The sequence below is a fragment of the Rhodoferax fermentans genome, assembly GCF_002017865.1.
GTDB classification, from domain to species: Bacteria; Pseudomonadota; Gammaproteobacteria; order Burkholderiales; family Burkholderiaceae_C; genus Rhodoferax; species Rhodoferax fermentans.
In genome coordinates, this window is sequence record NZ_MTJN01000002.1 from 2,222,214 (window position 1) to 2,279,087 (window position 56,874).

The 56,874-nt window shown below is 60.5% G+C and carries 53 protein-coding genes, 1 pseudogene and 1 riboswitch (2 of these 55 running past the window's edge); of the genes and pseudogenes, 26 read left to right on the forward strand and 28 right to left on the reverse strand.

From position 1 onward, the window contains the following. The 6 genes from RF819_RS10500 to RF819_RS10525 form a co-directional block, all read left to right on the forward strand. Positions 1-558, forward strand: partial view of a recombination-associated protein RdgC gene (locus RF819_RS10500; protein ID WP_078364939.1) — the 3' portion only. The gene continues 345 nt to the left of window position 1, outside the view; 558 of the gene's 903 nt are visible here — the last part of the coding sequence; the start codon falls outside the window, past its left edge; the stop codon is at positions 556-558. 87 nt (positions 559-645) lie between these two features. Next, positions 646-845: riboswitch (cobalamin riboswitch) on the forward strand. A 146-nt stretch (positions 846-991) separates the two neighbouring features. Continuing rightward, the gene (locus RF819_RS10505) at positions 992-3,790 is read left to right on the forward strand and encodes a ribonucleoside-diphosphate reductase subunit alpha (RefSeq protein ID WP_078364940.1); all 2,799 of its coding nucleotides are present in this window, start codon (positions 992-994) and stop codon (positions 3,788-3,790) included. Then, positions 3,787-5,838: a ribonucleoside triphosphate reductase gene (locus tag RF819_RS10510; RefSeq protein ID WP_078364941.1), complete on the forward strand. Its 2,052-nt coding sequence runs from the start codon at positions 3,787-3,789 to the stop codon at positions 5,836-5,838. Before RF819_RS10505 ends, RF819_RS10510 begins: the two co-directional genes overlap by 4 nt. A gap of 31 nt (positions 5,839-5,869) precedes the next feature. Then, positions 5,870-6,049 carry an anaerobic ribonucleoside-triphosphate reductase gene (gene nrdD / locus RF819_RS21905; RefSeq protein WP_078366892.1) on the forward strand — a complete coding sequence of 60 codons (180 nt, stop codon included), beginning with the start codon at positions 5,870-5,872 and terminating at the stop codon, positions 6,047-6,049. Beyond that, the gene (locus tag RF819_RS10520) at positions 6,042-6,716 is read left to right on the forward strand and encodes an anaerobic ribonucleoside-triphosphate reductase activating protein (RefSeq protein ID WP_078364942.1); all 675 of its coding nucleotides are present in this window, start codon (positions 6,042-6,044) and stop codon (positions 6,714-6,716) included. Before nrdD ends, RF819_RS10520 begins: the two co-directional genes overlap by 8 nt. A gap of 39 nt (positions 6,717-6,755) precedes the next feature. Continuing rightward, entirely contained in the window at positions 6,756-7,859 is a 1,104-nt protein-coding gene (locus RF819_RS10525) for a ribonucleotide-diphosphate reductase subunit beta (RefSeq protein ID WP_078364943.1), read from the forward strand. Positions 7,860-8,034: 175 nt separating this feature from the next. On the opposite strand, the gene RF819_RS10530 is transcribed toward RF819_RS10525, so the two are convergent. Continuing rightward, positions 8,035-8,223 carry a YgaP family membrane protein gene (locus RF819_RS10530; RefSeq protein ID WP_078364944.1) on the reverse strand — a complete coding sequence of 63 codons (189 nt, stop codon included), beginning with the start codon at positions 8,221-8,223 and terminating at the stop codon, positions 8,035-8,037. Between the two features lie 371 nt (positions 8,224-8,594). Between RF819_RS10530 and RF819_RS10535 the strand changes: the two genes are divergently transcribed. Continuing rightward, positions 8,595-10,799, forward strand: coding sequence for an OsmC domain/YcaO domain-containing protein (locus RF819_RS10535; RefSeq protein ID WP_078364945.1), 2,205 nt, complete (start codon positions 8,595-8,597; stop codon positions 10,797-10,799). Between the two features lie 44 nt (positions 10,800-10,843). Here RF819_RS10535 and RF819_RS10540 read toward each other — a convergent pair whose 3' ends face one another. After that, complete coding sequence (locus RF819_RS10540; RefSeq protein ID WP_078364946.1) at positions 10,844-11,506, reverse strand: Crp/Fnr family transcriptional regulator; 663 nt, start codon at positions 11,504-11,506, stop codon at positions 10,844-10,846. A gap of 3 nt (positions 11,507-11,509) precedes the next feature. Next, on the reverse strand, positions 11,510-11,707 hold the full coding sequence (locus tag RF819_RS10545) for a heavy-metal-associated domain-containing protein (protein WP_078364947.1): 198 nt from the start codon (positions 11,705-11,707) through the stop codon (positions 11,510-11,512). Positions 11,708-11,785: 78 nt separating this feature from the next. Between RF819_RS10545 and RF819_RS10550 the strand changes: the two genes are divergently transcribed. The 3 genes from RF819_RS10550 (at position 11,786) to RF819_RS10560 (ending at position 14,931) form a co-directional block, all read left to right on the forward strand. Continuing rightward, entirely contained in the window at positions 11,786-14,005 is a 2,220-nt protein-coding gene (locus tag RF819_RS10550; protein WP_078364948.1) for a heavy metal translocating P-type ATPase, read from the forward strand. Between the two features lie 272 nt (positions 14,006-14,277). Then, positions 14,278-14,478 carry a hypothetical protein gene (locus RF819_RS10555; RefSeq protein ID WP_078364949.1) on the forward strand — a complete coding sequence of 67 codons (201 nt, stop codon included), beginning with the start codon at positions 14,278-14,280 and terminating at the stop codon, positions 14,476-14,478. Between the two features lie 153 nt (positions 14,479-14,631). Beyond that, on the forward strand, positions 14,632-14,931 hold the full coding sequence (locus RF819_RS10560; protein WP_158081259.1) for a flagellar protein FlaG: 300 nt from the start codon (positions 14,632-14,634) through the stop codon (positions 14,929-14,931). A gap of 45 nt (positions 14,932-14,976) precedes the next feature. On the opposite strand, the gene minE is transcribed toward RF819_RS10560, so the two are convergent. The 16 genes from minE to RF819_RS10635 form a co-directional block, all read right to left on the reverse strand. Beyond that, positions 14,977-15,237 carry a cell division topological specificity factor MinE gene (minE, locus tag RF819_RS10565; protein WP_078364951.1) on the reverse strand — a complete coding sequence of 87 codons (261 nt, stop codon included), beginning with the start codon at positions 15,235-15,237 and terminating at the stop codon, positions 14,977-14,979. A gap of 3 nt (positions 15,238-15,240) precedes the next feature. After that, a complete protein-coding gene (minD, locus tag RF819_RS10570; protein ID WP_078364952.1) occupies positions 15,241-16,056 on the reverse strand; it encodes a septum site-determining protein MinD in 816 nt (271 codons plus the stop codon). A gap of 52 nt (positions 16,057-16,108) precedes the next feature. Further along, positions 16,109-16,864 carry a septum site-determining protein MinC gene (minC, locus tag RF819_RS10575; RefSeq protein ID WP_280522497.1) on the reverse strand — a complete coding sequence of 252 codons (756 nt, stop codon included), beginning with the start codon at positions 16,862-16,864 and terminating at the stop codon, positions 16,109-16,111. A 596-nt stretch (positions 16,865-17,460) separates the two neighbouring features. After that, entirely contained in the window at positions 17,461-17,613 is a 153-nt protein-coding gene (locus RF819_RS21305) for a hypothetical protein (protein WP_158081260.1), read from the reverse strand. 412 nt (positions 17,614-18,025) lie between these two features. Next, positions 18,026-19,363 (reverse strand): c-type cytochrome biogenesis protein CcmI, encoded by a 1,338-nt coding sequence (ccmI, locus tag RF819_RS10580; RefSeq protein WP_158081261.1) that lies wholly within the window; start codon positions 19,361-19,363, stop codon positions 18,026-18,028. Positions 19,364-19,371: 8 nt separating this feature from the next. Next, positions 19,372-19,839 carry a cytochrome c-type biogenesis protein gene (locus RF819_RS10585; protein WP_078364955.1) on the reverse strand — a complete coding sequence of 156 codons (468 nt, stop codon included), beginning with the start codon at positions 19,837-19,839 and terminating at the stop codon, positions 19,372-19,374. Then, positions 19,836-20,360 (reverse strand): DsbE family thiol:disulfide interchange protein, encoded by a 525-nt coding sequence (locus tag RF819_RS10590; protein WP_078364956.1) that lies wholly within the window; start codon positions 20,358-20,360, stop codon positions 19,836-19,838. The genes RF819_RS10585 and RF819_RS10590 overlap by 4 nt, the downstream gene beginning before the upstream one ends. Then, a complete protein-coding gene (locus RF819_RS10595) occupies positions 20,357-22,324 on the reverse strand; it encodes a heme lyase CcmF/NrfE family subunit (RefSeq protein ID WP_078364957.1) in 1,968 nt (655 codons plus the stop codon). The genes RF819_RS10590 and RF819_RS10595 overlap by 4 nt, the downstream gene beginning before the upstream one ends. Before the next feature lie 34 nt (positions 22,325-22,358). Further along, the gene (gene ccmE / locus RF819_RS10600; protein ID WP_078364958.1) at positions 22,359-22,802 is read right to left on the reverse strand and encodes a cytochrome c maturation protein CcmE; all 444 of its coding nucleotides are present in this window, start codon (positions 22,800-22,802) and stop codon (positions 22,359-22,361) included. Beyond that, positions 22,799-22,993 carry a heme exporter protein CcmD gene (ccmD, locus tag RF819_RS10605; protein ID WP_078364959.1) on the reverse strand — a complete coding sequence of 65 codons (195 nt, stop codon included), beginning with the start codon at positions 22,991-22,993 and terminating at the stop codon, positions 22,799-22,801. The genes ccmE and ccmD overlap by 4 nt, the downstream gene beginning before the upstream one ends. Then, positions 22,980-23,717 carry a heme ABC transporter permease CcmC gene (gene ccmC, locus RF819_RS10610; protein ID WP_078364960.1) on the reverse strand — a complete coding sequence of 246 codons (738 nt, stop codon included), beginning with the start codon at positions 23,715-23,717 and terminating at the stop codon, positions 22,980-22,982. Before ccmC ends, ccmD begins: the two co-directional genes overlap by 14 nt. Beyond that, entirely contained in the window at positions 23,714-24,409 is a 696-nt protein-coding gene (ccmB, locus tag RF819_RS10615; RefSeq protein ID WP_078364961.1) for a heme exporter protein CcmB, read from the reverse strand. The genes ccmC and ccmB overlap by 4 nt, the downstream gene beginning before the upstream one ends. Next, complete coding sequence (ccmA, locus tag RF819_RS10620; RefSeq protein ID WP_078364962.1) at positions 24,406-25,041, reverse strand: cytochrome c biogenesis heme-transporting ATPase CcmA; 636 nt, start codon at positions 25,039-25,041, stop codon at positions 24,406-24,408. Before ccmA ends, ccmB begins: the two co-directional genes overlap by 4 nt. 68 nt (positions 25,042-25,109) lie before the next feature. Then, positions 25,110-25,853, reverse strand: a complete 744-nt coding sequence (gene rquA / locus RF819_RS10625; protein ID WP_078364963.1) for a rhodoquinone biosynthesis methyltransferase RquA — start codon at positions 25,851-25,853, stop codon at positions 25,110-25,112. A 41-nt stretch (positions 25,854-25,894) separates the two neighbouring features. Then, positions 25,895-26,503 carry a glutathione transferase GstA gene (gstA, locus tag RF819_RS10630; protein WP_078366893.1) on the reverse strand — a complete coding sequence of 203 codons (609 nt, stop codon included), beginning with the start codon at positions 26,501-26,503 and terminating at the stop codon, positions 25,895-25,897. 248 nt (positions 26,504-26,751) lie between these two features. Next, the gene (locus tag RF819_RS10635) at positions 26,752-27,966 is read right to left on the reverse strand and encodes a 6-phosphofructokinase (protein ID WP_078364964.1); all 1,215 of its coding nucleotides are present in this window, start codon (positions 27,964-27,966) and stop codon (positions 26,752-26,754) included. Between the two features lie 186 nt (positions 27,967-28,152). Between RF819_RS10635 and mnmG the strand changes: the two genes are divergently transcribed. The 7 genes from mnmG (at position 28,153) to RF819_RS10670 (ending at position 35,067) form a co-directional block, all read left to right on the forward strand. Then, the gene (gene mnmG, locus RF819_RS10640) at positions 28,153-30,237 is read left to right on the forward strand and encodes a tRNA uridine-5-carboxymethylaminomethyl(34) synthesis enzyme MnmG (RefSeq protein WP_078364965.1); all 2,085 of its coding nucleotides are present in this window, start codon (positions 28,153-28,155) and stop codon (positions 30,235-30,237) included. Beyond that, positions 30,234-30,887, forward strand: a complete 654-nt coding sequence (gene rsmG / locus RF819_RS10645; RefSeq protein WP_078364966.1) for a 16S rRNA (guanine(527)-N(7))-methyltransferase RsmG — start codon at positions 30,234-30,236, stop codon at positions 30,885-30,887. The genes mnmG and rsmG overlap by 4 nt, the downstream gene beginning before the upstream one ends. 326 nt (positions 30,888-31,213) lie before the next feature. Next, positions 31,214-31,828, forward strand: coding sequence for a LysE family transporter (locus RF819_RS10650; RefSeq protein ID WP_078364967.1), 615 nt, complete (start codon positions 31,214-31,216; stop codon positions 31,826-31,828). 69 nt (positions 31,829-31,897) lie between these two features. Beyond that, positions 31,898-32,683, forward strand: coding sequence for a ParA family protein (locus RF819_RS10655; protein WP_078364968.1), 786 nt, complete (start codon positions 31,898-31,900; stop codon positions 32,681-32,683). A gap of 57 nt (positions 32,684-32,740) precedes the next feature. Next, positions 32,741-33,280, forward strand: a complete 540-nt coding sequence (locus RF819_RS10660; RefSeq protein WP_078366894.1) for an RBBP9/YdeN family alpha/beta hydrolase — start codon at positions 32,741-32,743, stop codon at positions 33,278-33,280. Between the two features lie 13 nt (positions 33,281-33,293). Then, positions 33,294-34,274 (forward strand): ParB/RepB/Spo0J family partition protein, encoded by a 981-nt coding sequence (locus RF819_RS10665; protein WP_078364969.1) that lies wholly within the window; start codon positions 33,294-33,296, stop codon positions 34,272-34,274. 58 nt (positions 34,275-34,332) lie between these two features. Further along, entirely contained in the window at positions 34,333-35,067 is a 735-nt protein-coding gene (locus RF819_RS10670) for a class I SAM-dependent methyltransferase (RefSeq protein WP_078364970.1), read from the forward strand. Here RF819_RS10670 and RF819_RS10675 read toward each other — a convergent pair. From RF819_RS10675 to RF819_RS21415, 4 genes and pseudogenes are all read right to left on the reverse strand, one after another. Next, a complete protein-coding gene (locus RF819_RS10675) occupies positions 35,060-35,488 on the reverse strand; it encodes a universal stress protein (RefSeq protein ID WP_078364971.1) in 429 nt (142 codons plus the stop codon). The two genes, RF819_RS10670 and RF819_RS10675, sit on opposite strands and share 8 nt — an antisense overlap. Positions 35,489-35,548: 60 nt before the next feature. Next, positions 35,549-36,241 carry a YjbE family putative metal transport protein gene (locus RF819_RS10680; protein ID WP_078364972.1) on the reverse strand — a complete coding sequence of 231 codons (693 nt, stop codon included), beginning with the start codon at positions 36,239-36,241 and terminating at the stop codon, positions 35,549-35,551. Between the two features lie 223 nt (positions 36,242-36,464). Beyond that, positions 36,465-36,974: a universal stress protein gene (locus RF819_RS21410; RefSeq protein WP_169906476.1), complete on the reverse strand. Its 510-nt coding sequence runs from the start codon at positions 36,972-36,974 to the stop codon at positions 36,465-36,467. A 93-nt stretch (positions 36,975-37,067) separates the two neighbouring features. Continuing rightward, positions 37,068-37,736: pseudogene (locus tag RF819_RS21415) on the reverse strand (TerC family protein); the annotation flags it as partial. A 177-nt stretch (positions 37,737-37,913) separates the two neighbouring features. Here RF819_RS21415 and nhaR point away from each other — a divergent pair. Then, positions 37,914-38,816, forward strand: a complete 903-nt coding sequence (nhaR, locus tag RF819_RS10690) for a transcriptional activator NhaR (protein ID WP_078364974.1) — start codon at positions 37,914-37,916, stop codon at positions 38,814-38,816. 124 nt (positions 38,817-38,940) lie between these two features. On the opposite strand, the gene RF819_RS10695 is transcribed toward nhaR, so the two are convergent. Further along, entirely contained in the window at positions 38,941-39,933 is a 993-nt protein-coding gene (locus tag RF819_RS10695) for a sugar-binding transcriptional regulator (protein ID WP_078364975.1), read from the reverse strand. A 148-nt stretch (positions 39,934-40,081) separates the two neighbouring features. On the opposite strand from RF819_RS10695, the gene RF819_RS10700 reads away from it, so the two are divergent. From RF819_RS10700 to mtnA, 3 genes are read left to right on the forward strand one after another with little or no spacing between them, the layout of a single operon-like run. Further along, positions 40,082-42,151 (forward strand): bifunctional aldolase/short-chain dehydrogenase, encoded by a 2,070-nt coding sequence (locus RF819_RS10700; protein WP_078364976.1) that lies wholly within the window; start codon positions 40,082-40,084, stop codon positions 42,149-42,151. Between the two features lie 21 nt (positions 42,152-42,172). Next, the gene (mtnK, locus tag RF819_RS10705) at positions 42,173-43,411 is read left to right on the forward strand and encodes an S-methyl-5-thioribose kinase (RefSeq protein WP_078364977.1); all 1,239 of its coding nucleotides are present in this window, start codon (positions 42,173-42,175) and stop codon (positions 43,409-43,411) included. A gap of 17 nt (positions 43,412-43,428) precedes the next feature. Next, complete coding sequence (mtnA, locus tag RF819_RS10710) at positions 43,429-44,520, forward strand: S-methyl-5-thioribose-1-phosphate isomerase (RefSeq protein ID WP_078364978.1); 1,092 nt, start codon at positions 43,429-43,431, stop codon at positions 44,518-44,520. A 134-nt stretch (positions 44,521-44,654) separates the two neighbouring features. Here the strand turns inward: mtnA and RF819_RS10715 are convergent, their stop codons facing one another. From RF819_RS10715 to RF819_RS10725, 3 genes are all read right to left on the reverse strand, one after another. Next, positions 44,655-48,176, reverse strand: coding sequence for a bacteriohemerythrin (locus tag RF819_RS10715; protein ID WP_078364979.1), 3,522 nt, complete (start codon positions 48,174-48,176; stop codon positions 44,655-44,657). Next, a complete protein-coding gene (locus tag RF819_RS10720; protein WP_078364980.1) occupies positions 48,176-48,937 on the reverse strand; it encodes a sulfite exporter TauE/SafE family protein in 762 nt (253 codons plus the stop codon). The genes RF819_RS10715 and RF819_RS10720 overlap by 1 nt, the downstream gene beginning before the upstream one ends. A 69-nt stretch (positions 48,938-49,006) precedes the next feature. After that, on the reverse strand, positions 49,007-49,402 hold the full coding sequence (locus RF819_RS10725; protein ID WP_078364981.1) for a glutaredoxin family protein: 396 nt from the start codon (positions 49,400-49,402) through the stop codon (positions 49,007-49,009). A 133-nt stretch (positions 49,403-49,535) separates the two neighbouring features. Between RF819_RS10725 and RF819_RS10730 the strand changes: the two genes are divergently transcribed. Then, the gene (locus tag RF819_RS10730; protein ID WP_078364982.1) at positions 49,536-50,012 is read left to right on the forward strand and encodes a hypothetical protein; all 477 of its coding nucleotides are present in this window, start codon (positions 49,536-49,538) and stop codon (positions 50,010-50,012) included. 58 nt (positions 50,013-50,070) lie between these two features. On the opposite strand, the gene RF819_RS10735 is transcribed toward RF819_RS10730, so the two are convergent. After that, on the reverse strand, positions 50,071-51,495 hold the full coding sequence (locus RF819_RS10735; RefSeq protein ID WP_078364983.1) for an FAD-binding oxidoreductase: 1,425 nt from the start codon (positions 51,493-51,495) through the stop codon (positions 50,071-50,073). 116 nt (positions 51,496-51,611) lie between these two features. On the opposite strand from RF819_RS10735, the gene RF819_RS10740 reads away from it, so the two are divergent. The 4 genes from RF819_RS10740 to RF819_RS10755 all read left to right on the forward strand — a co-directional run. Further along, positions 51,612-52,019, forward strand: a complete 408-nt coding sequence (locus RF819_RS10740) for a hypothetical protein (RefSeq protein ID WP_078364984.1) — start codon at positions 51,612-51,614, stop codon at positions 52,017-52,019. 104 nt (positions 52,020-52,123) lie between these two features. Beyond that, positions 52,124-52,702, forward strand: coding sequence for a cob(I)yrinic acid a,c-diamide adenosyltransferase (locus tag RF819_RS10745; protein ID WP_078364985.1), 579 nt, complete (start codon positions 52,124-52,126; stop codon positions 52,700-52,702). A gap of 82 nt (positions 52,703-52,784) precedes the next feature. Further along, a complete protein-coding gene (locus RF819_RS10750) occupies positions 52,785-54,029 on the forward strand; it encodes an efflux RND transporter periplasmic adaptor subunit (protein ID WP_078364986.1) in 1,245 nt (414 codons plus the stop codon). Then, positions 54,026-56,874 carry the 5' portion of an efflux RND transporter permease subunit gene (locus RF819_RS10755; protein ID WP_078364987.1) on the forward strand. It continues 262 nt past the right edge of the window, so only the first 2,849 of its 3,111 coding nucleotides appear in the window; it begins with the start codon at positions 54,026-54,028; its stop codon lies off the right edge, out of view. Before RF819_RS10750 ends, RF819_RS10755 begins: the two co-directional genes overlap by 4 nt.

Sequence of the window (56,874 nt, forward strand, 5' to 3'; positions counted from 1 at the left end):
ATGGCGTTCACCAAGCAGTCCAGTGTGCTGGTGTGGATCGACCGCGACAACCACCTGCTGGTGATCGACGCTGCCAGCCAGGCCCGTGCCGACGAGGTGGTGACCCTGCTGGTGCAGGCACTGCCCGGTTTTGCGGTGACGATGATCACCACCCAGGTCTCGCCCGTGGCGGCGATGTCCGAGTGGCTGCTGAGCCTGGACGCCCCGGCAGGTTTCAGCGTCGACCGCGAATGTGAGCTCAAGGCCGCCGACGAGTCCAAAGCAGTGGTGCGTTACGCCCGCCACCGGCTCGATACCGAAGAGGTTCAACAACACATCCGCGAAGGCAAAATGCCCACGCGCCTGGCCATGACCTGGAACGAACGTGTCTCCTTCATGCTGACCGAAGGTTTGCAACTGAAGAAGATCGCGTTCCTGGACGGTGTGTTTGAGTCGAGCAGCGCCAACCACAAAAAAGACGATGACTTTGACGGCGACGTTGCCATCTCGACCGGTGAGCTGCAAAAAATGCTGCCCAATGTGCTGGAGGCACTGGGTGGCGAAATGCCGGTGGCCTGAGACTTGGTGATGCCGACAGAGCGCCTGTTGGCGTTTCCAATCACTACATTTAGCGTTTCTTGATCAGTTTGGTGACATTTATACGCTAGACTCCACGCTATTGAAGGTTCCCCGAGAGGGGATCAAAAGGGAATCCGGTGCCAGGTTGTTGACCTGAATGCCGGAGCTGCCCCCGCAACTGTGATCGGCGAGCGTTTCGCCACACCATGCCACTGGATGCGTCCGGGAAGGCGGGTGAAACGCGATGAACCGAGAGCCAGGAGACCTGCCTCAATATGTCCTTTTTGATGTTTCTGGGGCGGGGTGTCCCTGACGAGAGGTTGTTGCGTGTTTGTTCACCGTTGCAGCATGTTGTCCAGCTGTTGTTGGCTGGCTTTCCTGCGCGGCGGATGCGGCCCGCTCAAACGCTACCTTCTTGACTCTCCGCCCCCCAATGTGGAGAGTTGCCGTGTTATCCCCTGCCCCATCCAATCCTCACACCGTCTCGGCGGCCACGCATTTCGCTGCATCCGCGTCCTTTCAGGTCATCCGGCGCAACGGCACCGTGGTCGCTTTTGATGCCGACAAAATCGCCCTGGCACTGACCAAGGCTTTTCTCGCCGTTGAAGGCAGCCACAGCGCGGTGTCCTCGCGGGTGCGCGAAGTGGTGGCCCGCCTGACCCAGACCGTGGTCCAGGCCCTGACCCGGCGCTCGCCCGATGGCGGCACCTTGCACATCGAAGACATCCAGGACCAGGTCGAACTGGCGCTGATGCGTTCAGGTGAACATGACGTGGCGCGGGCCTATGTGTTGTACCGCGAACGCCGCACCGCCGAACGGGCGGCCAGCCGAACCCAGACCAGTCAACAGGTGGCATTGCACGTGCTGGACGGTGGGGTGCGCAAGCCGCTGGACCAGACGCTGCTGCTGAGAAACTGCGAAGCCGCCTGCGCCGGATTGGGTGAACTGGTGTCGGCTCAAGCCATCTACGAACACGCTCTGAAGAACCTCTACGACGGTGTGCCCTTGGCCGACGTCTACCAGGCGCTGATCCTGGCCGCGCGGATGCTGATCGAACGCGAACCCGCCTACAACCAGGTCACCGCCCGGCTGCTGCTGGCCAGCCTGGGCCGCGAGGTGCTGGGCCGCCCGGTGACACTCGATGAACTGGCCAGTGTGCAGGCTGACTATCTCCGTGACTTCATCCAGCAAGGCATCGCTGCCGACTTGCTTGACCCGCGCCTGGCCACCTTTGACCTGCCACGCCTGGCAGCAGCCTTGAAACCCGAGCGCGACCTGTTGTTTGGCTACCTTGGCCTGCAGACCTTGTACGACCGTTATTTCCTGCACATCGAGGGGCGGCGCATCGAGTTGCCGCAGATCTTCTTCATGCGGGTGGCGATGGGCCTGGCCTTGAACGAGATCGACCGCGAAGCGCGCGCCATCGCGTTCTACGACCTGATCTCCAGCTTCGACTTCATGTGTTCCACACCGACCCTGTTCAACAGCGGCACATTGCATTCACAACTGTCCTCGTGTTACCTGACCACGGTGGCAGACGATCTCGAAGGCATCTACCAGAGCATCAAGGAAAACGCCCTGCTGCAGAAATACGCAGGCGGCCTGGGCAACGACTGGACCCCGGTGCGTTCGCTGGGCAGCCGCATCAAGGGCACCAACGGCCAGAGCCAGGGCGTCATTCCTTTCCTCAAGGTGGTCAACGACACGGCAGTGGCGGTGAACCAGGGTGGCAAACGCAAGGGCGCGGTGTGCGCCTATCTGGAGACCTGGCATCTGGACATCGAGGAGTTCCTGGACCTGCGCAAGAACACCGGTGACGAACGCCGCCGCACGCACGACATGAACACCGCCAACTGGATTCCCGACCTGTTCATGAAACGCGTCATTGACAACCGCGAATGGACACTGTTCTCACCAGTCGACGTGCCCGATTTGCATGAGAAGTTTGGTACCGCTTTCGAGACCGCGTATCTGGCCTACGAAGCGCAGGCCGCCGCCGGGCAGATCAAGCTGCACAAACAAGTCCCCGCAGTGCAGCTGTGGCGCAAGATGTTGACGATGTTGTTCGAAACAGGCCACCCCTGGATCACCTTCAAGGACGCCTGCAACCTACGCTCACCACAACAACATGTGGGTGTGGTGCATTCAAGCAACCTGTGCACCGAAATCACACTGAACACCTCGGACTCGGAAACTGCGGTGTGCAACCTCGGTTCGGTCAATCTGCTGGCGCACTTGAAAGACGGCCAGCTGGACCAGGACAAGCTGGCCCGCACCGTGAACACTGCCTTGCGCATGCTCGACAACGTGGTGGACATCAACTTCTACGCCACACCCAAAGCACGCAACGCCAACCTGCGGCACCGCCCGGTGGGCCTGGGCATCATGGGTTTTGCCGATTGCCTGTATGCGCTGGGCCTGCCCTATGCCTCAGCCGAAGCGGTCGAGTTTGCCGACCGGACCATGGAAGCCGTCTGTTACCAAGCCTATTGGGCGTCGAGTGAGTTGGCGCGTGAGCGGGGCCGGTATTCGAGCTTCACCGGCAGCTTGTGGGACCAGGGCATCCTGCCGCTGGACTCGATCCGTTTGCTGGAGGAAGGTCGGGGCGGGCATCTGGAGGTGGACCGCAGCGCCCGCCTGGACTGGGCCGCACTCAGGGATCAGATTGCCCGCCACGGCATGCGCAACTCCAACTGCGTGGCCATTGCACCGACGGCCACCATCTCCAACATCGTGGGTGTCTCGGCCAGCATCGAGCCAACCTATCAGAACCTGTACGTCAAGTCCAACCTGTCGGGTGAGTTCACCGTGGTCAACGAGGCGCTGGTGCGCGACCTCAAAGATATCGGCCTGTGGGACGAGGTGATGGTGGCTGACCTCAAGTACTTTGATGGTTCACTCGGGCCGATTGAGCGTGTGCCGGACGAACTCAAGGCACGTTATGCCACCGCCTTCGAAATCGACCCGGTATGGCTGATCGAGGCCGCTGCCCGGCGCCAGAAGTGGATCGACCAGGCCCAGTCACTCAACCTCTACCTGGCCACACCCTCGGGCAAAAAACTCGACGACATCTACAAGCTGGCCTGGAAGCGTGGCCTCAAGACCACGTATTACCTGCGCACCCTGGGCGCCAGCCAGGCCGAGAAGGCCAGTGGCCGCGACGAGGCTGCGCCCGAAAGCGAAGCCAAGTTCTGCAGCATCGACAACCCCGACTGTGAGGCCTGCCAATGAGTACCCCTGACCTGTTGACACCTGAACGCACCTTCCAGACCACCAGCTTGCCCACATTGCCGCACCGCATTCTTCGCCGCGATGGTGTGGATGTGCCCTTCGAGAGTGAACGCATCGCCTCGGCCTTGGCACGTGCGGGTGCCGCCAGTGGCGAATACGATGCAGCGCAGGCCTTGCTGCTGACCGATAGGGTGCTCAAGGTGATCCGCCATCGTTATGCCAGCTCGGTCCCCAGCGTCGAGCAGGTGCAAGACATGGTGGAACACATGCTGGTGGACGCCAATCATCTGCAGACCTTCCGAGCCTACGTGGCCTACCGCGACCAGCACCGCCGCCTGCGGGAAGACAAGCGCACCCTGGTGGATGTGGCGGCTAGCATCGATGAGTATGTGGACCGGGCCGATTGGCGGGTGCGTGCCAATGCCAATCAAGGTTATTCCCTGGGCGGGTTGATCCTCAACGTCTCCGGCAAAGTGGTGGCCAATTACTGGCTGTCGCACGTCTATCCTCCAGAGATTGGTCAGGCGCATCGCGACGCCGACATCCATATCCATGACTTGGACATGCTAAGTGGCTACTGCGCTGGCTGGTCGCTGCGCCAGGTGCTGTTCGAGGGCTTCAACGGGGTGGCGGGCAAGCCTGAGGCTGATCCGCCGCGCCATTTCTCAAGTGCCTTGGGGCAGATGGTGAACTTCCTCGGCACCCTGCAAAACGAATGGGCCGGTGCGCAGGCCTTCAGTTCCTTTGACACCTACCTGGCACCTTATGTGCGCCGCGATGGGCTGGACTATGACGCGGTGCGCCAGGGCCTGCAGGAGTTCATTTACAACCTCAACGTACCCTCGCGCTGGGGCACACAGACACCGTTCACCAACCTGACTTTTGACTGGGTTTGCCCCGAGGACCTGCGCGCCCAGGTGCCGGTGATTGGCGGTCTGGAAATGCCCTTCACTTACGGTGAGCTGCAGGCCGAGATGGACCTGATCAACCGCGCCTACATCGAAGTCATGAGTGCGGGCGACCGCCGTGGCCGGGCCTTCACCTTCCCGATTCCGACCTACAACATCACCGAAGACTTCCCCTGGGAATCAGAGAACGCCGACCACCTGTTTGCGATGACAGCCAAATACGGCTTGCCTTATTTCCAGAACTTCCTCAACTCGGACATGCAACCCAACCATGTCCGATCCATGTGCTGCCGACTGCAACTCGATTTGCGTGAGTTGCTCAAACGGGGCAACGGCTTGTTTGGTTCGGCCGAACAAACCGGCTCCATCGGTGTGGTGACGATCAACTGCGCGCGCTTGGGGTATCTGCATGCAGGTGACGAGACTGCGCTGATGGCACGTCTTGACCGCCTGGCCGACATGGCACGCGACAGCCTGGAAATCAAGCGCAAAGTGGTGCAGAGGCTGATGGATGGAGGCCTCTTTCCTTACACCAAGCGATACCTGGGCACCTTGCGCAATCACTTTTCGACCCTGGGCGTCAATGGCATCAACGAGATGGTGCGCAACTTCACCGACGGTGCAGCCGACATCACCCACCCGGAGGGCCACGCCCTGGCACTGCGCCTGCTGGACCACCTGCGCGAGCGCATGCGCCAGTACCAGGAAGAAACCGGCAACCTCTATAACCTGGAGGCCACGCCGGCCGAAGGCACCACCTACCGCTTCGCGCGGGTTGATCAAAAACGCTGGCCCAAAATTGTGCAGGCGGGCACACCAGAAGCACCGTACTACACCAACTCCTCACAATTGCCGGTGGGTTTCACCGACGATCCGTTTGAGGCACTGAGTCGGCAAGATGCGTTGCAGACACGGTATACCGGCGGCACGGTATTGCATCTCTACATGCGTGAGCGCATCTCATCCCCGGCTGCCTGCAGGCAACTGGTGCGCACGGCGCTGTCACGGTTTCGACTGCCCTACATCACGATCACACCCACTTTCTCGATCTGTCCCAAACATGGGTACCTGGACGGTGAACACGCTTTTTGCCCCAAGTGTGACGAAGAGATCCTGGCCCAGCGTGGTGTGGCCCATTGAGCTGTTTCCAACCAATATGAAAGACAAGCACATGAATACCCATCCCCAACAACAGCCGCTCCAGGACCACGAACGCCAGCGTTGCGAGGTGTGGACCCGCGTCATGGGTTACCACCGCCCGGTGTCCGAGTTCAACCAGGGCAAACAGGCTGAACACCAAGAACGCGTGCACTTTGTGGAGGCACCCATGGCCTGCGAGCCCCGTGCTTGATGACAGCCGACTGGTGGTGGCTGGGCTGACCCCTTTCACCACCATCGATTTCCCGGGCCGACTCGCTGCCGTGGTGTTCTGCCAGGGCTGCCCCTGGCGCTGCACGTATTGCCACAACGCCCACCTGCAGCCAGCTCGGACCCACGCGCCGCGCCGCTGGTCCGAGCTTTGCAACTGGCTCTCCAGCCGACGCGGCCTGCTCGATGGTGTGGTGTTCAGCGGCGGAGAGCCTTTGCTGCAGCGCGGCCTGGCACGGGCGCTGACAGATGTCCGTCAGCTCGGGTTTGCCGTTGGCCTGCATACGGCAGGCATCTACCCAGAACGCCTGGCTGCCGTATTGCCCCGGCTGGATTGGGTTGGCCTGGACATCAAAGGACCGTTTGAGGACTACCACCAGATCACCCGCGCTGGCGGTGCAGACGCTGCACGGGCTTCACTGTCCCTGGTGCTCAAGTCCGGCATTGACCACGAGCTGCGTTGCACCGTCGATACCGATCTGCTGGATGCAGATGCGCTGTCACGCCTGGCACGCAAGTTGGCTGAGCTCGGTGCCACCCGGCTGGTGCTGCAGGCCTGCCGCCGCGAAGGCCAGGCGGCGTCTGTGCCCACAGCCCTGGTCAACGCAGCAGCACAACATTTACCTCAGGTCGAACGACGTCCGGCCTGAGCCATTGACCCATTTCAGATACAGAAAGACAACCGCCCTATGAGCGCACCACAACACGAGACCTTGTTCAACGACTGGGAGCAGCCCGCACCACAGGTGGCCAACCCAGCACCCGGCACAGCTCCGGCTCGCCCCGCCCTGGCCCCGATCAACGCCGCCGACAAACGCGTGGTCAACGGCAAGGCCGACATCAACCAGCTGGCGCCCTTCAAATACAACTGGGCTTGGGAGTATTTCCTCAAGGCCAACCGCAACCACTGGACCCCGCTGGAGATCAGCATGTCGCAGGACGTGCACGACTACCACCACAAACTCAGCCAGCCCGAGCGCCATGTGTTCGAGAACGTGCTGGCTTATCTGACCACCTCGGACATCCTGGCCATGCGCAACATCGGCCTGGCGGTGATGGAGAAGATGAGCGCGCCCGAATTACAGATCTACCAGGCGCGCCAGGTGTATGAGGAGGCCCTGCATACCTGGACCTACCAGCATTGCATCGAGAGCATCGGCCTGGACCAGCAGGAGATCTACAACCGCTACCGCGTGGTGCCCGAGATCCACGGCAAGATCGCGCTGGCCAACCGGCGGCTCGAGCGGGTGATGCGTTCGGACTTTGACCTGAGCGACCGCGCCAACCTGCACGAGTTTGCGCTGTCCTACTTCTTCTTTGCGGTGATTTTTGAGGGCTGCTGGTTCTACAACGGCTTCAGCCCGATCTTTGCGCTGCAACGGCGTGGCCTGATGAAGGGCACGGCCGAGCAGCTGCAGTACATCATGCGTGACGAGGTGATGCACTGCGCCTTTGGCATCCGCGTGATCCGCGAGCTGCTCAAGGAGGAAGAGCTCACGCTCGACCCGGCCGCGCTACGCGAGCTGTGGGACGAGGCCGAGGCCACCGAGCAGGCCTACGCCAGCTACATCCTGCGTGACCCGATCCTGGGCTACAACGCCGAACTGCATGTGCAGCAGTTCCGCTTCATCGCCAACCGACGCGCACGCCAGCTCGGTGTGGCGGAACCTTTCCCCGGCGCCGCCAATGTGTTGCCCTGGCTCGACGAGCAGGCCAACCTGCGCAAGGAGAAAAACTTCTTCGAGACCCGGGTCACCGAGTACCAGACCGGGGGTGCACTGGCCTGGGAATGAGCCTTGTGCTGGCAGAAGCGTTGATGTGTTCCTGAAATATGTAACAAATGAGCTCTAGCCCTTATTCAATAAGGGAAGATAGCTATTAAAAATATACAAACAAGCCTGCCGCGTGGTGAGCCCGGCAGGCTTGCTTTTTCTTGAGAGGGAGCCCGCTGCGGACGGGCTCAGCCACTCACTTCTTCGGGCAGGTGTTGATGCCCAGCAACGGGTACAGCGGGCAAAAACTCATGAAGCCGGTGGCCAGCGGCACCACACCAATCCAGCCCCAGACACCAATGGTGCCGGTCAGCGTCAGGCCAATCAGCACCAGACCCAGAACAATACGCAAAATGCGGTCGATACCGCCAACATTGGATTTCATGACAACTCCTTGGTAAAAAAACACAGCCCAGGGGAGGGACGATGTGTTGATTACACGCGTGCACCCTGCCTAAGGTCTGTGACTCAGGTCACCCAAAGGTATCCAGCTGCAGTGGCCAATTCACGTGGAAACATATCGCCAACGATGCGAAAATTGTCACGCGAGACAATATCGCACTTTGCTGCATTGGCTGCAACGCAAGCAAGGGCGCAAAAACCTTGGAACAGTGGTTGGCGTCGCGTTATTGCAGAGACCGGCAGATTTCCGCGCAGTCCGTTTCGCCCGTGGTCCGAGCGGCCCTCGCCATGAGGGTTTCACCCTTCACAGGGCCGGCACCATCATCATCCTGAGCACTATTTTGGAACTCCTCCATGGAAATTAAGGTCAACTTTCTCGACAAACTTCGTCTTGAGGCCAAGTTCGATGACTTCACGGTCATCGCCGATCAGCCGATTCGTTACAAGGGCGATGGCTCGGCGCCGGGCCCGTTCGATTATTTTCTGGCGTCATCGGCCTTGTGTGCGGCTTACTTCGTGAAGTTGTACTGCGACACGCGCAACATCCCCACCGAGAACATCCGCCTGTCGCAAAACAACATCGTGGATCCGGAAAACCGCTACCAGCAGACGTTCAAGATCCAGGTTGAGTTGCCAGCGGATATTTCCGACAAAGACCGGCTGGGCATTTTGCGTTCCATTGAGCGTTGCACGGTCAAAAAAGTGGTGCAAACCGGGCCCGAATTTGTGATCGAAGAGGTCGAGAACCTGGACGCCGACGCGCAGTCCTTGCTGACCTTGAAACCGACTTCTGAGACCCAAACCTATATTGCGGGCAAGGACCTGCCTTTGGAACAAACCATCGCCAACATGTCGGGCGTTTTGGCCAACCTGGGCATCAAGATTGAAATCGCTTCGTGGCGCAACCTGGTTCCCAATGTGTGGTCGCTGCACATTCGCGATGCACACTCGCCGATGTGTTTCACCAATGGCAAGGGTGCCACCAAGGAAAGTGCGCTGGCGTCAGCCTTGGGCGAATACATCGAGCGCCTGAACAACAACCACTTCTACGCCGGGTCGTTCTGGGGCGAAGACATCGCCAACGCGGCGTTTGTGCACTACCCGAACGAGCGCTGGTTCAAGCCTGGCCGCAAAGATGCGTTGCCGGCCGGCATTCTGGACGACCACTGCCTGCAGATTTACAACCCCGATGGTGAATTGCGTGGCTCACACCTGATCGACACCAACTCCGGCCATGTCAAGCGCGGCATTTGTTCGCTGCCCTTTGTGCGCCAGTCCGACGGCGCGGTGGTGTATTTCCCGTCCAACCTGATCGAAAACCTGTTCGTCAGCAACGGCATGAGTGCTGGCAACACGCTGGCCGAGGCGCAGGTGCAATGCCTGTCCGAGATTTTTGAGCGGGCGGTCAAACGCGAAATTCTGGAGGGTGAAATCACCTTGCCGGATGTGCCGCCCGAGGTGCTGGCCAAATACCCCGGCATTCAAGCTGGCATCCAAGCCTTGGAAGAGCAAGGCTTTCCGGTGCTGGTCAAAGACGCGTCGCTGGGTGGGGTGTACCCGGTGATGTGCGTCACCTTGATGAACCCGCGCACCGGCGGTGTGTTTGCCTCGTTTGGCGCGCACCCGAGTCTGGAGGTGGCGCTGGAACGCAGCCTGACCGAATTGCTGCAGGGCCGCAGTTTTGAAGGCCTGAACGATTTGCCCCAGCCCACCTTCACCAGCAACGCAGTGACCGAACCCAACAACTTTGTGGAGCACTTCATCGACTCCAGCGGTGTGGTGTCGTGGCGCTTTTTCAGCGCCAAACCGGACTTCGATTTTGTCGAATGGGATTTTTCCGGCCAGGGCGAGAACGCCAATGCCGAGGAAGCCGCAGCCTTGCTCGGCATTCTGGAAGCCATGGGCAAAGAGGTCTACACCGCGGTGTATGACCAGCTGGGCGCCATTGCCTGCCGGATTCTGGTGCCCGGTTATTCGGAGGTGTACCCGGTCGAAGATCTGATCTGGGACAACACCAACAAGGCACTCTTGTTCCGCGAAGACATCCTGAACCTGCACCAGCTGGACGACGCGAGCCTGCAAGCGCTGCTGGAGCGGCTGGACAACAGCGAGCTGGATGAATACTCTGACGTCGCCACACTGATCGGCATCGAGTTTGACGAAAACACGACCTGGGGCCAGCTGACCGTTCTGGAGCTCAAGCTGCTGATTCATCTCGCCTTGCAGCAGCTGGAAGAAGCGCACGAGTTGGTGGGCGCCTTCCTGCAGTACAACGACAACTCGCGCGAGCGAGGTCTGTTTTACCAAGCCTTGAAGGTGGTGCTGGAAGTGCAACTTGACGACGACCTGGAACTGGACGATTACATCGTCAATTTCCGCCGAATGTTTGGCAACCAGCGGATGGACGCGGTGTTGGGGTCCGTAGACGGCAGCGTGCGTTTCTTCGGCCTGACCCCAACCAGCCTCAAGCTAGAGGGGCTTGAGCGGCACCACCGCTTGATCGACAGCTACAAAAAACTGCATACGGCGCGGGCCAAAGCGGCAGCTGTGGCCAGCTAAAGCCTTGCGTCATTGAGCACTGCGGCTGAATCGGCCCATCCTATTTAACTGGCCAACGCCCGCAAAGCCGCGCTGTTGAGGATACTGATCTGCTCACGCCCCAGCGCCACCCAACCGTCGCGCTCAAAACGGCGCAGCAGGCGGGTCACCATCTCGCGCACCGTGCCCAACTCGTCGGCCAGGGCCTGGTGCGTCAGGTTGAGGTGTTGGCCGCGCCCGAGCAGGGCTGCCGCCAGGCGCCGGTCCAGCCGGTGAAAAGCAACGGCGTCCACCAGCGCGGTCAGGTCGGCCATGCGTTCGGCAAACAGGCCCAGCACATCGTTGCGAAAAGCCGGAGTCTCGATCCAGCGTTTGAACAGCTCCGGGCGAATCAGTAAAAACGTACTGGGCCGGGTGGTGATGCCACAGGCGGCCAGCGGTTGGCTGCGAAACAGGCTTGCGCTGGACACCAGGCACAACTCGCCCGGCACCACCCGGTATAACTCCAGCGAGCGGCCATCGTCCGAATGGCGTGAGACCTTGATCTCGCCTTCCAGCACCAGTGGGAAACCCTGGCAGGCGGCGTTTTCGCTGAATAACTCGGTGTGGGCGGGCACCACCATCGGTGGCAGGCTGCTTTGCAGTTCGGCCAGACCGGGCTGGACGTCCTTGAGTGAGGGATACAGGCTGGTGACTTCAGCCATCGGCCAGTCACACAAAGCGTCCATGGCTTATGCCACCACTTGGTAACCTTCTTCCACAATGGCCTGGGTGATGTCCTGCGCACTGGCCGTGGACTCAACCTCCACCTTGTTCTGCAAGCGGTCAGCCACCACCTGGGCGTTGTTATCCAGTTGGCGCACCGCACGTACCACGGCCTTTTCGCAGTGTTCGCAGGTCATTCCTTCGACGTGAAAGCTGTACTTCATTTGAAACCTCTGAAAATAGGGTGATCACAAAAGACTTATTGTGAACCCTGTTCCTTCTGTTTCGAGCCTCGTACCCCCATGACCACCCCGACTTCTGGCAATCCCCCCCTGCGTATTGACCTGGGCATCCACGGCATGACCTGCGCCTCGTGTGTGGCCCGGGCCGAACGTGCCCTGAAAAAAGTGCCCGGGGTGGCCGAGGTCGCGGTGAACCTGGCCACCGAGTCGGCGCGGGTGCTGGTGGCGCCGTCCGAGCAGATCGAGGCGCGGCTCAAACGCGCGATCCGGGACGCGGGTTACGAGCCGGTGGCGGCCAATGCTGCGGTCGATGCGCCGTCTGACTCGGCTTGGGCCGGTTTTGGCCCGGTGGCGCTGGGCCTGGTTTTGTCGGTGCCGCTGATGTTGCCCATGCTCGGTGACCTGCTGGGCCAGCACTGGATGCTGCCCGCCTGGCTGCAGTTTGCACTGGCCACACCGGTGCAGTTTGTGCTGGGTGCGCGTTTTTACAAAGCGGGTTGGCATGCGCTGCTGGCACGCAGCGGCAACATGGATTTGCTGGTGTCACTGGGCACCACGGCGGGCTGGGCGCTGTCGGTATGGTTGTGGCTGCAGTCGCCTGCGGATGAGATGCCGCACCTGTATTTCGAAGCGTCGGCGGTGGTGATCACGCTGGTGCTGCTCGGCAAATGGCTGGAGGCACGCGCCAAGCGGCAAACCACCTCGGCCATCCGCGCCTTGCACGCCTTGCGCCCCGATGTGGCCCATCTGCTGGGGCTGGACGGTGAGATGGATGTGCCGGTGGACGAGCTGCTGGCCGGTGACCGGCTGGTGGTGCGCCCCGGTGAACGGTTTGCGGTGGATGGCCTGGTGTTGGAAGGGCAGAGCCAGGTCGACGAGTCGATGCTCACCGGCGAACCCTTGCCGGTGGCCAAGAAAGAAGGTGACCCGATCACCGGTGGCACGCTCAATGGCGATGGGCGGCTGGTGATCACCGTCAAGGCGGTGGGGGTGGATACGGTGCTGGCCCACATCATCACGCTGGTAGAAGACGCCCAAGCCGGCAAGGCGCCGATCCAGCGGCTGGTCGACCAGGTCAGTGCGGTGTTTGTACCGGTGGTGCTGGTGTTGGCGTTGGCCACGCTGCTGGGCTGGTGGTTCACCGGCCATGCGTTTGATGTGGCGCTGATCAACGCGGTGACGGTGCTGGTGATTGCCTGCCCCTGCGCGCTGGGCCTGGCCACACCGGTGGCGATCATGGCGGGCACCGGCGTAGCGGCGCAGCATGGCATTTTGATCAAGGACGCCCAGGCGCTGGAGTTGGCCCACAAAGCCCAGGTGGTGGTGTTTGACAAAACCGGCACGCTGACCGTGGGCCAGGCGCGTTTGACCGACTTTGTGGTGCTGCCGGGGCAGGATGAAGCCCGCTGGCTGGCCGTGGCCGCTGCGATTCAGAGCGGCAGCAGCCACCCGCTGGCGCGTGCGGTGGTGGCCGCAGCGGCTGAGCGACACATCAGCTTGCCCGAGGTCAGCCAGGTGCTCTCCACCCCCGGCAAAGGTTTACAAGGCACGGTGGACAACCAGGACTATGTCATTGGCAACCTGGCTTGGATCGGTTCCTTGGGTGGTCAACTGGCCGCACTGGACGATGCCGTGGCGCGCCTGCAAACGGCGGGTGCCACGCTGGCGGCGCTGGCCCATCGCGGCTCAGAAGGTGTGCAAGTGTTGGCCTTGATGGCATTTGGCGACGAGCCCAAAGAGAGTGCTGCCCCAGCGATCGCCAGCCTGCGTGCACGTGGAATCCGGGTGATGATGCTCTCGGGTGACCAGCAAGTTGCAGCGCAGGCCATGGCACGGCGTGTGGGGCTAACGCCCGATGAGGTGATCAGCGACGTGTTGCCGGGTGACAAGGCTGCCCACGTCAGCGCATTAAAACAAGGCGGGCAGACGGTGGTGATGGTCGGCGACGGCATCAACGACGCCCCGGCGCTGGCCGCTGCCGATGTTGGCATGGCCATGGCCAATGCGGGTGGTGGCACCGATGTGGCGATGCACGCCGCCGGTATCACCCTGATGCGTGGTGACCTGGCACTGGTGGCAAGCGCGCTGGACATTTCACGGCGCACCGTGGCCAAGATCCGGCAGAACCTGTTCTGGGCCTTTGTGTATAACGTGGTGGGCATTCCGCTGGCGGCATTCGGTGTGTTGAACCCGGTGATGGCCGGTGCCGCCATGGCGCTGAGCTCGGTGAGTGTCATGGCCAACGCCTTGTTGCTCAAGCGCTGGCGCCCGGGCTTATAAGGAAAAATGGCCTCCAGCCCTGATTGATAAAGGGCTGGTAGCTCTTTTTTTTGTAACATTCAAGAACCTGGGGCGGCCATGTGCTTGAGGACTGGTCTTGGCGGCTGGCGGCCAACATCAAAAATCTTGAAAAAAAGTGGACTTTGACATTTAAGTTCTCAAAAACCACGCCGATAAGGTGATCAGGTAGAACTCTTTTTACAGAGTTACCTGGTTTTTTGTGTCGCAGGTATGAGTCACTTAACCGTCTCTTTGTAGAAAGGCCACTGTCCATGTCTATCTCTATCTCCTCAAGTACTCCGGTACAAGCTCCGCAAAAAACCAACCCGCTGGAGGCGACAGACGCCAAACGGGGTGATAAGCCGACACCCCCACCGGCTGAGGACAGCACGTCCAAACCGGCCAGCACAGCACAGGCATTCACCAATGCCCTGGGGCAACTCACAGGCACCAACCTGAGTGTGAAGGCCTGATAGGGCAACCACACTCCAGAGCGACTGACAAGGATTTCAGCCATGGGTACTTTCGCCGTGACAGGAACTGCAGCGGGCCTGACGCCCTCAGGTCCAAGCCCAACGGCGATCAAAACGCCAGTGAACAACACAGTTGTACCTGCTGCAGGCACTGTGAACACCTTGGCACCAGCCAAGCAGCCAATCAAAAACAACCAGAACAGTGGAGCCAGCAACACCACGCCCAGCCCGGCTGAGTTGAATCAATTGGTGAGTGACATGCAAAGCAAGGTGCCGGTGGCAGCCAAAGAACTGCAGTTTTCTGTGGACCAGGAGAGTGGCAAACAGCTGCTGACGCTGACGGATAACGTCACCAAAGAGGTACTGTGGCAAGTGCCCTCAGAGGTGGCCCTGCGTATTTCAAAAGAGATGGACCGGTTTCAAAAAGGCTCACTGCTCAACCAGCAGGCTTGAGCAGCAAACAGGCTGTCATCCAGGCGGATGAGCAGCTCGGGGCTGTCAGCGTTTGTCTGGCAGCTCGATCTTGACCTCAAGCACTTCCAGATTGTCCTGGCGCTCCAGGTTGACCTTGATGTCGTCCTGATTGATCCTGACGTATTTGCTGATCACCGCAATCAGTTCACGCTGCAGATCGGGTAGATAGTCGGGCGTGGCCGGGCTGCGGCCGCTGCGCTCGTGGGCCAGGATGATCTGCAGGCGCTCCTTGGCCACACTGGCTGTCTTTGTTTTTTCACCGAGAAAAAATGAGAAAAAAGACATGCTTTATTTGCTCCCGAACAGGCGTTGCAACAGGCCTTGCTTGGGTGCGTCGGTGAAACGCATGGGTTTGTCTTCACCCAGGAAACGCGACACCACGTCCTTGTAGGCTTCTGAGACATCGCTGCCGTTCAGGTGCACCGCTGGCACACCTTGATTGGATGCCTGCAACACACTTTCACTCTCGGGAATCACCCCAATGAGTTTGATACGCAAAATGTCTTGAATGTCCTGCAAAGACAACATCTGGCCCTGGTTGACCCGTGCCGGGTTGTAACGGGTGATAAGCAGGTGTTCCTTGATGGGTTCTTCACCCGCCATGCCACGTTTGGTTTTACTGGACAACATGCCCAGGATGCGGTCTGAGTCGCGCACCGAAGACACTTCTGGGTTGGTCACCACCAGCGCTTCGTCGGCGAAATGCATGGCCATCAACGCCCCGGTTTCAATGCCGGCAGGTGAATCACAGACGATGAAGTCAAAGTCCATGGCGGTCAAGTCGGCCAGCACCTTGCCAACACCCTCTTGTGTCAACGCATCTTTGTCCCGGGTTTGTGAGGCGGCCAGCACGTAGAGGTTGTCACACTGCTTGTCCTTGATCAGCGCCTGGTTCAGGTTGGCTTCACCATGGATGACGTTGATCAGGTCATACACCACACGGCGTTCACAACCCATGATCAGGTCCAGATTACGCAGGCCCACGTCAAAGTCGATCACCGCTGTTTTGTGACCACGCAGTGCCAGGCCGGTTGCAAAACTGGCGCTGGTCGTGGTTTTACCAACGCCACCTTTGCCAGAGGTCACCACAATGATTTTTGTCATAACTACACAATCTTTCAAACAGGAATTCGGAGGTCGCTTATTGGCGACGTCGTCAGGATTTCAGGGATTCAAACAGCAGCTTTTCCTGGCCATCATCACTCAGCCGCACTTGTGCTGCTTTGCCCTGGATATCTGGCGCCAGCGGATTTTCGCTGGTGCGGTAAACCCCGGCAATCGAAATGAGTTCTGGCTCCAGGCAAGTCGAGAAAATACGGGCGTTGACGTTGCCACTGGCACCGGCCATAGCTTTGCCACGCAGGGGGGCATACACATGGATATGTCCGTCCGCCACAATTTCACCACCCTGGTTGACCATGGCCAGCACCACCAGATCCGCACCACGGGCGTACACTTTTTGCCCTGAGCGCACCGGTTTGTCAATCACCAGGGTGCCAGGTCCGGCCACAGGCACCTCACGCACCACTTCCCTGACCACCTCGGTCGGTGCTGCAACCACTTTTTTGGCATCAGCTGCGGGTTTGCTGCGGGCCACTTCTGGCGTCGCGATCACCAGACCCAAGGCCACTGCTGCTTCGTTGTTGTTGCTTGGATGACCACGAAATGCCACTGGCTTCAGGCGACAACTCTGCAGCGATGTGATCAGGGCCGACAGACCCTGCTTGTCCACTTCCACCTGGTGTTTGGCGCAGTCAATGACCACCGCGTCCTGGTCAAAAAAATCGGCGTTGTCGCTGGCAGGCCCATAACGCTTGAGCAATTCAGCCGCCACGGTTTGCAAATCGGGCGTTTTGGTGACCAGCGACATCAGCGGGAGCTGGGCGCTTTTGATTTCGAAGGAGTCAGTCACAGGTTTTGGAGGCGAAACGGGTAAAGCGCAGGGGTTGGGACAAGACAAATACCTTGTCGGGGATGGCGTCATCAAGCCAGGCCCAAATGTTACTTGATTGCACCCCAAAAAAAGGCGGGCAGGCCAAGGATATTTCACTTTATGCACAAGCTTCTTTGAAATTTCTCAGTATCCAGAAAACGTTGTCAAAACTTTGGCCTTGTCTTTATCCAAATCTTGGAATATCAAATAGTAGTAACAGATAGGCTTAATTCTTCTCCGTGGATAAGTCCGATTTATTTATATAAAACAAAGACTTAATAAACATCAATTCCTGTGCACGTACCTGTCTTGCATCTGCTACCGAAAACTGAACAACTTCACTTTTTCAATTTTTTTGTGGATAAGTCTTTTTTTCAAGACACATTATTCACAGACTTATCCAAGTCACCTGTTACAGCTTTGTCTCAGAGCTGTTGAGCCGCTTGGAATGAAAAACCAGATTCGGGCATAGCGGCGATCTGTTTGTGGCCGTTTGGTGAAAAAAACAGTCAGGCTTAGCTGCGTGCCGCCAGCTTGGTTCTGGCATCGGTGATCTCGTTGTGCACGACATGGACCTATTTATCACCATGGGTGGGTGTGACCAACAGGTCGACAAACTGGGTGATCACATTGGCGTCTGCTTCCGGCAACGAAATAGCTTTTACCGCCTCAGCCAGCTTGTCCAGAACCTTGCAGGCGTTGGCCAGCAGCCCAGCCAGGATCGTCACGAGGAGTGACTCTGAGGCGGTTCGCGAGCCGACCCTCGATCTTTCTCCGATGTCAAAAACGGGTGTCAAAACTTCAGCCCTATCTTTATTTAAATATTGGAATACAAAATAGTAGTAGTAGATAAGCTTTGCCTCCTTCCGTGGATAAGCTCATTTAATTCATATAAAACATAGACTTACAGCATTCCAATTCCTGTGCATGTGCATGTCTTGCAACTGCGCCCGGAAACTGGACAACTCCAGTTCAAAATTTTTTGTGTGGATAAGTCATTTTTTCAAGACAAACTATTCACAGCTTTATCCAAGTCGCGTTTGACACCTTGGCATAGGGCTGTTGAGCGTTTTGGGACGAAAAAAAACCAGATGCGGGCATCGCCCGGATCTGGTTGTTGGTTGTTGGGTGAAAAAAGCGTCAGGGTTTGCTGCGTGCTGCCAGCTTGGTCTTGGCATCGGTGATCTCGCTGCGCACGAGTTGGCTCTCTTGTGAGCCGCCAGGCAGCACCGTCAGCACGGTTTCCCAGTGGCGGATGGCAGTGCCGTAGTCAGCCGCCTGGTAAGCGGCTTGGGCTGCCATCATGAGGGCATTGGGCTGCTTGGGATCGATACGCAGGGCTTTGTTGACCAGAGCCAGTGGTTGACCCTTGAAATCGCCTTTGGCGCGTGTGGCCAACAGGTCGGCATACTGGGTGATCAGGTTGGCATCGGTTTCCAGCAGCGGGCCGGTCTTGCCAAAGGCCTGGACTGCCTCATCGAGCCTGCCCTGGACCTTGTAGGCGTTGGCCAGCCGGGCCCAGCCAGGGTAGTCATTGGGATTGTCTTTGAGGCGACTGGCGAGCCGCTCCACCATCTGATTGATCATCTCGGGTGTGGTGCTGCCATTGGCTGCGCCGGCGGGCACAGGTGGCAGTTTGCTGCTGTCTGCAGATGGCAACTTGCCCTGGGCTCGTGCGTCGTCGATATTGGCCTGGATCTGTTGTGCGTCAGCTGAGTTGGGGTCCAGCAGACCGAGCAATTTCTCCCATTGTTTGACGGCCGTTGCGTAGTCTGCCCGTTGGTAGGCGCTGATGCCCGACAACATCAGTCCGTTGGGATGGTCCGGGCTGAGTGTGAGCACCTCGTTGATCATCTGTGCGGCTTGGCCCTCCAGCTTGCTGCCGTTGAGGATGCCAAGCAAGGCTGCGTAGTCCAGCAACACATCTGGATCGGTGTGCACATAGTCGCCCGCCTTCTCAAAAGCCGCTTTGGCGTCTTCCAGCCGGCCCAGCACTTTGTAGGAGCGCGCCAGCATGGCCCAGCCTTTAGGGTTGTCCGGGTTGGCCTGCAGTTTGGCGGCCAGGGTGTCGACCATTTGTTTGACTTGCTGGTCATCCACTGCGGTGGACGCCACCCTGTCGATGGCGGTGGGTGCGCCCAGTTCTATGTAGATGCCGATGGCCAGCGCCGGTGTGGCCAAACCCATGAGCCAGGCGATGCGTTTGGCACTCCAGAAGCTGTTGCTGTGATTGGGCTGGCGAGATTCGTGGCTTTCCGTGTCGTCGAGCAAACGCAGTTGCAACTCGTCGCGGCTTGCTTCAAAGTCTTGTTGGCTGATGACACCACGTTCCAGGTCAGCCTCTAGCGCCTTGAGCTGGTCGCGGTGGATGTCAATGTTCAAACGCTCGGCAGAAACACCACGGTGTTGTGATGGACGCAGCAAGGGATAAATCAGCCAAGCCACCACCAACAGCGTCATGAGCGCTGCGATTCCCATAAAAAGAGTCATTTTGGAAGATCAGTATTTTGTAAGAGCGCTTGTGCCCTGGCCCGCTTGGTATCGTCAAGCACCTCGGTGTTGGCATTGTTCTGAGTCTGGCGGATGGTGCGGATCAGCAACCAGACCGCGCCCAGCAACAACAACAAAGGGCCAAACCACAGCAGCCAGGTACTGGGCTTGACAGGCGGCTTGTAAAGTACAAAGTCACCGTAACGGCTGACCAGGAACTCCTTGATTTCAGCGTCCGATTTGCCGGCAGTGATCAGGCTACGGACCTCGCGACGTAAATCGTTGGCCAGCTCGGCGCGGGAGCCCGCCAGGGACTCGTTCTGGCACACCAGGCAACGCAGTTCTTCTGCAATGGTGATCAGGCGTTGCTCCACCACCGGGTCGTCTGCCAAAGGGACGGCTTCGTTGGCAAAGGCTGGTGCCAGCAGCTGCCAGCAAAGAATCAAAGCAAACCAGACTTTCATTGTTGTAGTTCCCGGATCAAAGGCAGCAGTTTGTTTTGCAAGGCATCCGGCGTGAACGGGCCGATCTGCTTGTAACGAATGACACCCGCTTTGTCGATCAAAAAGCTCTCTGGCACACCATACACACCAAAGTTGATGCCAATGCGGCCATCCCGGTCGGCTATCACCACGTCATACGGGTTGCCAAAACGAGCCAGCCACTTCTGGCCATCCTGGTCCTTGTCTTTGTAGTCCAGGCCAACGATGGGGATGGTCTTGGTTTTGGCATATTCCATCAACAGGGGATGTTCTTCGCGGCAGGCCACACACCAGGAGGCCCAGGTGTTGAGCAACCAGACCTTGCCCAACATGTCTTGTTTGGTGATCTGCAGGGCCGGGTTGTCCAGCACCGGCGCAGAAAATTCGGGTGCGGGTTTGCCAATCAAGGGGGAAGGAATCTCGCGCGGGTCAAGCGTCAGGCCAATGCCCAGGAAAGCCAGCAACACCACAAAGATGCCCAGTGGGATATAGGCCTTTTTCATGTCGTGGCACCTTTCACCTCAACCCCTGTCCAAGTGCTCACAAGCTTGCGGCGGTAGCGTTTGTCCATCACCGCCATGGCACCACCGAGTGCCATCAACAGGCATCCGACCCAGATCCAGGGCACAAAAGGTTTGTGATAAACACGTACCGCCCAGGCAGGCGGGCCGCTGCTGTCGAGTTTTTCACCCAGTGACACATACACATCGCGTGTGAGACCGCTGTCGATGGCGGCTTCGGTCATTGGCATGGTGGATGAAAAATAGCTGCGTTTTTCAGGGTGAAGGGTCTTGAGCACCTGGCTGTTCTTGATCAGCTCCACCGTACCGACATCGGCGTTGTAGTTGGGGCCGGCTTTTTGGCTGATGCCGGTCAGGCGGAAGGTGTAGCCACCCACTTCGACCGTGTCGCCGACGGCCATGCGCACGTCTTTTTCGGTTTCATAACCCTTGACCATGGTGATGCCAACCACACACACCGCAATACCCATGTGCGCCACATGCATGCCCCAGAAAGACATGGGTGTCGACCGCCAGTGCAGTGTGTCTTTGAGTTGACGGTAGATTTGCACACAGGACCCCAGAACAATCCAGAAGGCCAGTGACAGGGCCAGCGCCACCAGTGCTGACCAGGACCCCGCCAAAAACGGTGCGCCGCAACCCAGCAACACCGACACCAGCGCCACCGGACTGAGTTTTTTGAGCAGGTTGCTCACGGTGTCAGTCTTCCAACGGGCAAAGGAGCCGATCACCATCAAGAACAGCACCGGCAGCATGATGGGCGCAAACACGCTGTTGAAATAGGGCGGCCCCACCGAGAGTTTGCCCAGGTTGAGCGCATCAATGATCAAGGGGTAGACCGTACCCAGCAAGACTGCGGCGGCAGCGGTGCTCAGCAACACATTGTTGAGCAGCAGAAAGGTTTCGCGTGACAACAGGGCAAAGGAACCACCCGAGCGCACTTTGCCGGAACGCGTGGCAAACAGAACCAGTGAACTGCCCACCACCAATGCCAGGAACAACAAGATGAACACCCCGCGTTTGGGATCGGACGCAAAGGCATGCACCGAGGTCAGCACACCCGAGCGCACCAGGAAGGTTCCGAGCAGGCTCAGCGAGAAAGCGATCAGTGACAGCATGATGGTCCAGCTTCTGAACAGACCACGCTTTTCGGTAACTGCCAGTGAGTGGATCAGTGCGGTGCCGATCAGCCAGGGCAAAAACGAGGCGTTTTCCACCGGGTCCCAGAACCACCAGCCACCCCAACCCAGTTCGTAGTAGGCCCACCAGGAGCCCAGGGCAATGCCAATGGTCAGGCAGATCCAGGCGGCGGTGGCCCAGGGCCGGGTCCAGCGCGCCCAGGCGGCATCGAGCCGGCCATTGAGCAAGGCGGCAATCGAGAAGGCAAAGGGCACCGACATACCGACATACCCCATGTAGAGCATGGGTGGGTGAAACACCAGACCCGGGTCTTGTAACAAGGGGTTGAGGTCACGACCGTCGGCCGGGATGTCCACCAACCGCAAAAACGGGTTGGAGGTGAACAGCATGAACATCAAAAAGCCCGCCGCAATCAGGGCCATCACCCCCAGTACACGCGACACCATCACATCGGGCAGCTGGCGTGAAAACAATGAGATGGCCATCATCCAGCCGCACAACATCAGCAGCCACAGCAGCAGCGAGCCCTCGTGGCCACCCCAGACGGCGGCAATCCGGTACATGTCTGGCAGTTTGGAGTTGGAGTGCTGGGCGACATACATCACCGAAAAATCGTTGGTGTAGAACGCGTAGGTCAGGCAGCCAAAGGAAAATGCGGCCAGCAGGCACAACACTTGGGAACCCGGGCGCGCCATAGCCATCCAGTCGGCACGGCCTTGCTGCCCACCGGCGATGCTCAACACCCCCAGGAAACAAGCGACCAGCATGGCCAGGATCAGCGAAAAATGTCCAATTTCTGGAATCATGGCGTTTTTTTTGTTAAGTGGCGGTGGGCCAGACCTACTTGAGGGAGCTGGCGGCCTTGTTCAGTTGTGCCTGGTCCATGGCATGCTGAGCTTCGGGCGGCATGTAGTTTTCATCGTGTTTGGCCAACACCTCAGAGGCGGTGAAGTGCCCGCTGCCATCGAGTTTGCCCTGGGCCACCACCCCTTTGCCTTCCTTGAACAGGTCGGGCAGGATGCCGGTGTAGGACACAGGAACCTCTTTGGCGGTGTCGGTCACCACAAAACTCACGGTCAGGTTGTCGCGCTTGAGGGAACCTTCCTTGACCATGCCACCGACACGGAAGGTACGTTCTTTGGGTGCCTCGCCAGAGGCAATCTGGCTGGGGGTGAAGAAAAACACCAGGTTGCTCTCAAAGGCATTGAGCACAAAGTAGGCGGCCAGCCCAATGGCGGCGAGGCCACCGGCAATGAGGGCGGCGCGTTTATGACGTGGTTTCATGAGGGTGTGGACGAATGGTGATCGTCGTGAGAGCTGGTTTCGTTCAAAAGGTTTCGTAACAAGGCCCGGCGTTGTGCACGCAGTTGCCAGATCTCCCCAAGGACCACCAGCGCGGTGATACCAAAACTGCCCCAGACGTAGAGACCGTAACCACCCATCTCCCAGAATTCTGCCCAGCTATGCCACTGCATGTTTCACCCATTCCGTATGACGTTCACGATCCAAAATGATGTTGCGCACCCGAAGCAGGGCGATGGCGATGGCGTACATCCAGAACGCCAGCACCATGATCAACATGCCACTCAGCATGGTGCTGGCCATGGAACTGCCTTTGAGCGACACCGAAGCACCCTGGTGCAGGGTGTTCCACCATTTGACCGAAAAATAAATGATCGGCACATTGACCGCACCCACCAGAGCCAGCACCGCACTGGCCTTGTCGGCCCGGCGCGGGTCGTCAATGCTGGCGTGTAAGGCCATGAAACCGAGGTAGAGAAACAGCAGGATCAGCTCGGAGGTCAGGCGCGCGTCCCAGACCCACCAGGTGCCCCACATCGGTTTGCCCCACAAGGCCCCGGTGATGAGTGACAAAAAGGCAAACAGTGCGCCCGTGGGAGCCAGTGCACAGGCCATCATGCCCGACAGGCGGGTGTTGAACGCCAGCCCCAGCCCAGCCCAGGCAGCCATCACCAGGTAGATCAGCATCGACAGCTGTGAGGCTGGCACATGGACAAAGATGATGCGGTAACCCTGGCCCTGTTGGGCATCCACGGGGGCCACAAAAAAAGAGATCCACAAACCGACCACGGCCAGTACTGTGGCTAGGCCGGCAAACCAGGGCCACATCTTGCCCGCCAGCACATAAAAACTTTGTGGCGAGGCAAACTTGAACCAGTGAACAACGCGTGTTTTCATTCCAGAGAAATCCTCAGGGCAGCGGCAGTGGCCATGGGTGAAAAAAAGAGAGACAGCACCAGCAAGGCGGACAGCAGCGACAGGTGCCCGCCAAATCCCAGACCTGCAGCATCCGCTTCCACCGCTCCGGCACCAAAAATCAGCACGGGAATATAGAGCGGCAGAATCAGCAGAGACAACAAAACCCCTGCACCGCGTACGCCCAAGGTCAACGCAGCGCCAATGCTGCCAATCAGGCTCAAGGTGGGTGTGCCTAGCAGCAGGCTCAGCATCAAAATGCCCAGCGCTCGGCCGTCCAGTCCAAACTGCAGGCCCAGCACTGGCGCCATTAGCACTAGCGGCACACCCGACAGCAGAAAATGTGCGAGCGCCTTGGCCAGCACCAGCAGGCCCAGCGGGGTCGGGGACAGCACCATTTGCTCGAGTGAACCGTCGGCGTAGTCGGTGGCGAACATGCGTTGTAACGACAACATCGCTGCCAGCAGTGCACTGACCCACAACACACCGGGGGCCATGCGCAGCAGCAAACTCGACTCGGCACCCACCCCCAGCGGGAACAGGCTGGCAATCACCATGAAAAACACCAACGGTGTCAACACCTCACCTTTTTGCCGCAGACCCAAGGCGATTTCGCGCCGGATCAGGGCCAGCATGACCGAGGCAGCGCCCAGTGGGGAGGGGGTGTGGGTCATGATGCGGTCAATTCCAAAATCTGCGGGTTGTGTGTGCCAACCGGCACCCGTTGGTGGCTGGTCAGCACCGCCAGTCCACCCTGGTCCAGATGACCAGCAATCAGATCAGACAACATCTGGATGCCGGCTTCGTCCATCGCCACATAGGGTTCGTCCAGCACCCACAGCTTGGCCGAGCTGAGTGCCAGCCGCGACAAGGCCACACGGCGCTTTTGTCCCTGGGAGAGGTGTCGCACCAGTTGTTGAGCACGCCCGTGCAGTCCAAACCGTGCCAGGACCGACTTGGCCTGTTGCGCGTCCAGGGCCACCCCAGACAACGCCGAGGTGAACACCAGGTTTTCCTGGACCGACATCGATTCCTGCAGCGCGTTGAGGTGTCCCAGGTAACACAGGTCTTGCCGGTAACTGTCACGCTGCGCGCTGATTGAGCTGTTGTTCCAGAGAATCTGGCCCGAATCCACCGGTGCCAGACCACAGACCATGCGCAACAAACTGGTTTTGCCCACACCGTTGGCACCGGTGACATACAGCCAGTGGCCCGCTTGCAGGGTGTGATCCACATCCCTGAAAAGCTGACGCCCACCCTTGGTACAGCCAAGTTTGGAAAATGTCAGGGTAGGTGAGGTATTCAAGAGCGTGCCAGCAACAAATGGCTCGAATTATCTTATGGCCCGCCCTTTGCCCGGGACCGCAGACGGCTTCAGCGGGTGATGACCACCTTTTGGTACAGACCACCGAAGTAGGTGTGTTTGTCGATGTGGCTGTAGCTGTCTGCAGGGGACAGCCATTCGGTGATCTCGTGTTGCCACAAGTCCATCGCAAACGGCTCCAGCGTGGTCAGGATCGGCACCATGATGTAACGAAACGGGCTGCTGGCCACCGGCTTGTGGTAATCCACAAAGATGATCTTGCCGCCCGGTTTGGTCACACGCAGCGCCTCGCTGATGGTCTGGCGGCGCACCTCCACCGGCATTTCATGCAGGAGGAAAAACACCAGTGTGGTGTCCTGGCTGGCATCCATAAAACCCATGTTCGAGGCGTCTTGCTGCAGGATGCTGACCTGGCGTTTGTCACGCAGTTTCTGGTGCAGGTTTTTGATCTGAACCGGTGCCACATCGATCACACTCAGGTGGGCCTGCGGGTCGAGGCGGCGCACGATGTGTTCGGTCAGGTTGCCATACACGCAGGCCACTTGCAGCACCTGGCCGGTGATGACCTCACCCATGTCCTGCAGCGCCAGATCACGCAGGCGCGAAAAATTGCCCCACAGAATCAGGTTCACCAACCACTGGCGCTCAAACACCCGCACCGCGTTGGGATGGGTATAGGCCCACCAGTAGGTCTTTTCCAGATAGTCTGGAACCACAACAGGGACTTGGGGAACGGTGGCAGCTGAAGTCAAGGATGTGTCAAGTGGGCGTGTGCTGGTTTTGTCGAAAATCATGAACAGACCTTGAATCAGAGAGAGCGTGATGGCGCTGCGGCCTACTTCAACAAAGCTTCGGCCCGCATGGCCGCTTGCACAGCCGGACGAGCCGCTACCCGGGTCGCAAAAGCACTCAAGTTGACCAGGGCTGACACATCAACGCCCACGTACTTGCTCCAACTTTGCACCACAAAAAGATAGGCATCAGCGACGGTGAACACCTCTCCCATCAGGTAATTCTTGCCATTCAGTTCACCGTCAACCCATTGTAGGCGGGCGTGCAAGCGGGTTTTGGCCAGCTCTTTGGCCTCGTCTGGCATGTTCGGTGTGAACAGGGGAGAGAAACCTTTGTGCAACTCTGTGGCAATGAAGTTGAGCCATTCTTGCAGCTTGTAGCGCTCAAACGTGCCGTTGGCAGGTGCCAGCTGCCGCTCTGGCACCAGATCGGCCAGGTACTGCAGGATCACCGCAACCTCGTGTAACTGCTTGCCATCGTCGAGCACCAGCAGCGGCACATAACCCAGCGGGTTGATGCTGTAGTAGTCGGTTCCGTCTTCCAGACGGTGGGTTTTGGTGGGTGCGGACACGGCTTCAAAAGCCAGCCCGGTTTCCTTCATCGCAATATGGGTTGCCAACGAACATGCGCCGGCCGAGTAATAGAGTTTCATGCGGTGTTCCAGAAAAAAGGGAGGTTGCCAACGCCACACCATGGCAACAACAGCGGTGCAGCGATGCTAACCCGCCCGCCTGTCCCAAACGTAGCAAGCGCCAGGGAAGCCCTGATATCGTGCATTGGAACAGCCAGGGAGTGGGGTGGCGGGCCGGCCCAGACGCCGGGGCGTCTGGGCTCATTCACTGCCCGTGATCGTAAAAAAAGTAGCTACTAGCCCTTATTACACAAGGGCTGGAGCCCAATTTAACGATGTAAGACCTTGGCGATCGGGTTGTGCCGCAGCCGGAAGGCGTCGGGCATTTTGGAGCCCAGCAGCGGGCGCAGGTACATACGGAAGGCGTCGGTCACATCGGTGCCGTTGGCGGTGATGAACTCGTCTTCCATGGTGCGTGTTTTGCCAGCCACTGTGGCAAGCGGCAGCAGTTCGTAGTCGACCGAATAAAAGCCGGTGCGTTTGATGGCCACCGAGCCATCGCGGTCGCCCCACATGGCAAATTGCACCGCTTTTTCGCCGACCTCGCGCGCCTCGCGCTGGTCCACGTCCGAGACACAACCGATGAACGAGCGCTGCATGTAGCCAAAGGTGTCACCGCGCACCCGTGTGATGTTGAGCTTGGACTTGATCTCTTCGCACAACAGATCGGCCAATGCACCATTGCCCGAGAGCTGCACATTGCCGTGGGCATCGTGCTCGATTTTTTTGGCCAACAAGGTGACGATGGGGGTGCCGGAGGCATCGTGGATGCCTTCCGAGACCGCAATCACACAGCGGCCAAAACGCTCGTAGGCCACTTTCACATCGGCGAGGAACTTCTCCAGCACAAAAGTGCGCTCGGGCAGGTAGATCAGGTGCGGGCCATCGTCCGGGAATTTTTTACCCAAGGCCGAGGCTGCGGTCAGGAAACCGGCGTGGCGACCCATGACCACACCCACATAGACGCCGGGCAGGGCGGCGTTGTCCAGATTGGCACCGGCAAAAGCCTGCGCCACAAAACGCGCGGCTGACGGGAAACCAGGCGTGTGGTCGCTGCCGACCAGGTCGTTGTCAATGGTTTTGGGGATGTGGATGGTGCGCAGCGGGTAGTTGGCGGCTTGAGCCTCTTCGCTGACGATGCGCACCGTGTCACTGGAGTCATTGCCACCAATGTAGAAAAAATGCTCGATCTGGTGGGCTTGCAACACCTTGAATATCTCGTGGCAGTAGGCGGCGTCGGGTTTGTCGCGGGTCGAACCCAGGGCGCTCGACGGCGTGTTGGCCACCAGTTCCAGGTTGTGGCTGGTCTCCTGGGTCAGGTCGACAAAGTTCTCGTCGACGATGCCGCGCACGCCGTGGCGCGCGCCGTAGATGTGTTCGATCTGGCCAAAACGTCGTGCTTCAAGCGCAACGCCGACCAGGGATTGGTTGATGACTGCTGTGGGGCCGCCACCTTGGGCGACGAGAATTTTTCCGGATGCCATGATTGTCCTGTTTCAAAAGGGTGTTACTGAAACTGCCAAGGCCCATTGTGCTCCTGAACATGTTTGACTTTGCTGACGAAACAGCCCGAGAGACGTGGTTTTGGGGGGCTTCGGTAAAATTGCCACAGTTGTACACAGGCGCCGGGCGAGCGCCGTTTTTTTTCCCGCCCATTCGATGGAAACACCATGCTTTATCCCCAACACTTTGACGTGATCGTCGTCGGTGGCGGCCATGCCGGCACCGAGGCCGCGTTGGCAGCTGCCCGCATGGGCTGCAAGACGCTGCTGCTGACCCACAACATCGAGACGCTGGGCCAGATGAGCTGCAACCCCTCGATTGGTGGCATCGGCAAAGGCCATCTGGTCAAAGAGGTGGATGCCCTCGGTGGCGCCATGGCCACAGCCACCGACGAGAGTGGGGTGCAGTTCCGGATTTTGAACTCCAGCAAAGGCCCGGCAGTGCGCGCCACCCGAGCCCAGGCCGACCGTATTTTGTACAAGGCAGCCATCCGCAAGCGCCTGGAGAACCAGGCCAATCTGTGGCTGTTCCAGCAGGCGGTGGATGACCTGATGGTCGAAGGTGACCGGGTGGTGGGTGCGGTGACACAGGTCGGCATCCGTTTTCGTGCCAGCACGGTGGTGCTGACGGCGGGCACTTTTCTGGATGGCAAGATCCATGTCGGCCTGAACAACTATGCCGCCGGGCGTGCTGGTGACCCACCAGCGGTGAGCTTGAGTGCACGCCTCAAAGAACTGAAACTGCCGCAAGGACGCCTGAAAACCGGCACGCCGCCACGCATCGATGGTCGCTCCATCGACTTCAGCCGCTGCACCGAACAACCCGGCGACGGCATGCCCGGTGGCATGAGCCCGGTGATGCCGGTCTTCAGTTTCCTGGGCCGGGCAGAACAACACCCGCAGCAGATGCCGTGCTGGATCACCCATACCAACGAACGCACCCATGAGATCATCCGCAGCGGGTTCGACCGCAGCCCGATGTTCACCGGCAAGATCGAGGGCGTGGGGCCGCGTTATTGCCCAAGTGTGGAAGACAAGATCAACCGGTTTGCCGACAAGGACAGCCACCAGATTTTTCTGGAGCCCGAGGGCCTGACCACCCACGAGTACTACCCCAACGGCATCAGCACCAGCCTGCCGTTTGACATCCAGTACAACTTGGTGCGCAGCATGGTGGGGCTGGAGAACGCGCACATCTTGCGACCCGGCTACGCGATTGAGTACGACTACTTTGACCCGCAACAACTCAAGAGCACGTTTGAGACCCGGGTTATCAATGGCCTGTTTTTTGCCGGCCAGATCAACGGCACCACCGGGTATGAGGAGGCTGCGGCACAAGGTTTGTTTGCCGGTATCAATGCCGCACTTCAGGCGCGAGCGCTGGGGGGTGGTGACGGTGCAAACAGTGCCGCAGGCCGCATCGACTACCAGGCAGACATCTGGGTGCCTGCACGTGATGAAGCCTATCTGGGTGTGATGGTGGACGACCTGATCACCAAAGGTGTGACCGAACCCTACCGCATGTTCACCAGCCGGGCCGAGTTCCGGCTGCAGTTGCGTGAAGACAATGCCGATGCCCGTCTGACCGAAGTGGGCCGCCAACTGGGCCTGGTCGACGATGTACGTTGGGATGCATTCAGCCGCAAACGTGATGCTGTTTCACGTGAAACAGAGCGTCTGCGCTCAATCTGGGTCAGTCCCAAAAACCTGGGAGCTGCCGAAGCTGAGCGTGTGTTGGGCAAGGCGTTGGAACACGAGTACAACCTGGCTGAGTTGCTGCGCCGCCCGGGTGTGAGCTACGCATCGCTGATGTCTCTGGATGGTGGCAAATACGCCTCGACCGAGCTGGCTTCTGATGTTTCACGTGAAACAGACCAGCAGGATGAGGCTTCCATATTGTCCGCCACGGTGATCGAGCAGGTGGAAATTGCCAGCAAATACTCTGGCTACATTGACCGCCAGAAGGACGATGTACAACGCGCCACCCACTATGAGAACCTCAAGCTGCCGCAAGATCTGGACTACATGCAGGTGTCTGCACTGAGCATCGAGGCACGCCAAAAGCTCAACCGCCACAAACCGGAAACCCTGGGCCAGGCCTCGCGCCTGTCGGGCATCACACCAGCCACGATTTCGTTGTTGACCATCCATTTGAAAAAAACCAAGTTCAAGGGTTTTGTGACACCCGACGACCGGCGTGCTGGGGCATCCGTTGCGTCGGCGCCGGAGGTCAACAGTGAGGTGGCTCAATGAACACGCTGGAGGCACCGCTGCGGCAGGGTCTGGCTGAACTGGGTTTGGCACTGACGGACGAACAGATAACTCGTTTGTTGGATTACCTAGGCTTGATCCAGAAATGGACCAAGGTCTACAACCTGACTGCGGTGCGCGCCCCGGCCGAGATGTTGACGCACCATCTGCTGGACAGCTTGGCGGTGATCAAGCCTTTGCGGCATCAGCTCACTGATGCAACGTCCGCATTCAAATTGCTGGATGTGGGCTCAGGTGCCGGTTTGCCTGGCGTGGTGATTGCCATCTGTTGCCCGGAGATCACGGTGCACTGCGTTGATACGGTGGCCAAAAAGGCTGCATTTGTCCAGCAGGTGGCGGTCACCCTGAAGTTGTCCAATCTTCGGGGTGTGCATGCACGGGTTGAGAGTTTGACCGACAAATACCAGGTGGTCAGTTCACGCGCGTTTGCTTCACTGAAGGACTTCACCAACTGGTCGGCCCAGGCCTTGGCAGAGCAGGGTATCTGGATGGCGATGAAGGGCAAACACCCGGCAGAGGAGATGGCGGCCCTGCCGTCCAATGTGTCTGTGTTTCACGTGGAACAGTTGGAGGTGCCGGGGCTGGGCGCGGAGCGGTGTATTGTCTGGATGCGGCCTGCGTTGATCGCTTGAGTCTTTTTTGCCTCGTAGGAATCAGCTGGGCGACGCGTTTTGCTTCGTGTCCCCCGGCCTTCGGCCTCCTCCTTGACCTACGCAAAGCGCATCACCCAACTGATTCGGGACGCTTCGGTTGTCGAGCGATTTGAAAACTTGTTCTCGGCAGTGGGCTCGGGGTGGGTGCCAAAGTGAGGTCAAGGAGGAGGCCGCAGGCCGGGGGACACGAACGGCGGTATCCACCCCGAATCCGCTGCGGGTAAGCCAACAACAGATGAGGGCGGGGCTTTTTCACCGCAATCATTCCAACGTAAACTCTCAGCTTCCCCTGTTCACATACTCCCATGCTCGGCATCACCGACTACACCACCTTTGTTGTCACCGTTCTGGTCTTCCTGCTGGTGCCAGGGCCGGGCAATTTGGCGCTGATCACCTCCACCAGCAAGGGTGGCATTCGGGGTGGACTGGCGGCCACGTTGGGGGTCATCCTGGGTGACCAGGTCTTGATGTGGTCGGCAGTGGCTGGTGTCGCTGCCTTGCTGGCGGCCTACCCGGAGACCTTCCATGCGGTGCAGTGGCTGGGTGCCGCCTACTTGGCCTGGCTGGGGTTCAAGATGCTGCTGGCCAAGCCGGGTGCGGCGCCGGTGCTGAGCATCAAACCACACCATTTCCTGCAGCAGGCGTTGATGATCACGCTGCTCAACCCCAAAGCCATTTTGTTTTACATGGCGTTTTTCCCGCTGTTTGTAGACCCGGTACACCAGCAGGGGCTGCTGACCTACGCTGTCATGGCTGCCACCATCGCGGCGCTCACCTTGGGTTATGGTTTGACTTCGACCTTGTTGACCCACTTCCTGGCCGAGAGGGTTCGTGCCAACCCGATGATCTCGCGTGTGCTTGAAAAGGTGGCTGGGCTTTTTCTTGTTGGTTTTGGCATCAAGCTGGCGGTGTCGCGCTAGTTTGGGTCGTCGCTGTTTCACGTGAAACCATGATCTTGTTGGATTTCTTTTTACCCTGAGTTTGTTTCTATGGCCAAAATCTTCTGCATTGCCAACCAAAAGGGTGGCGTTGGCAAGACCACCACCACCGTCAATCTGGCCGCAGGTCTGGCCAAGGTCGGCCAGCGTGTGCTGATGGTGGATCTGGACCCGCAGGGCAATGCCACCATGGGTTCGGGTGTGGACAAACGCAAGCTCGCGCTCAGTGTCTACGATGTGTTGCTGGAATCCGCCACGGTGCGTGAGGCGCGTGTACAAAGCGACAAGTTGGCAGAGGCGGGTTGTGGTTATGACATCCTGGCGGCCAACCGGGAGCTGGCCGGGGCCGAGGTCGAGATGGTCAGCCTGGAGCGGCGTGAAAAACGCCTGAAGACCGCGCTGGCCGAGGTTGACGGTGATTACGATTTTGTGCTGATCGACTGCCCGCCGAGCCTGTCGATGCTCACCCTCAACGGCCTGTGTTGTGCCAACGGCGTGATTGTGCCGATGCAGTGTGAATACTTTGCGCTCGAAGGCCTGGCCGACCTGGTCAACACCATCAAGCAGGTGCACGCCAACCTGAACAAGGACCTGGCCATCATCGGCCTGTTGCGCGTGATGTTTGACCCGCGCATCACCTTGCAGCAACAGGTGAGTGACCAGCTCAAGGCACGTTTTGGAGACAAGGTGTTTGACACCGTGATTCCCCGAAATGTGCGCCTGGCCGAGGCACCCAGCTACGGTGTGCCCGGTGTGGTGTTTGACCCGTCGAGCAAGGGCGCTTTGGCCTTTGTGTCGTTTGCCACCGAGATGGTGGAACGCATCAAAAAAATGTAGGCAAATGGGCTCTTAGACCAATCAGAACCTGGGCTATCCGCTATCAAAACAGACATGATGACACCTGAGAACATCCTCATCCTGCCAGGTTGGCAGAACTCCGGACCAGCGCATTGGCAAAGCCTGTGGCAGGCCCAGTTTGGCTACACCCGGGTGGAGCAGCACGACTGGATGCACCCGCTGCGGGGCGACTGGATGGGTCGCCTGGAAGAGGTGTTGCTGTCGCTTGACGGCCCGGTCGTGCTGGTGGCGCACAGCCTGGGTTGCCAGTTGGTGGCGGCGTGGGCGGCGCACTCCAGCCACACCCGGCTGGTGAAGGCCGCGCTGCTGGTGGCACCTGGTGATGCCGAGTGTGAAGAATTGCGCCCGGTGCTGAGCAGCTGGTCGCCGCTGGTGCTGAAAACCTTGCCGTTTGCCAGCACCCTGGTGGCCAGCAGCGACGACCCCTATTGCAGCCCAGAGCGGTCCACCCAGTTTGCCAAGGCCTGGGGTTCCCGCCTGGTCAACATGGGCGCACGCGGTCACATCAATGCCGAGTCCGGCCTGGGCGATTGGCCTGCCGGGCAGGCCCTGTTGCAAGAACTGACAAACATTTAAAAAAGGGACACACATGGTCACCAAAAAACCCAAAGGCCTGGGACGCGGGCTTGAAGCCTTGTTGGGCCCAACCGTTGACGAGTTGCTCGGCACCGATGGTGCGGCAGCCAGCGCAGCCAACAGTGGCCAACCGTCCACCCTCTTGCTCAGCGACATGGTGCCCGGCCAATACCAGCCGCGCACCCGCATGGACGAGGGTGCGTTGTATGAACTGGCCGAATCGATCAAGGCACAAGGCATCATGCAGCCGATCCTGGTGCGCCGCCTCAGTGATGCCGATGCAGACCTCAAACGCAGCCAGATTGCGCCCGACATGCAAGGCGGCGCCGGGCGCCCGGTGTACGAGATCATTGCCGGTGAGCGGCGCTTCCGCGCCGCCAAACTGGCCGGGCTGGAGAGTGTGCCGGTGCTGGTGCGCGACGTGCCGAACGAAGCCGCCGCCGCCATGGCGCTGATCGAGAACATGCAGCGTGAAGACCTCAACCCGCTCGAAGAAGCGCAAGGGTTGCAGCGCCTGATCAAGGAATTTGGCCTGACGCACGAAACTGCGGCACAGGCGGTGGGCCGCTCACGCAGCGCCGCCAGCAACCTGCTGCGCCTGCTGAACCTGGCCGAGCCGGTGCAGACCATGCTGATGGCTGGTGATGTCGAGATGGGCCACGCCCGCGCCTTGTTGAGCCTGGACAAGGCCATGCAGATCACCGCTGCCAGCCAGATCGCCACCAAAAAAATGTCGGTACGCGAGGCCGAAAGCCTGGTCAAAAAACTCGGCGCCGAGTTCTCGCTGGTGGCCAGCAAACCCAAAAAAGAAAAGTCACGCGATTTAAAACGCGTCGAAGAAGAACTCTCCGACCTGCTGATGGCCGAGGTTGAAGTGCGTGTCAAAAAACGTGTCAAACGGGCCGGGCGTTTGGAAGAGATGGGTGAACTCAGCATCTCTTTTGGCTCGCTCGATGAGCTCAATGGGCTGATCGAAAAACTGCAGAAGCTGTGACGTGAGCACCAGCTGGCTGGGTTGACCACGCCATGTGTGATTCGGGAGCCCTGTTGCCATGAGCCGCCTGTCCCGCCTCTGGCCCCTGCCTGCGGTCCTGACCTGGCTGGCCGCCTGGGGGTTGTTCACAAGCCTGTTACGCAGCGGCCTGAGCCCCTTGCTGGCCCTGGGCAGCGCCTGTGGTCTGGGCGTGGTCGCCAGCCTGCTGGGCAGCAGCTGGTGGCGGCGCCTGATGATTGGCCTGGGTTTCCCGCTGCTGCTGCTGGTGTCGGGCGCGGTGAGCCTGCCTGCCTGGGCCTGGTTGCTGCCGTTGTTGCTGCTGTTGTTGATTTACCCCTTGAACGCCTGGCGAGACGCGCCGCTGTTTCCGACCCCGATTTTTGCCTTAAAAGACCTTGCAGCCCAGGCACCTCTTGGGCAGGGTGCTATGGTTCTGGATGCGGGTTGTGGTTTGGGTGATGGCCTCAAGGCGCTGCGTGTGGCCTACCCACAGGCGCAGCTTCATGGCATTGAATGGAGTTGGCCGCTGCGGGGGCTGTGTGCGCTGCGCTGTCCGTGGGCCCGTGTGCGCCAGGGCGACATCTGGCAGGCCGACTGGTCGGTGTATGACCTGGTGTACCTGTTTCAGCGTCCCGAGAGCATGCCGCGTGCGGTGACCAAGGCTTTGGCCGAGTTGAAGCCAGGCGCCTGGCTGGTGAGTCTGGAGTTTGAGGCCCTGGCTTTGCAGCCCCAGGCCTGTTTGCGGTCGCCGGATGGGCGCCCGGTGTGGCTCTACCAGCAGCCGTTTATTTGACCAGCAGCACCGGCACCGGCGACAGGTGCACCACCTTGACGGTGACCGAACCCATGAGCAGGCCCACCACGCTGCCAAAGCCGTGGGCGCCCATGATGATCTGGCTGCAGTTTTTTTGCTGGGCAAATTCGACCAGGGTGGGCGCGGCCTCACCTACCAGGATGTGGGATGAAAAGTCCAGGCCACTGGCTGTCAGCTTGGCCTTGGCCAGTGCCAGCGCCTGTTCCCCGGTTTCGCGCTGGAAGTCGTCGATCGTCTCGGTGTCTATGAACCGGGTCACGTTCGTCGGCAGCGCTGGCTGCACGTTCACCAGGTAGAAGTGCGGGCTTTCCTTGCGGCTCGCGGCGTCTGTTACGGCGTAGTCCACCGCACGAGCCGAGGGTTCGGATCCGTCAATGGCAATCAGCTGGAAAGTTGTCATGGCATTGCTCCTTCAGTTGTCCTGGCCGCAAGCGGGTTGCTTCACCCGCTGCAGTCTGTTTTAGATGGAAGCCAGTTGCTGCGCTGCCTTGCGTTTTTGCAGCAACCGCCCCAACCCGATCACCAGCGACGCACCACACGCAGCAGCGGCGTAATGCAGCCAATGGTTGTGTTCCATCAGGCCTTTGAGTGCCACGTCGCTGGCCAGGGTTTCACCACCGACCCAGCCAATCAGCGCGGCACCCAGGGTCACGATGATCGGGAAACGTTCCATCAGCTTGATCATCAGCGTGCTGCCAAACACCACCAGCGGGATGCTGATGGCCAGACCAATGATGAGCAGCGCGGTGCTGCCCTGGGCGGCGGCGGCCACCGCAATGACGTTGTCCAGGCTCATCACAATGTCGGCAATCAGGATGGTGCGGATCGCCGTCATCAGACTGCCGCTGGCCTTGACGGCGTCATCACCGTGTTCATCGTCACCTAGCAACTGCAGGCCGATCCACAGCAACAACAAGCCACCCACAATTTGCAGGTAGGGCAGTTTCAGCAACTGCACCGCAACCACGGTCAGCAGGACACGCAAGACCACCGCTGCCCCGGCACCAAACAGGACCGCCTTCTTTTGTTGTTCCACCGGTACGGCACGTGCCGCCAGGGCAATCACCACCGCGTTGTCACCTGACAGGATGATGTTGATCCAAATGATTTTGATCAGGTTGATCCAGAAATCCGCACTTTGCAGCAATTCCATCTGCTTATCTCCAAGTTTGAGCCTACCAACATAAATAGGCGCCTATTGTCGCAGAATAAAACGCTGTTTCAAATTTTTAAAAGGATGCGGAAATTTCCCCGCTCGCCTGACTGAACCCCAGCAGTGCGTGCTGTGGACGCAGATGGCTCATGTTTTTGAACCACGAAGCTGGGCCTGGACCCCCGAGCACAGACGGTGGCAGGCAGGTCGAGGTTTTTGGCACCTAGTCGGCCATCGCCAACAGGGTCAGCCCAATCAGACCTGCGATACCGGCTGGCAGGACAAATCGCTCTGCCGTTGACACCGCATCACCGGGGATCAACTCGACCGGGACCGTGGTCAACTCCACCACGCGGTTGGTCACGGAGGTTTCAAGCATGCGTGTGAGCGAGTCTTTGCGGGAGGTCGCCATCACAATCAGATCACAGCCCAGGCGCCTCGCCATGTCGGTGATCACGTCGGCTTTTTGCCCCACTTCCATGTGGACGTTGTAGCGCACGTTGGCCGCATCCAGCAGCTTGCAGACCGGTTGCAGTACCTTTTCCGACTCCGTCTGGTGGTAACTGTCGCGAATCTTGTGGCTCACAAAACGGCCTACCTTCTTGGAAAACGGATGCTGAACGTTGAGCAAATGGATCTCCAACGCCCCGTTCTTGCGACAGGCGTTGATCACATGCTGCGCGGCGTGAAGCGCGTTGTGGGAGTCATCTATTGGAACAAGGATCTTCTCCATGATGCTTTCTCCTTCGCAGTGGGTTGACGATGACAAGTGTTCAAGCCGACTCTTCTTCCAACAAGCCAGTCTGGCGCTGATGCGTGACTCCAGGCGATGGTGGTTCGCCACAAACCCTGACCACAAAACCCCAAACATGGTGGTGATGTAGATCAACGGCACGGTGAACGGGTAGGCCGACAGTGCCTCCTGGAGCATCGGCTCGGAGCTCATCATCTTGGCCGCCGTGAAGGCCAGCACCCCCGCACCGACGTACACCAGGGAGGGATGCCGTTCAATGTAGGTCAGCAGGATGCTGCTGCCCCAGAGCAGGATCGGGATGCTGATCAGCAAACCGAGAATCACCAGGGCAAAACTTCCATGCGCGGCTCCGGCAACACCAAGCACGTTGTCCATCCCCATGACCATGTCGGCCACCACGATGGTTCGAATCGCAGCCCAGAAAGTCGAGGCGCCCTTGATGTGGCTGAGATCTCCTTTGTCGGGCTCAGGCATCAGTAACTTGTGGGCAATCCAGACCAGCATCGCACCGCCCAGGAACAGCAGCCCTGGAAATTGCAGCAGCCACACCACAACCAAGGTCAGCAGGCTGCGGATGATGACCGCACCCACGGCCCCGAAGATCATGGCCTTGCGCTGGAGGTGACGCGGCACATTGCGCGCGGCCAATGCAATCACAATGGCGTTGTCACCGGCCAGGACCAGATCAATGGTCACGATGGCGAGCAGGGCGGTTGCAAACTCAAGGCTGAAGATGTCCATTTCTCACACTTTCCAGGCCAGTCTGTTGTCTGGCCAAACCAATCACGTGCAAGGCACACCATGACGGGGTTCAAAGCGCTTGCTGTTTCTGTGGAAGGACAGTCTAGGCGGCCACAAAGAATCTGACAAATCGGATATTTTTGTATTTATCATCAGTTTTTTAGATGCTTTTGGGTCATGAGCAACCTGAACTACAAACACCTGCGCTACTTCTGGGCGGTCGCCAAGTCAGGCGCCATTGTTCGGGCCAGCGAGCAGTTGCACCTGACACCCCAGGCCATCAGTGGGCAACTCGGCGAGTTTGAGGCCAGCCTGGGTGTATCGCTGTTCCGCCATGTGGGTCGCGGGCTGGAGTTGACCGAAGCAGGTCGGCGCATCTTTCACTACGCCGACGACATTTTTGCGCTGGGCGATGAGTTGCTCGGCGCCGCGCAAGATGAATCTGCTCCCCCCGCCTTCAAGGTCGGTATTGCCGATTCGGTGGCCAAATCGGTCGCTTACCACCTGGTTGAACCGGCCCTGCACTTGTCTGAGCCCGTGCGTCTGGTGTGTCGGGAAGGTCGCCTTGACGCCCTGCTGGCAGAGCTGGCCATCCAGCGCCTGGACATGGTGATCGCTGACCGCCCCATGCCAAGCAATCTCAAGGTGCGAGCGTTCAACCATATTTTGGGAGAAAGCCACCTGACCCTGTTTGGCGCATCTGCGCTGACCCAACATCTGCAGAAACCCTTTCCCGAGTTCCTGAATGGCGCGCCATTTCTGATGCCCGGAGAAGATGCTGCGATCAGGTCGAGGCTCGAACAATGGCTGGAGTCTCAGCGTCTGCGCCCGCGCATTGTGGGCGAGTTCGACGACAGCGCGCTGCTCAAGGCATTTGGACAAGCTGGTGTTGGCTTTTTTGTGGGCCCCTCTGCGATTGCCGACTACATCAGCGGGCAGTTTTCAGTGGATGCGCTCGGTGTCATTGACGCGATCAGCGAACAGGTGTTTGCGATCACCACCGAGCGCAAGCTGACCCACCCAGCCGTTGTTGCCATCCGCGATGCGGCGCGCAACGACGTGTTTGCTGCGGTACCCTAAAGCGCCAATAGAGCTGATTTTCCGGCCAGGTGCAGACCGGCAGATGCAAGAAAATGGCTCCTAGCCCTTTAAAAATAAGGCGTAGAAGCTATACAAATCGATGCAATCGACCAGTTTCCTGGGGTTACAAACTATCGACCAGGGCCTGTGCCGCGAGTTCGTCGGTGACCAGCATGGTGGCGTGGCGACCCTGCAGCGCTGCACGGATGGCGGGTGCTTTGGCCACACCACCGGTGACACAGATACGCATCGGAATGCGGTCAATCTCGTCAAGCGTCAGGCCAATCATGCGTTCATCCAGCGGACCGAGGATGGGCTGACCCGCCGCATTGAAATAGCGCCCGGCAATCACCCCCACCGCACCTTGGTCCAAATACGGTTGTATCGCGTCGGGGGTGACCGCGCCCGAGGCAAAAATCGTGCTGTCGCGCCCCACATGGCCCAGGCCGAAGACGATCTTGGTGCAGGTTTGCAGCAGTTCGAGCTGCGGGATCAACGCAGGCTCTTTGTAGAGCAACTCGCGGATCTCGGCGCGCGACACCAGCGCAGGCGCATGCAGGTTGATACAGCGTGCGCCAAAACGGTCGGCGATGTTGGAGGTGCACAGCTCGGGTGAGAACTCGAAGGTGGCCAGCATGCTGCCGGTGATCTGGATCACCGACAGGCCGGGCACGCGTTGTGGTGAGATTGCCTGTGATAGCGCCAGCACCGTGCGGCCCCAGGAGACACCCAGCATGTCGCCGGTTTTCACCAGGCTGGACAACAGCTGCGCTCCGGCCTCACCCAGGCGCACCTCGGCCGGGCGGCGGCCCTGGTCGTCGGGGATGACGATACAACGCTCCAGCCCATAGTGCTGGCTCAGGCGCTGGGCCAGCCGCATGGCGGTGTAGTGTTCACTGTCCAGGGTGATCTTGACCACGCCCAGGCGGCGGGCTTCATGCAGGTAATTGATGACCGAGGCGCGCGACACCCCGAGCACCTCGGCAATGTCGCTTTGTGTCAGCTGGTCTTCGTAATACAGCCAGGCGGCCGACAACAAGGGGTCCAGGTTGGGGGCATTGGTACCGGCCACCCCTTTGCCACTTTGGGCTGGTTTGGGCGTTTTGGATGTACTCATGTGGGGGTCCTTTGTGGCGCGACCAGTGAGGGGGAGATCGGCAGGGTCCGGACATCAGTTCGGACAAATGAAATGGGCTGATAACATATGTCAGTGAGACATTTGTTAAAAATCAGCGACTTATGTTACTTGTTTTTTGAAAGCTTGTATGAACAGTTTGTGGAGTGATGTCGACGCGGCGGCCTATGTTGAGAAATATGCCACACACGCGGTGCCGGCCGCCTTGGCCTTGCGCACCTATTCGGCGCGTTTGTTGGGTGCCAATCCCAAACTGGTCTTGCATGGCGGTGGCAACACCTCGGTCAAGCTGACGATGACAGACGTGCTGGGTCAACCGGTGCGGGTGCTGTGTGTCAAGGGCAGCGGCTGGGACCTGGCCAGCATTGAGCCGGCCGGTCACCCGGCGGTGCGCATGGACAGCCTGCACCAGCTGCGCCAGCTTGATCGTTTGTCTGACGAAGACATGGTCAACGCCTTGCGCACCAACTTGCTCGACAGCAGTGCACCCACCCCTTCGGTGGAGGCCTTGTTGCATGCTTATGTGCCCTACACCTTCATCGACCACACCCACGCGGTGGCCGCTCTGGTGATTGCCGACCAGCCCGACAGCGAGGCCTTGTGCCACGAGATTTATGGCGACGAACTGATCTGGATCCCGTATGTGATGCCGGGTTTTGCACTGGCCCAGGTGGTGGCCCGTGCCTGTGAGGCCCGCCCCGACGCCAAAGGTCTGCTGCTGGCCAAACACGGCCTGTTCAGTTTTGGCGACAGCGCCCGCCAGTCCTACGAACGCATGATCGACTTTGTGAGCCGCGCTGAAACCTTCATTGACGCGCGCAAGGCCAGCCGAGGGAGTACTTCGGCACCAGTCGGCGCCGTGGTGTCGGCCCCATTGGCCGCCATGGCCGATGTGGCACCGTATCTGCGCGCGGCGCTGGCCGCTATCGCACCAGCCAACGGCCCGCAGCACTGGCTGCTGGATCTGCGCACCGATGCGCTGGCGCTGGACTTTGCCAACGGGCTGGGGCAGACCGAGGTGGCCCAGCGTGGTGTGGCCACGCCTGACCATGTGATTCGTATGAAAAACCGCCCGCTGGTGCTGCAGGCCCCGTTGGCGGGCCAGCTGGATAACTGGGTCCGCGACACCCAGGCCCGCCTGGCCAGCTATGTCAGCGACTACCACGCTTATTTTGAGCAAAACAACACCCGCGTGGGCGGCCACAAAACCGTGCTCGACCCCTTGCCACGTGTCGTTGTCATCCCCCAACTGGGGATGGTGGCCGTTGGCAAAACCGCCGCTGAGGCTGCTGTGAACGCCGATGTGATGGCCTCTTGGATGGAGGTGGTCACCGAGGCACAGGCCTGTGGCCACTACGAGCCGGTGTCGCCCGCCGATGCGTTTGACCTCGAATACTGGTCGCTGGAGCAAGCCAAACTGGGCAAAACGGCGGCCAAGCCACTGCAAGGCCGGGTGGTGGTGGTCACCGGTGCTGGCAGTGGCATTGGTGCGGCCACCGCGCGTGCTTTTGCCGCACAAGGGGCCGAGGTGGCTTTGCTCGATGTGGACAGTGCAGCCGTCCAGGGTGTTGCCAAAAACATGGGACGTTTTGCCCTGCCGGTGTGTTGTGATGTGACCGATGCCGAGTCGGTGCGTTTAGCCTTTGCGGCGGTGCTGCAGCGTTTTGGCGGGGTCGACATTCTGGTCTCCAACGCGGGGGTGGCGTTGGGCGGTGGCATGCTGAACCTGCCTGTGGACGCCTTGCGCCAGAGTTTTGAGGTGAATTTTTTCGCCCACCAGCTGGTGGCGCAAGCGGCGGTGGGCATCCTGCAAAAGCAGCGCCTGGGTGGGGTGTTGTTGTTCAATGTGTCCAAGCAGGCAGTCAACCCTGGCCCTGATTTTGGTGCCTATGGCACCTCCAAGGCGGCTTTGCTGGCCCTGGTGCGGCAGTACGCACTGGAGCATGGCAAGGACGGCATCCGCGTCAACGCGGTGAATGCCGACCGCATCCGCTCCGGCCTGCTCAACGACCAGACCATCACCGCCCGCGCCAAGGCACGTGGACTGAGTGAGGCAGACTACATGGGCGGCAACCTGCTGGGCCAGGAAGTCACCGCACAGGACGTGGCCGATGCGTTTGTGTTGTCGGTCCAGTTGAAGAAAACCACCGGCAATATCATCACGGTGGACGGTGGCAACGTGGCGGCCATGTTGCGGTAAGAACGTCTGGCACCACACACCATGGATTTCAAGACCCTCAACACAAGTACCCTGGCGAATTACCTGCGCACCGTGCCGTCCGTCACCGCCTTGCTGGGCGACATGGACGCGCTGGACATCGTCGAGGTCGGTGACGGCAACCTGAACTACGTCTATTTTGTGAGCAGCCGGGCCAATCCCAGAGACAGTCTGGTGGTCAAACAGGCCTTACCCTACATGCGCCTGGTGGGAGAGTCCTGGCCACTTACCCGGCACCGTTCTGACCGCGAGGCGCATGCCCTGCGGCAGTTTGGCGCCTTGTGCCCGCAGCATGTGCCCCAGGTGCTGCACTTTGACAGTGAGCAGTCGCTGATCATCATGCAGCGCCTGAGTGATCACCTGATTCTGCGCAAGGGCCTGATCCAGGGCCTGCGTTACCCCAAGCTGGCTGAGCACCTGTCCACCTACCTGGCGCAGACGCTGTTCCATGGTTCGGACCTGTTCCTGAGTGCTGCCGCCAAAAAGCAGGCGGCCGCTGCCACCACCAACAGCGAGCTGAGCAAAATCACCGAAGACCTGGTGTTCACCTGCCCTTTTGAAGACCACGCCAGCAACGCCTACAGCCCGGCGCTGCCACGCACCGAGATCGAGCGGCTGCACAACAACCCGGCGCTCAGGGTGGCTGCCGCGCAGATGAAGTGGGCCTTCATGAACCAGACCGAAACCTTGTTGCATGGCGACTTGCACACCGGCTCGGTCATGGTGAACCAGACCGACACCTATGTGATCGACCCCGAATTTGCCTGTTATGGCCCTTTCGGTTTTGACGTGGGCCTGCTGCTGGCCAACTTCTTCACCGCCTACTACGCCCAGGACTGGCAACGCCCGCAGGCCGGGGAAGACCCCGCGCCCTACCAGGACTGGCTGCTGGCACAGGCATCCAGCATCTGGTGTGGTTTCTCTGACAAGTTCCTGGCCTTGTGGGTTGCGCATGAGGCGCCCACGACCCAGAGTTTCATGGGGGATGCGCGTGATGCGGACAGTCTGGCGCGGTTTCGCACCAGTGTGATGCGGCAGATCTTCAGCGACACACTGGGTTTTGCCGGTTGCGAGTTGATCCGCCGCACCCTGGGCCTGGCCAAGGTGGCCGAGGTGGCCAGCATTCCCGACACCCAGGCCCGTGCAGCCATCGAGTTGCGCTGCCTGCGCCTGGGCGAGGCGCTGCTGCTGCAGCGCCACCATATCATTGACATGAACCAGGTGTTGGACCTGGCCCGATAGACACGACGATCTTTTCCATGAAAGTACAAGGACAAGCCTGGCGCACGGTTTGGCTCAACCCCGACCACAGTGTGGGTGTGATTGACCAGCGTTTTTTACCACACGAACTCAAAACCGCCTGCCTGCGTGAGGTGGCTGACGTCGAACAAGCGATCCGCGAGATGTGGATTCGCGGTGCCCCGCTGATTGGTGTGGTGGCCGCCTACGGCATGGCGGTGGCCATGCGCCAGGACAGCAGTGATGCAGGGCTGTTCAGTGCCAAAAAAACCTTGCTGGCCACCCGCCCTACCGCCGTCAACCTGCGCTGGGCGCTGAGCCGCATGCTGACGGGGCTGTTGCCGCTGCCGCGTGAACAACGGGCAGACGCCGCCTATGCCCTGGCCGCCCAGATGGCCGACGAAGACGTGGCCATCAACCAGCAGCTGGGGCAGCATGGGCTGGCCTTGATTCGCACCCTGGCACAACAGCGCCCGGGCCAGCGCATCAATATCTTGACCCACTGCAATGCGGGCTGGCTGGCCACGGTGGACTGGGGCACCGCCACCTCACCGATTTACCAGGCTTTCAACGAAGGCATCGATGTGCATGTCTGGGTCGACGAAACCCGACCGCGCAACCAGGGCGCCTCACTCACCGCCTGGGAGCTGGGCCAGCACGGTGTGCCGCACACCCTGATTGTCGACAACGCCGGTGGTCACCTGATGCAGCACGGTCTGGTGGACATGTGTATTGTGGGCACCGACCGCGTCACCGCGCGCGGGGACGTGTGCAACAAGATCGGCACCTACCTGAAAGCGCTGGCCGCGTTTGACAACCAGGTGCCGTTTTATGTGGCCATGCCGTCCTCGACACTGGACCTGACGGTGCACGACGGTCTGCGCGAGATCCCGATCGAGAACCGCGAGGGTGAGGAAATCTCGCACCTGTCGGGCTGGCATGCCGACGGTTACCTCAGCACGGTGCGGATTTGCCCGAGCAACACCGCCACCAGCACCAACCCCGGCTTTGATGTGACACCCGCGCGCCTGGTCACCGCACTCATCACCGAGCGTGGCCTGTGTGCGGCACATCCGCAGGCGATCCAGGCGATGTTTGCCTCCGTTGGCTGAGCGCCAGGGTCGGGCGGATGATGCATCAAAATGGCTTCAGGCCCTTGTATTAAAAGGGCTTGAAGCTACAAATACCAGAGTATTTCGGGGCTGTATGGCGGGACCGGGTGAGTGTTCATCCATCACCCTGTGGCCTAGGTTCTGAATGTGAAGCTGGGTTCACCGGTGTCGGGTGAGAGCTTGTGCAACTGGCGCAGCTGCCGCAGTTCGGTCAGCAAGAGTTGGCTCAGATCGGCCATCTCTGCGAGTTTCTGCGCGGTCTGCTGGGCGTTGCGCTCGCTGCGCTGCTCGTAGAGGGCATCGGCGCGTTCGTGCAGTGTCTGGTGCAAGGCCTCCAGACGGGCAAACCCCGGGTACTGTTCGAGCTTGAGGCGGGTGCTGGATTTGTTGAGCCAGACCGAGAATCGGCAGCACGGGCCATCCACCACCGGCGCCGGACGTTGTGAACGGGTGGCCAGACTCATCACTTCCTTGAACCAGGCGCGGTGTTCGGTTTCGGCCAGCAGCATCGCGATGCCGCGTGAGCCCACCGACTCGGACTCGGCCCAGCTGCTGGGCACAGACCACTGCGCCAGCCAGCCTGGCACCTGGGTGGCGGGCATCGGTTTGGCAATCGCATAACCCTGGCCAAACTCGCAGCCAAATTCGATCAGGGCACACCCATGGGCCACGGTCTCCACGCCTTCGGCCAGGGCGATGCGGTCAAAGTTGCGTGCCAGCCCCAGCACGCTGTTGACGATGGAGGCGTCCTCCACATCGTCGAGCATGCCACGCACAAAACTCTGGTCAATCTTCAGGGTGTGTGCGGTCAGCTGTTTCAGGAAGGTCAGCGAGGAATAACCGGTGCCAAAGTCGTCCAGCGCACACGACAAGCCCATGCCTTGCAGTCGGGCGATCAGCGCCGAGACCTGGGTGATGTTGCCCAAAGCGCCGGTTTCCAGGATCTCCAGCTCCAGCTGCTGGGGCTGGAGGCTGGGTTGCTGGTCCAGCTGCCACTGCAGCCGGTCGGCAAATTCGGGGTCCAGCAGCTGCTGGGCGTCGATGTTGACACTGACCGAGGTGTGGATCCCCTGGGCCTGCCAGCTGGCCAGCTGCGCCAGCGCGGTTTCGATCACCCAGTCGCCCAGTTTCACCGCCATCGGGTGTTGCTCCAGCAGGCCGATGAAGGCGTAGGGCGGCAGCAAACCCAGCTCAGGGTGCTGCCAGCGGATCAGGGCCTCAAAACCGACCACCTCACCGGTGTGTAGTCGTACTTTGGGCTGGTAAAACAACACAAACTCGCGGCGCAACAGGGCTTGGCCGACCTCGTCGATGCGGGTCAGGCGGGTGCGGGTGATCTCGTCCTTGACCGGGTCAAAGTGGTGATAGCGATTTTTGCCGGCCTGTTTGGCCAGGTACATCGCCTGGCTGGCTTGGCGCAACAGCTGCTCGGCATCGATCTGGTCATTCGGGCTCAGCTGCGCGATGCCGATGCTGGCCGTCAGGGACAGCGTCTGTACCTGGTCGGTCACCTGCATCGGCTGCGCCAGCAGCAGCAGCAGCTGGTCCACCAGACGCAGGCAGTCGTCGGGCTGCGCCAGGTGGCTGAACATCACCGCAAACTCGTCACCACCGATGTGGGCCAGCAGCTGCTGGCTTTGCAAGGTGCTGGAGAGCCGGTGGCTCACCGCCAGGATCAGTTGGTTGCCAATTTCGGGCCCATACGACAGGTTCAGCGCGGCAAAATTGTCCAGATCGATGTAGGCCACGGCCAACTGCTGTGGTGTGCTGTGTTCGGCCATGCTGGCGGCCAGCAGTTCTACAAACAGCTTGCGGTTGGGCAGGCCGGTCAGCGCGTCGTGGTGGGTGATGCAGTCGATCTGTTCGTGGTGGTTCTTTTGTTCACTGATGTCGATGGTGATGCCCGACAGCAGCAGCGGCTGGCCGGTCTCGTCGCGCTGCATCACCCGTCCCAGGGTACGGCACCAGACCCAATGGCCGTCTTTGTGGCACATGCGCAACTCCAGCTCGTAGCTGGGGGACTCGCCGCTCAGGTGTTGGGCCATCAGGCGTTGCTGGCGCGCTTTGTCGTCCGGATGGATCCACGAGATGTACAAGCCGTACGGGCCTTGCCGGTGTTTGAGACCGGGGTAACCCAGCATCGCCGAGCTGCGTTCGTTGAAACGGATGACATCGGTGCGCAGGTCCCATTCCCAGGTGCCGGCCTGCGCGGCGTCCACCGCGTTTTGCAGCTGCAGGCGTTCGGCCTCCAGGGCGGCGGTGATGGTCTGGCGTTCGGTGATGTCGTGGGCCACACCCAACACCCCCTGCAACAGGCCGTGGGCATCACGCAGCGGCACCTTGGTGGTTTCCATCAGCGAGCGCTTGCCGCTGATCGGGTGGGTGACCCATTCCTCGTAGACCAGCGGCTGCTGTGAGGCGCTGGCCATCTGGTCCCGCGCCTGGAAGGCAGCGGCGAGTTCCGGGGTGAACAACTCGTGGTCGGTTTTGCCAAGAATGGCCGACTTCTCCAGCCCGAGAAAGTGTTCAAAAGCGGTGTTGCACGACAGGTGAACACCGTTCACATCCTTGAACCAGACCTGATCGGGCAGGGTGTCCACCAGGGTCTGCAAATGGGTTTCGCTGGCGGTGAGTGCCGACTCGGCCCGGTGCCGGTCGGTCACATCGGTGAAGATGGCCAGGATGTTGCTGCGCCCAGCCAGGGTCATCGGCAGGCGCTCGATTTCGGCCATGAAGCGGCTGCCGTCCTTGCGCTGCGTGGTGATCACGCGCGGGGCTTTGGTGATGCCCTGCAGCATCGCCTCAAAGTCGGCGTCTATCTCCGGCAAGGCCTCGGCAGGATGGATGTCCACCAGACCCATGCCCATCAGTTCCTCGAGCGGGTAACCCAGCAGCTGGCAAAACCAGGCGTTGGCAAACACAAAACGGCGGGTCACGGCGTCAGCCACCACCAGCCCGGTGGGGGCATGGTCGATCACGCTGCGCAGGGTCTGTTCCAGCGGCGACATCGAAGCCGATGCCCGTCCGGCCGGGCCGTTGAGCAAAAACCGCCAGCGTTGCTGGCTGCTGCTCAGCGCACCTTCCAGCTGTTGGCGGGCCACTTTCTCCTGCATCAGTGACAAGGCCTGGGCCGACACCGTGCGGTACATCGCCAACACACCCTGCAGCAGCACCGGCGTGGCCCCGGACCTCGTGGCCTGCGCCTGCTGGTGTGCCTGCGCCAGGCTGAGTCCGGCCTTGACGCCGAGCACCACCTGCGCCAGGTGTTTGTCGTGTTCCAGAATATGCACCGCCAGCCACTCGGTCAGGTAGGCAAACAGCTCGTCCATCAGCTCGGGCAAGGGCGCCTGGGCAGCCTGCAGCTTGACCACCTGGGCCACAAAACGCTGGTGTTCGCGCACATGCTCGTCCAAGGCGGCATGGCCTGCGAGTGTGGTCCGCCAGATGCCTTCTTCGGTGCGGAAATGGCTGTCGGCGTAGTCGGTCAATTCGGCCAGGCTGGTGTTGAGGTCAATTGCGCTGGCGCCTTGGACATGTTGCTGCGCCAGCCGGTTGATCAGCCGCACCAGCACCTGATGCTGCTCATCGATCAGGGCAATGCCTGTGTCCAGGTGGCTGTTCCAGGGGAAGATCTCAAACATCGTCTGGTTCAGCATCAGCTGTTGCGGGTGAAAAAGACCAGGCTCATCACCAGACCGGTCACGATCACACCCCAACGTACCGCCTGCGCTGGCAAACGTCTGGCCCAGCGCGCCCCGAGAAAACCGCCCACCGTGGCGGCCACCATCATCAGCAGGCCTTCGCGCCAGGCAATCGCACCGGCCAGCACAAAGGCCGCCACCGACAACCAGGACAACACCAGCGAATTCAGGTTTTTGAGCGCATTGGCGGTGTGGATGTGGGACTCACCGGTGACGGCGTACAAGGCCATCAGCAAAATACCCAGGCCACCGTTGAAATAACCCCCGTAAATGGCCACCAGCAGCAGACCGGGCTCGCGCCAGCGGTCCAGGTCGAGGGTGCTGCGCTGGGCCCGACGCGCCAGGCTCGGCCCCGCAGCAAACAGCGCGGTGGCGAACAACAGCAGCCAGGGCACGATCACCGAGAACACTTTGGCCGGTGTCACCAGCAGCAAACAGGCACCGGCCACACCACCCAGCGCCGCAATGGCCATTTCACGCTGCAGGCGCCGTGGTGGCACACGGCGCAGTTCGTCCCGGAAACCCAGGGTGCTGCCGAGGTAACCCGGGCTTACCGCGAGGGCACTGGTGGCGTTGGCCATGATCGGCGGCACGCCGGCAAACACCAGCGCGGGCAGGGTCAGGAAGCTGCCGCCGCCGGCCACGGCGTTGAGCACACCGGCCGCAAAAGCAGCGCCAGCCAGCAGCAAGGGGAGGGTCCAGACGTCCAACAACATCCCGCCATTGTCACCCGCTTGGGCACCCTTTTTGTGCGTGGTTTGGGGGTTTCAGCGCAAGTTGATCACTCAGGCGGGTACCGCAAAGCGCTGGTTCAGGTAGCCGATGATCACGGCGGAGTCCTGGATCCACTGCACCTGGCCGTTGGCATCGGTGACCTGCAGGCAGGGCACCTGGTCGCGCCCGCTGCCTTGTACCAGCTCGGCTTTGTGGCGGGCGTCATGCTGGGCGTCACGCTTCTCGATGGGCAGCGCCAGCCGGTGCATCTCTTGACGCACCTTGAGGCAAAACGGACAGGTTTTGAACTGGTAGAGCGCCAGGCTGCGGCAGTCCTGGTCCACCTGAGCCTGCAATGCGGGCGCGCGCTGTACCGCTTGGGGGCGGCTGAGCCGCTCCCACAGCAGCATGAAAGGGCCCAGGGCAATGCGCAGGCTGCGGAAAAAGAGTCGGATCAGAGGTTTCATCAAACAAGGAGGTGGCTGTCGTTGGATCATACGGCACGCGCTTGGGCCTGGCTTTACCTGCGCTTTACATGGCGCTAACCACTGCTTACAAACGCTGCCTAAACTGGAAGCAGATTTCCCAAGGAGCCACGCCATGACTGCGCAAACCACACCCGGTGGCCTTTTGCCGCAAACCCCCGAGATACCGACGGACCAGCTGCTGGTCGAGGTCTACGCCCAAGCCGCACCTGCGGTGCAATCGGGCATGCTCTCCAAACTGGTGGGCAAGGTGTACCAGAGTGCTGCTCCGGACGAGCGTTCCGTGTTGGTGCGCCAGCTGATGCAGCCGCTGGGTATCCTGTCCTTGCTGGCGGTGGCCAACGGGGTGTTTGCCAAACTGCGGCTGCAGGGTGGGCTCTCTGGCTGGTCGACCCGGCTTGACGAGGTGCAGGTGGACGATGTGGTGGAACTGGCCAGTTTTGTGCAACAGGTCAGTGGGCAGGCGATGCATAGCCTGGCCCAGTGGCTCAGTGCCTCACCGGTGCTGCTGAGCTCTGCCGCTGCGGTGATGCTGGTCAAGCTGCTGCTGGACCGCGCTACGCCAGGGCAGGAGGCTGAGCCGCAGCTCTGAAGATATAAGTCAAATCAGCCGTTAGCCCTTTTATAGCAAGGGCTGACAGCTCTTAAAACTATAGTTCAAAAATTTTCCCCGGGTTCAGGATGTTGTCCGGGTCCAGCGCGGTTTTGATGGCGCGCATCATGGCCACCGCGCCAACACCGGTTTCTTCGAGCAAAAAGCCTTTTTTGTGCAGGCCCACACCGTGTTCACCGGTGCAGGTGCCACCCAGGGCCAGCGCCCGGCGCACCAGCTGGTGGTTGAGCTGTTCGGCCGTAGCCCGCTCTTCGGGGCTGTTGGGGTCGATCAGGTAGCCCATGTGGAAGTTGCCATCACCGACGTGGCCCACCATGAAGTACGGGATGCCGCTGGCCTGCGTCTCCAGCACCGAGTCCAGCAAGGCGTCGGCCAGCCGCGAGATCGGCACACAGGCGTCGGTCGAGATGACTTTGCAGCCCGGGCGCGATTGCACCCCGGCAAAGTAGGCGTTGTGCCGTGCCGTCCAGAGCCGGGTGCGCTCCTCCGGGGTGTGCGCCCATTCAAAGGTGTCGCCGCCAAATTCGGCGGCGATGGCCTGCACGGTTTCCACCTGCTCCTGCACCCCGGCTGGTGAGCCGTGGAACTCCATCAGCAGCAAGGCACTCTCGGGCAGACTCAGTTTGGAATGGGTGTTGACCATGCGCACGGTGACGGCATCCAGCAGCTCACAACGCGCAATCGGCACCCCCATCTGGATGATCTGGATGGTGGCATTGACGGCCTCGGCCAGGCTGGCAAAACTGCAGGTGGCGGCCATCACCGCCTCGGGCAGCGGGTAGAGCTTGAGCGTGATCTCGGTCAGGATGCCCAGCGTGCCCTCGCTGCCCACCATCAGGCGTGTCAGGTCGTAACCGGCGCTGCTTTTTTTGGCACGGGTGCCGGTGTGGATCAGCTCGCCACTGGCGGTGACCACGTCGAGCGCCAGCACGTTCTCACGCATGGTGCCGTAACGCACGGCGTTGGTGCCACTGGCACGGGTCGCGCACATGCCGCCGATGCTGGCGTCGGCACCGGGGTCAATCGGGAAAAACAGGCCGGTGGATTTGACGGCTTCGTTCAGCGCCTTGCGCGTCACGCCGGGCTGCACCGTCACCGTCAGGTCTTCGGCGTGGATGGCCAGCACCTGGTTCATGCGGCCCACATCGATGCTGATGCCGCCTTGCACCGCCAGCAGATGCCCCTCCACCGACGAGCCTGCGCCAAACGGGATCACCGGCACCTTGTATTGCGCGGCCAGCTTCACCGCGTCACTCACATCCTGGGCCGATTCGGCAAACACCACCGCGTCGGGCGGTGGCACGCTGAAAGAGGATTCGTCGCGCCCGTGCTGTTCACGCACCACCTGGGCCAGTGACAGCTGTTTGCCAAAGCGCTGGCTCAAGGCCTCGATCAGGGCAGGGGGTACCGGGCGGGTTTGGACAACTGGGCGCAGGGGCTCGCTCGTCAGGGATACGTTCATGGGGTCTCCGTGGTGGAGGGCGATTATCGGCAATCGCCGCTGCATGCTGCGTGGGTGACAATCCAGCCGCAGCCGTTGGGCGCTGTTTTTTTCCGGATGTCAAAGGTCTTGTCCCCATGGAGATGCAACACGCCCTGGCCCAGGAGTGGGCCACCCTGCAAAACCACCACGAAGCGCAGGAGCGCAACGCCTTGGGTCTCAAGCTGCTGGCCTTGCTGCTGGTGGCGGGTAGCTGGATGACCGGGCTGGAGCCGCTGCTGGCGGCGGCCCTGGTGCTGGTTTTGTGGTTGCAGGAAGCCATTTTGAAAACCTGGCAACACCGGCTGGCCGAGCGGCTGCTGGTGATCGAGAGGCTGTTCACACGGGGCCCGCAGGGCGCCGAGGCACCGTTTCAGCTGCATACGCAGTGGTTGGCCCAACGCCCTGGTCTGGGCGGCCTGCTGGCCGAATATGGCCGCAGCGCTCTGCGCCCGACGGTGGCCTTCCCGTATGCCGTGCTGTGTTTGCTGGTGCTGTTGGTGTAAGGCTTTTGCACTGCTGGCGCTAGGGCCATTGGTCAGGTCCTGTGCTGCCGGGGCCCTGCTCCAGGATAATCGATAGCTATTTTTATCATAGCAAGGTAGCCATCATGGGCCAGAGACTCACTCAAATCGCCACCCGCACAGGTGACAACGGCAGCACCGGCCTGGGCGACAACACCCGCGTGTCCAAAAACAGTTTGCGCATCCACGCCATGGGTGACGTGGACGAGCTCAACTCCCACATCGGCCTGCTGCTGTGTGAGCCGATGCCAGACGCGGTGCGTGAGCTGCTGGTCAGCATCCAGCACCAGCTCTTTAACCTGGGCGGTGAGTTGTCGATCCCCGGTTATGAGTTGCTCAAGCTCGATGCGGTGCTGGCGCTCGAAGAAGCCCTGGCCCATTTCAACGCGCAGCTGCCCACACTGCAGGAGTTCATCCTGCCCGCCGGCAGCCGTGCCGCTGCGCAGGCGCATGTGTGCCGCACCGTGGCGCGCCGGGCCGAACGTGTGGTGGTGGCGCTGGCCAACCAGGACGCCCTCAAACCCACACCACAGCAGTACCTCAACCGCCTGTCCGACCTGATGTTTGTGCTGGCGCGGGTGCTCAACCGCTACCGACCGGAAGGCGGCGTGGGTGACGACGTTTATTGGCGCAGTGAACGCCTGAAACAGTCCACAGCGGACTGATCCTCACGCCATCTTTACCAGAACTTTGCAGGGCACTTTACATGCCCGACATCCCTGACATAAGCCTGATTTATCATGGCTTATGAACTTTTTGCGCCCGTCTCTCCTCACCTCCAGCACCCTGTCCGCGCTGGCTGTTCTGGCCCTTGTGGGCTGTTCTGACAAAGCCGCTGTTCCCGCTTCCGCCACCGCCGCACCGGCGGCCAGCGCCCCGGCGGGCACACCCGCCCCTGCTGCCAGTGCCGCAGCGCCACCAGTGTCTGTGAGTGTGGTACACGCCGCGCAGCGCGACATGGCGGTCAAGCTCAACGCCACCGGCACGGTGGTGCCACTGACCAGTGTGGATGTCCGCTCCCAGGTCACCAGCACTATCCGGCAAGTGCATTTCAAGGAAGGCCAATTCGTCAAGGCAGGGCAATTGTTGTTCACGCTGGATGCCCGCACCGATGAGGCCAACGCCGCCAAGGCACGTGCCCAGCTGGCCAAAGATCAGGCGAGCCTGGCGGAAGCCCGGCGCCAGTGGGAACGTGCCAAGCAGCTGCTGGCACAGAACTTTGTCTCGCAGGGTGCGGTAGATACCGCCCAGGCCCAGGTGGACACCTGGATCGCCACCGTGGCCGCTGACCAGGCGGCCATTGCGGCCAGCAACGTGGCCTTGTCTTATGCCCGCATCACCGCACCCAACAGCGGGCGCGCCGGTGCGGTCAATGTGTTTGCGGGCAGTGCGGTGCTGGCCAACCAGACCGCGTTGGTCACCATCACCCAGCTCGACCCGATCGGTGTGGCTTTCAGCATCTCGCAACGCGACTTGTCCAACGCCTTGACGGCGCTTCAGGGCGGTGGTGCCAAGGTGACGGCCACGCTGGCCGACGGCGGTGGCAGCTTTGAGGGGCGGCTGCAGTTTCTGGACAACCTGGTGGACGCCAACTCCGGCACGGTCAAGGCCAAGGCGGTGTTTGCCAACCCGGCCAGCAAACTCTGGCCGGGCGCTTTTGTCGAGGTGCAGCAAACCGTCACCACTCTGAAAGACGCGGTGGTGTTGCCACAGGCCAGCATCATCCAGGGCCCGCGCGGGACCATCGTGTATGTGATCGAAAACGGTGTGGCGCAGCCGCGCCCGGTCAAGCTCTTGCATGCCGAGGGCGGTGAGGCGGCGGTCAGTGGTGTGCAGCCCGGTGAAGCCGTGGCCATGGATGGCCGCCAGAACCTGCGGCCCCAGGCCCGGGTGGTGGTGCGTGCGCCCGCCGCTGCGGCCTCGGGGGCGGGCAAAGGCCAGGGCAAGGGCGGCGGCAACAGCGCCCCGGCCAAGACGGCGAGCCAGCCATGAACCTGTCGGAGTTGTTCATTCGCCGTCCGGTGATGACGGTGTTGTTGAATCTGGCCATTGTGCTGGCCGGGGTCATCGCGTTCAGAAGCATCCCGATTGCCGCGCTGCCCAGTTACGACACCCCGGTGATCAGTGTCAGTGCCAGCCTGCCGGGCGCCAGTCCCGAGACCATGGCGATCTCGGTGGCCTTGCCATTGGAGAAACAGTTCCAGACGGTGCCGGGCTTGACCACCATCAGCTCCACCAGCACCTTGGGCAGCACCTCGCTCACGCTTGAATTTGACGAGAGCCGCAACATCGACGCGGCGGCGGTGGATGTGCAGGCGGCGCTGCTGCGGGCGCAGCGTGCCCTGCCGGTCGAGATGACCACCTTGCCCTCGTACCGCAAGGTGAATCCGGCCGATGCACCAGTGCTGCTGATTTCCTTGCAATCCCCATCTCTGGCACCGGCGGATTTACAGGACTATGCCGAACATCTGATCACCCCCACGCTGGCGACCCTGCCTGGTGTGGCGCAGGTGAATATTTTTGGCGCCAAACGTTACGCGGTGCGGGTGCGGGTGCAGCCCGATGCGCTGGCGGCGCGCAACCTCGGCCTGGATGAACTCAGTGCGGCACTCAAGGCGGCCAACGTCAACACCCCGGTGGGTACCCTGGAAGGTCCGCGCCAGACCCTGGTGTTGCAGGCCAACAAACAACTCAAAAACGCCGCCGAATTCGGTGAACTGATCATCAGCACACGCGGCGGCAACCCGGTGCGGCTCAAGGACGTGGCCAGTGTCGAAGACAGCCTGGAAAGCCTGAAAAGCTGGGCCACCTTCAACGGTGAACCAACCACCACCCTGGCGGTGCAGCGCCAGCCTGGTGCCAACACGGTGCAGGTGGTGGATGCGGTGCGTGCGGCCTTGCCGGCCTTGCAGGCGCAGCTGCCCCAGTCGGTGACGCTCACCCCCATCAACGACCGCTCCTTGTCGGTGCGTGAGGCCTTGCACGATGTGACGCTGACCCTGCTGGGCACGATTGTGCTGGTGGTGCTGGTGATCTTTTTGTTCCTGCGCCGTTTTGTCGCCACGGTGATCCCGGCGCTGTCCTTGCCGGTGTCGCTGATTGGTGCGGTGTCGCTGTTGTGGGGTCTGTCCTACAGCCTGGACAACATCTCGCTGCTGGGCCTGACCCTGGCGGTGGGCCTGGTGGTGGACGACGCGATTGTGGTGCTCGAGAACATCATCCGCCACGTCGAGCGGGGTGAGAACCCGTTCCAGGCCGCGCTGCGCGGCGCACGCGAGGTGGGTTTCACCATCATCTCGATCTCGGTCTCGCTGATTGCGGTGTTCATCCCGATCTTTTTCATGCCCGGGGTGATTGGTCTCTTGTTCCACGAGTTTGCGGTGGTGGTGGGCCTGTCGATTGTGGTGTCGGCTTTTGTCTCGCTGACCTTGGTGCCGATGCTGGCCAGCCGTTTCCTGAGTGATGAGGCGCACAAAAAGCCGCCTGGCGCGCTGGTGCGGCTGTTTGAGCGGGGGTTTGACCAGATGCTGGCGTTTTACACCCGCTGGCTGGACCGCGCGCTGGCGCACCGGGTGCTGGTGCTGGGTGTGGCCACGGCCACCATCGTGGCCACCGTGGTCTTGGCAACGCTCATTCCCAAGGGCTTTTTCCCCGAGGAAGACCTGGGCCAGATGTCAGTCAGCACCGAGGCCGGTGAAGACACCTCGTTCACCGCGATGGTGCAGCTGCAGGAGCGTGTGGCCGAGATCATCCGCCAGGATCCGGCGGTGGCGGCGGTCAGCTCCTTCAACGGTGGCAGCGGCGCCCAAAACACCGGTCGCATGTTCATCACGCTCAAACCGCTGGGCCAGCGCCCGCCGATGAAACAGGTGGTGGAAGGGCTGCGCAAAAAAGTCAACGCGGTGCCCGGCATCAGGATCTTCATCCGGCCCACACAGAATCTGCAGCTGGGCGGTCGCCCGAGCAAGGCGCAGTTCCAGTACATCCTGCAAAGTGTGCGCGCCGACGAGCTCAACGACTGGGCCAGCAAGCTGCAGGACCGCCTGCGCAACGACCCGATGTTCCGCGACGTGACCAGCGACGCGCAGTTGCGTGCGCTGCAGGCCCAGCTCAAAATCGACCGCGACCGCGCCAATGCGCTGGGGGTGTCGATGGAGTCGGTGCGCAGCGCGCTTTACAGCGCGTTTGGGGAACGCCAGGTCTCCACCATCTACCTGCCGACCGATACCTACCAGGTGATTCTGGAGGTGACGCCTGAGGACAAACAGGATGAGAGCGCGATTGCCAAGCTGTATGTGCGCTCTTCCACCGGCGCGTTGGTGCCGCTGTCGAGCTTCACCACCGTGGTGCGCACCGTGGGGCCAACCTCGATCAACCATGTGGGGCAATTGCAGGCGGTCACCGTGTCCTTCAACCTGGCCCCCGGTGTGGCGCTGGGCGATGCCACCGCAGGCATCGATGCCGCGCGTGAGGCGATTCAGATGCCGGCCTCGATCATCAGCAGTTACGGCGGTGATGCGGCTGTTTTCAAAAGCTCGCAGGGCAGCCAGCTGGTGCTGATTCTGGCCGCGCTGCTGGTGATCTACGTGCTGCTGGGGGTGCTGTATGAGAGTTACATCCACCCGATCACCATCCTGATGGGCCTGCCCTCCGCCGCCGTGGGGGCGCTGGCCACCTTGATGTTGTTTGGCCAGGACCTCACCTTGATTGCCACCATTGGCATCGTGCTCTTGATTGGCATTGTGAAGAAGAACGCCATCATGATGATCGACTTTGCGCTGGACGCCCAGCGTCACCAGGGCATGGACCCGGCGCATGCCATCCGCGAGGCTTGCAT

Bases quoted from the DNA above. Each gene is read 5' to 3' on its own strand.
- RF819_RS10650 (WP_078364967.1), top strand. From the start codon at position 31,214: ATGCTCGGCATCACCGACTACACCACCTTTGTTGTCACCGTTCTGGTC.
- RF819_RS10720 (WP_078364980.1), bottom strand. From the start codon at position 48,937: ATGTTGTTGGACGTCTGGACCCTCCCCTTGCTGCTGGCTGGCGCTGCT.
- mtnK (WP_078364977.1), top strand. From the start codon at position 42,173: ATGGATTTCAAGACCCTCAACACAAGTACCCTGGCGAATTACCTGCGC.
- RF819_RS10505 (WP_078364940.1), top strand. From the start codon at position 992: ATGTGGAGAGTTGCCGTGTTATCCCCTGCCCCATCCAATCCTCACACC.
- RF819_RS10695 (WP_078364975.1), bottom strand. From the start codon at position 39,933: ATGAGTACATCCAAAACGCCCAAACCAGCCCAAAGTGGCAAAGGGGTG.
- rquA (WP_078364963.1), bottom strand. From the start codon at position 25,853: ATGATTTTCGACAAAACCAGCACACGCCCACTTGACACATCCTTGACT.
- RF819_RS10745 (WP_078364985.1), top strand. From the start codon at position 52,124: ATGGGCCAGAGACTCACTCAAATCGCCACCCGCACAGGTGACAACGGC.
- ccmE (WP_078364958.1), bottom strand. From the start codon at position 22,802: ATGAAACCACGTCATAAACGCGCCGCCCTCATTGCCGGTGGCCTCGCC.
- RF819_RS10590 (WP_078364956.1), bottom strand. From the start codon at position 20,360: ATGAAAAAGGCCTATATCCCACTGGGCATCTTTGTGGTGTTGCTGGCT.
- RF819_RS10555 (WP_078364949.1), top strand. From the start codon at position 14,278: ATGTCTATCTCTATCTCCTCAAGTACTCCGGTACAAGCTCCGCAAAAA.
- gstA (WP_078366893.1), bottom strand. From the start codon at position 26,503: ATGAAACTCTATTACTCGGCCGGCGCATGTTCGTTGGCAACCCATATT.
- RF819_RS10740 (WP_078364984.1), top strand. From the start codon at position 51,612: ATGGAGATGCAACACGCCCTGGCCCAGGAGTGGGCCACCCTGCAAAAC.
- RF819_RS10540 (WP_078364946.1), bottom strand. From the start codon at position 11,506: ATGGACGCTTTGTGTGACTGGCCGATGGCTGAAGTCACCAGCCTGTAT.
- nrdD (WP_078366892.1), top strand. From the start codon at position 5,870: ATGAATACCCATCCCCAACAACAGCCGCTCCAGGACCACGAACGCCAG.
- RF819_RS10545 (WP_078364947.1), bottom strand. From the start codon at position 11,707: ATGAAGTACAGCTTTCACGTCGAAGGAATGACCTGCGAACACTGCGAA.
- RF819_RS10725 (WP_078364981.1), bottom strand. From the start codon at position 49,402: ATGAAACCTCTGATCCGACTCTTTTTCCGCAGCCTGCGCATTGCCCTG.
- RF819_RS10530 (WP_078364944.1), bottom strand. From the start codon at position 8,223: ATGAAATCCAATGTTGGCGGTATCGACCGCATTTTGCGTATTGTTCTG.
- RF819_RS10535 (WP_078364945.1), top strand. From the start codon at position 8,595: ATGGAAATTAAGGTCAACTTTCTCGACAAACTTCGTCTTGAGGCCAAG.
- ccmB (WP_078364961.1), bottom strand. From the start codon at position 24,409: ATGACCCACACCCCCTCCCCACTGGGCGCTGCCTCGGTCATGCTGGCC.
- RF819_RS10735 (WP_078364983.1), bottom strand. From the start codon at position 51,495: ATGAACGTATCCCTGACGAGCGAGCCCCTGCGCCCAGTTGTCCAAACC.
- RF819_RS10680 (WP_078364972.1), bottom strand. From the start codon at position 36,241: ATGGAATTGCTGCAAAGTGCGGATTTCTGGATCAACCTGATCAAAATC.
- RF819_RS10715 (WP_078364979.1), bottom strand. From the start codon at position 48,176: ATGCTGAACCAGACGATGTTTGAGATCTTCCCCTGGAACAGCCACCTG.
- RF819_RS10700 (WP_078364976.1), top strand. From the start codon at position 40,082: ATGAACAGTTTGTGGAGTGATGTCGACGCGGCGGCCTATGTTGAGAAA.
- RF819_RS10550 (WP_078364948.1), top strand. From the start codon at position 11,786: ATGACCACCCCGACTTCTGGCAATCCCCCCCTGCGTATTGACCTGGGC.
- ccmI (WP_158081261.1), bottom strand. From the start codon at position 19,363: ATGGGAATCGCAGCGCTCATGACGCTGTTGGTGGTGGCTTGGCTGATT.
- RF819_RS10670 (WP_078364970.1), top strand. From the start codon at position 34,333: ATGAGCCGCCTGTCCCGCCTCTGGCCCCTGCCTGCGGTCCTGACCTGG.
- RF819_RS10525 (WP_078364943.1), top strand. From the start codon at position 6,756: ATGAGCGCACCACAACACGAGACCTTGTTCAACGACTGGGAGCAGCCC.
- mtnA (WP_078364978.1), top strand. From the start codon at position 43,429: ATGAAAGTACAAGGACAAGCCTGGCGCACGGTTTGGCTCAACCCCGAC.
- minD (WP_078364952.1), bottom strand. From the start codon at position 16,056: ATGACAAAAATCATTGTGGTGACCTCTGGCAAAGGTGGCGTTGGTAAA.
- RF819_RS21410 (WP_169906476.1), bottom strand. From the start codon at position 36,974: ATGGAGAAGATCCTTGTTCCAATAGATGACTCCCACAACGCGCTTCAC.
- RF819_RS10585 (WP_078364955.1), bottom strand. From the start codon at position 19,839: ATGAAAGTCTGGTTTGCTTTGATTCTTTGCTGGCAGCTGCTGGCACCA.
- mnmG (WP_078364965.1), top strand. From the start codon at position 28,153: ATGCTTTATCCCCAACACTTTGACGTGATCGTCGTCGGTGGCGGCCAT.
- rsmG (WP_078364966.1), top strand. From the start codon at position 30,234: ATGAACACGCTGGAGGCACCGCTGCGGCAGGGTCTGGCTGAACTGGGT.
- RF819_RS10655 (WP_078364968.1), top strand. From the start codon at position 31,898: ATGGCCAAAATCTTCTGCATTGCCAACCAAAAGGGTGGCGTTGGCAAG.
- RF819_RS10510 (WP_078364941.1), top strand. From the start codon at position 3,787: ATGAGTACCCCTGACCTGTTGACACCTGAACGCACCTTCCAGACCACC.
- RF819_RS10730 (WP_078364982.1), top strand. From the start codon at position 49,536: ATGACTGCGCAAACCACACCCGGTGGCCTTTTGCCGCAAACCCCCGAG.
- minE (WP_078364951.1), bottom strand. From the start codon at position 15,237: ATGTCTTTTTTCTCATTTTTTCTCGGTGAAAAAACAAAGACAGCCAGT.
- RF819_RS10750 (WP_078364986.1), top strand. From the start codon at position 52,785: ATGAACTTTTTGCGCCCGTCTCTCCTCACCTCCAGCACCCTGTCCGCG.
- RF819_RS10660 (WP_078366894.1), top strand. From the start codon at position 32,741: ATGACACCTGAGAACATCCTCATCCTGCCAGGTTGGCAGAACTCCGGA.
- RF819_RS10675 (WP_078364971.1), bottom strand. From the start codon at position 35,488: ATGACAACTTTCCAGCTGATTGCCATTGACGGATCCGAACCCTCGGCT.
- RF819_RS10635 (WP_078364964.1), bottom strand. From the start codon at position 27,966: ATGGCATCCGGAAAAATTCTCGTCGCCCAAGGTGGCGGCCCCACAGCA.
- nhaR (WP_078364974.1), top strand. From the start codon at position 37,914: ATGAGCAACCTGAACTACAAACACCTGCGCTACTTCTGGGCGGTCGCC.
- ccmD (WP_078364959.1), bottom strand. From the start codon at position 22,993: ATGCAGTGGCATAGCTGGGCAGAATTCTGGGAGATGGGTGGTTACGGT.
- ccmC (WP_078364960.1), bottom strand. From the start codon at position 23,717: ATGAAAACACGCGTTGTTCACTGGTTCAAGTTTGCCTCGCCACAAAGT.
- RF819_RS10665 (WP_078364969.1), top strand. From the start codon at position 33,294: ATGGTCACCAAAAAACCCAAAGGCCTGGGACGCGGGCTTGAAGCCTTG.
- RF819_RS10595 (WP_078364957.1), bottom strand. From the start codon at position 22,324: ATGATTCCAGAAATTGGACATTTTTCGCTGATCCTGGCCATGCTGGTC.